The sequence below is a fragment of the Nannocystis exedens genome (assembly GCF_002343915.1).
Classification (GTDB): domain Bacteria; phylum Myxococcota_A; class Polyangia; order Nannocystales; family Nannocystaceae; genus Nannocystis; species Nannocystis exedens.
In genome coordinates this window covers 6309009-6366179 of sequence record NZ_NETK01000001.1, presented here as the reverse complement: position 1 = coordinate 6366179, position 57171 = coordinate 6309009, and the positions used below count along the sequence as shown (strand labels likewise).

At 72.6% G+C, this 57171-nt stretch carries 46 protein-coding genes (1 of these 46 cut by a window edge); 22 read left to right on the top strand and 24 right to left on the bottom strand.

Annotated elements, in window-relative coordinates; translation table 11 throughout:
• Positions 1-138 precede the first annotated feature (138 nt).
• Positions 139-2136, top strand: coding sequence for a M23 family metallopeptidase (locus NAEX_RS25025; protein WP_096329999.1), 1998 nt, complete (start codon positions 139-141; stop codon positions 2134-2136).
• 53 nt (positions 2137-2189) lie between these two features.
• Here the strand turns inward: NAEX_RS25025 and NAEX_RS25020 are convergent, their stop codons facing one another.
• Positions 2190-2705: a nuclear transport factor 2 family protein gene (locus NAEX_RS25020; protein ID WP_096329998.1), complete on the bottom strand. Its 516-nt coding sequence runs from the start codon at positions 2703-2705 to the stop codon at positions 2190-2192.
• 299 nt (positions 2706-3004) lie between these two features.
• On the opposite strand from NAEX_RS25020, the gene NAEX_RS50665 reads away from it, so the two are divergent.
• Complete coding sequence (locus tag NAEX_RS50665) at positions 3005-3148, top strand: hypothetical protein (RefSeq protein ID WP_170135992.1); 144 nt, start codon at positions 3005-3007, stop codon at positions 3146-3148.
• 319 nt (positions 3149-3467) lie between these two features.
• On the opposite strand, the gene NAEX_RS25015 is transcribed toward NAEX_RS50665, so the two are convergent.
• Genes NAEX_RS25015 through NAEX_RS25005 form a run of 3 tightly spaced genes read right to left on the bottom strand, consistent with a single transcriptional unit; the run spans position 3468 to position 4923 of the window.
• Complete coding sequence (locus tag NAEX_RS25015; protein WP_096329997.1) at positions 3468-3833, bottom strand: hypothetical protein; 366 nt, start codon at positions 3831-3833, stop codon at positions 3468-3470.
• Between the two features lie 49 nt (positions 3834-3882).
• Positions 3883-4431 (bottom strand): RNA polymerase sigma factor, encoded by a 549-nt coding sequence (locus tag NAEX_RS25010; protein WP_096329996.1) that lies wholly within the window; start codon positions 4429-4431, stop codon positions 3883-3885.
• Between the two features lie 12 nt (positions 4432-4443).
• The gene (locus tag NAEX_RS25005; RefSeq protein ID WP_096329995.1) at positions 4444-4923 is read right to left on the bottom strand and encodes a hypothetical protein; all 480 of its coding nucleotides are present in this window, start codon (positions 4921-4923) and stop codon (positions 4444-4446) included.
• A gap of 324 nt (positions 4924-5247) precedes the next feature.
• Here NAEX_RS25005 and NAEX_RS25000 point away from each other — a divergent pair, with 324 nt between their 5' ends.
• Positions 5248-5952 carry a hypothetical protein gene (locus tag NAEX_RS25000; RefSeq protein ID WP_096329994.1) on the top strand — a complete coding sequence of 235 codons (705 nt, stop codon included), beginning with the start codon at positions 5248-5250 and terminating at the stop codon, positions 5950-5952.
• A gap of 1 nt (position 5953) precedes the next feature.
• On the opposite strand, the gene NAEX_RS24995 is transcribed toward NAEX_RS25000, so the two are convergent.
• Together NAEX_RS24995 and NAEX_RS24990 are read right to left on the bottom strand one after the other, a co-directional pair.
• Complete coding sequence (locus NAEX_RS24995) at positions 5954-6697, bottom strand: hypothetical protein (protein WP_096329993.1); 744 nt, start codon at positions 6695-6697, stop codon at positions 5954-5956.
• A gap of 65 nt (positions 6698-6762) precedes the next feature.
• The gene (locus tag NAEX_RS24990; protein ID WP_143141396.1) at positions 6763-6960 is read right to left on the bottom strand and encodes a hypothetical protein; all 198 of its coding nucleotides are present in this window, start codon (positions 6958-6960) and stop codon (positions 6763-6765) included.
• A gap of 488 nt (positions 6961-7448) precedes the next feature.
• On the opposite strand from NAEX_RS24990, the gene NAEX_RS24985 reads away from it, so the two are divergent.
• From NAEX_RS24985 to NAEX_RS24975, 3 genes are all read left to right on the top strand, one after another.
• Positions 7449-8363 carry a hypothetical protein gene (locus NAEX_RS24985; RefSeq protein ID WP_096329991.1) on the top strand — a complete coding sequence of 305 codons (915 nt, stop codon included), beginning with the start codon at positions 7449-7451 and terminating at the stop codon, positions 8361-8363.
• Between the two features lie 23 nt (positions 8364-8386).
• Positions 8387-9103, top strand: a complete 717-nt coding sequence (locus NAEX_RS48240) for a hypothetical protein (protein ID WP_143141397.1) — start codon at positions 8387-8389, stop codon at positions 9101-9103.
• A 286-nt stretch (positions 9104-9389) separates the two neighbouring features.
• Positions 9390-10613, top strand: a complete 1224-nt coding sequence (locus tag NAEX_RS24975; protein ID WP_096326511.1) for an IS110 family RNA-guided transposase — start codon at positions 9390-9392, stop codon at positions 10611-10613.
• Between the two features lie 271 nt (positions 10614-10884).
• Here NAEX_RS24975 and NAEX_RS24970 read toward each other — a convergent pair whose 3' ends face one another.
• Positions 10885-14733, bottom strand: coding sequence for a hypothetical protein (locus tag NAEX_RS24970; protein WP_143141344.1), 3849 nt, complete (start codon positions 14731-14733; stop codon positions 10885-10887).
• Positions 14734-14963: 230 nt separating this feature from the next.
• Between NAEX_RS24970 and NAEX_RS24965 the strand changes: the two genes are divergently transcribed.
• Entirely contained in the window at positions 14964-16040 is a 1077-nt protein-coding gene (locus tag NAEX_RS24965) for a M24 family metallopeptidase (protein WP_096329989.1), read from the top strand.
• 775 nt (positions 16041-16815) lie between these two features.
• Entirely contained in the window at positions 16816-17142 is a 327-nt protein-coding gene (locus NAEX_RS24960; protein ID WP_096329988.1) for a hypothetical protein, read from the top strand.
• Between the two features lie 362 nt (positions 17143-17504).
• Here NAEX_RS24960 and NAEX_RS50660 read toward each other — a convergent pair whose 3' ends face one another.
• From NAEX_RS50660 to NAEX_RS24945, 4 genes are all read right to left on the bottom strand, one after another.
• Entirely contained in the window at positions 17505-17678 is a 174-nt protein-coding gene (locus tag NAEX_RS50660; protein WP_170135991.1) for a hypothetical protein, read from the bottom strand.
• 453 nt (positions 17679-18131) lie between these two features.
• Positions 18132-19304 carry a hypothetical protein gene (locus tag NAEX_RS24955; protein ID WP_096329987.1) on the bottom strand — a complete coding sequence of 391 codons (1173 nt, stop codon included), beginning with the start codon at positions 19302-19304 and terminating at the stop codon, positions 18132-18134.
• 138 nt (positions 19305-19442) lie between these two features.
• A complete protein-coding gene (locus NAEX_RS24950) occupies positions 19443-23111 on the bottom strand; it encodes a PAS domain S-box protein (protein ID WP_096329986.1) in 3669 nt (1222 codons plus the stop codon).
• 182 nt (positions 23112-23293) lie between these two features.
• Positions 23294-24133 (bottom strand): glycosyltransferase family 2 protein, encoded by an 840-nt coding sequence (locus NAEX_RS24945; RefSeq protein ID WP_096329985.1) that lies wholly within the window; start codon positions 24131-24133, stop codon positions 23294-23296.
• A gap of 334 nt (positions 24134-24467) precedes the next feature.
• Here NAEX_RS24945 and NAEX_RS24940 point away from each other — a divergent pair, with 334 nt between their 5' ends.
• Together NAEX_RS24940 and NAEX_RS24935 are read left to right on the top strand one after the other, a co-directional pair.
• A complete protein-coding gene (locus NAEX_RS24940; protein WP_096329984.1) occupies positions 24468-24791 on the top strand; it encodes a DUF2795 domain-containing protein in 324 nt (107 codons plus the stop codon).
• A gap of 31 nt (positions 24792-24822) precedes the next feature.
• Complete coding sequence (locus NAEX_RS24935; RefSeq protein ID WP_096329983.1) at positions 24823-26676, top strand: glycosyltransferase family 2 protein; 1854 nt, start codon at positions 24823-24825, stop codon at positions 26674-26676.
• A 173-nt stretch (positions 26677-26849) separates the two neighbouring features.
• Here NAEX_RS24935 and NAEX_RS24930 read toward each other — a convergent pair whose 3' ends face one another.
• Positions 26850-27464, bottom strand: coding sequence for a hypothetical protein (locus tag NAEX_RS24930; RefSeq protein WP_096329982.1), 615 nt, complete (start codon positions 27462-27464; stop codon positions 26850-26852).
• 284 nt (positions 27465-27748) lie between these two features.
• Positions 27749-29107, bottom strand: coding sequence for an SMP-30/gluconolactonase/LRE family protein (locus NAEX_RS24925; RefSeq protein WP_096329981.1), 1359 nt, complete (start codon positions 29105-29107; stop codon positions 27749-27751).
• A 334-nt stretch (positions 29108-29441) separates the two neighbouring features.
• On the opposite strand from NAEX_RS24925, the gene NAEX_RS24920 reads away from it, so the two are divergent.
• A complete protein-coding gene (locus tag NAEX_RS24920; RefSeq protein WP_096329980.1) occupies positions 29442-29876 on the top strand; it encodes an MgtC/SapB family protein in 435 nt (144 codons plus the stop codon).
• 203 nt (positions 29877-30079) lie between these two features.
• Here the strand turns inward: NAEX_RS24920 and NAEX_RS24915 are convergent, their stop codons facing one another.
• From NAEX_RS24915 to NAEX_RS24905, 3 genes are read right to left on the bottom strand one after another with little or no spacing between them, the layout of a single operon-like run.
• Positions 30080-30850, bottom strand: coding sequence for a transporter (locus NAEX_RS24915; RefSeq protein ID WP_143141345.1), 771 nt, complete (start codon positions 30848-30850; stop codon positions 30080-30082).
• A 31-nt stretch (positions 30851-30881) separates the two neighbouring features.
• On the bottom strand, positions 30882-31373 hold the full coding sequence (locus NAEX_RS24910; RefSeq protein ID WP_096329978.1) for a DUF421 domain-containing protein: 492 nt from the start codon (positions 31371-31373) through the stop codon (positions 30882-30884).
• 15 nt (positions 31374-31388) lie between these two features.
• Positions 31389-31898, bottom strand: a complete 510-nt coding sequence (locus tag NAEX_RS24905) for a hypothetical protein (RefSeq protein ID WP_096329977.1) — start codon at positions 31896-31898, stop codon at positions 31389-31391.
• A gap of 817 nt (positions 31899-32715) precedes the next feature.
• Between NAEX_RS24905 and NAEX_RS24900 the strand changes: the two genes are divergently transcribed.
• The gene (locus NAEX_RS24900) at positions 32716-33606 is read left to right on the top strand and encodes an MBL fold metallo-hydrolase (RefSeq protein WP_096329976.1); all 891 of its coding nucleotides are present in this window, start codon (positions 32716-32718) and stop codon (positions 33604-33606) included.
• Between the two features lie 513 nt (positions 33607-34119).
• Positions 34120-34437, top strand: a complete 318-nt coding sequence (locus NAEX_RS24895) for a hypothetical protein (protein ID WP_096329975.1) — start codon at positions 34120-34122, stop codon at positions 34435-34437.
• Between the two features lie 329 nt (positions 34438-34766).
• Here the strand turns inward: NAEX_RS24895 and NAEX_RS50655 are convergent, their stop codons facing one another.
• Positions 34767-35084: a hypothetical protein gene (locus NAEX_RS50655; RefSeq protein ID WP_170135990.1), complete on the bottom strand. Its 318-nt coding sequence runs from the start codon at positions 35082-35084 to the stop codon at positions 34767-34769.
• Between the two features lie 372 nt (positions 35085-35456).
• Here NAEX_RS50655 and NAEX_RS50650 point away from each other — a divergent pair, with 372 nt between their 5' ends.
• Both NAEX_RS50650 and NAEX_RS24885 read left to right on the top strand, forming a co-directional pair.
• Positions 35457-36290, top strand: a complete 834-nt coding sequence (locus NAEX_RS50650; protein ID WP_170135989.1) for a 2-oxo acid dehydrogenase subunit E2 — start codon at positions 35457-35459, stop codon at positions 36288-36290.
• 414 nt (positions 36291-36704) lie between these two features.
• Positions 36705-37307, top strand: a complete 603-nt coding sequence (locus NAEX_RS24885) for a hypothetical protein (RefSeq protein WP_096329973.1) — start codon at positions 36705-36707, stop codon at positions 37305-37307.
• Positions 37308-37584: 277 nt separating this feature from the next.
• Here NAEX_RS24885 and NAEX_RS24880 read toward each other — a convergent pair whose 3' ends face one another.
• On the bottom strand, positions 37585-40191 hold the full coding sequence (locus NAEX_RS24880; RefSeq protein ID WP_170135988.1) for a PAS domain-containing sensor histidine kinase: 2607 nt from the start codon (positions 40189-40191) through the stop codon (positions 37585-37587).
• A gap of 408 nt (positions 40192-40599) precedes the next feature.
• On the opposite strand from NAEX_RS24880, the gene NAEX_RS24875 reads away from it, so the two are divergent.
• On the top strand, positions 40600-41028 hold the full coding sequence (locus NAEX_RS24875) for a leucine-rich repeat domain-containing protein (RefSeq protein ID WP_096329971.1): 429 nt from the start codon (positions 40600-40602) through the stop codon (positions 41026-41028).
• A gap of 293 nt (positions 41029-41321) precedes the next feature.
• Here NAEX_RS24875 and NAEX_RS24870 read toward each other — a convergent pair whose 3' ends face one another.
• The 3 genes from NAEX_RS24870 to NAEX_RS24855 all read right to left on the bottom strand — a co-directional run bounded on the left by NAEX_RS24870 (position 41322) and on the right by NAEX_RS24855 (position 43468).
• A complete protein-coding gene (locus NAEX_RS24870) occupies positions 41322-41957 on the bottom strand; it encodes an IS630 family transposase (protein WP_170135336.1) in 636 nt (211 codons plus the stop codon).
• On the bottom strand, positions 41890-42462 hold the full coding sequence (locus NAEX_RS24865) for a helix-turn-helix domain-containing protein (protein WP_096325583.1): 573 nt from the start codon (positions 42460-42462) through the stop codon (positions 41890-41892). The genes NAEX_RS24870 and NAEX_RS24865 overlap by 68 nt, the downstream gene beginning before the upstream one ends.
• A 316-nt stretch (positions 42463-42778) precedes the next feature.
• A complete protein-coding gene (locus NAEX_RS24855) occupies positions 42779-43468 on the bottom strand; it encodes a hypothetical protein (protein ID WP_096329969.1) in 690 nt (229 codons plus the stop codon).
• A 293-nt stretch (positions 43469-43761) separates the two neighbouring features.
• Between NAEX_RS24855 and NAEX_RS24850 the strand changes: the two genes are divergently transcribed.
• Positions 43762-46164, top strand: coding sequence for a pyridoxal-dependent decarboxylase (locus tag NAEX_RS24850; protein ID WP_096329968.1), 2403 nt, complete (start codon positions 43762-43764; stop codon positions 46162-46164).
• A 720-nt stretch (positions 46165-46884) separates the two neighbouring features.
• Here NAEX_RS24850 and NAEX_RS24840 read toward each other — a convergent pair.
• Positions 46885-48309 (bottom strand): sigma 54-interacting transcriptional regulator, encoded by a 1425-nt coding sequence (locus NAEX_RS24840; protein ID WP_170135987.1) that lies wholly within the window; start codon positions 48307-48309, stop codon positions 46885-46887.
• 215 nt (positions 48310-48524) lie between these two features.
• Here NAEX_RS24840 and NAEX_RS24835 point away from each other — a divergent pair, with 215 nt between their 5' ends.
• Both NAEX_RS24835 and NAEX_RS52225 read left to right on the top strand, forming a co-directional pair.
• Positions 48525-49550: an ADYC domain-containing protein gene (locus NAEX_RS24835; RefSeq protein ID WP_143141347.1), complete on the top strand. Its 1026-nt coding sequence runs from the start codon at positions 48525-48527 to the stop codon at positions 49548-49550.
• Positions 49547-52192, top strand: a complete 2646-nt coding sequence (locus NAEX_RS52225) for a serine/threonine-protein kinase (RefSeq protein ID WP_211302470.1) — start codon at positions 49547-49549, stop codon at positions 52190-52192. Before NAEX_RS24835 ends, NAEX_RS52225 begins: the two co-directional genes overlap by 4 nt.
• Before the next feature lie 98 nt (positions 52193-52290).
• Here the strand turns inward: NAEX_RS52225 and NAEX_RS24825 are convergent, their stop codons facing one another.
• The gene (locus tag NAEX_RS24825) at positions 52291-52662 is read right to left on the bottom strand and encodes a hypothetical protein (RefSeq protein ID WP_096329964.1); all 372 of its coding nucleotides are present in this window, start codon (positions 52660-52662) and stop codon (positions 52291-52293) included.
• Between the two features lie 449 nt (positions 52663-53111).
• On the opposite strand from NAEX_RS24825, the gene NAEX_RS24820 reads away from it, so the two are divergent.
• On the top strand, positions 53112-53765 hold the full coding sequence (locus NAEX_RS24820) for a BON domain-containing protein (protein ID WP_096329963.1): 654 nt from the start codon (positions 53112-53114) through the stop codon (positions 53763-53765).
• A 234-nt stretch (positions 53766-53999) separates the two neighbouring features.
• A complete protein-coding gene (locus tag NAEX_RS24815) occupies positions 54000-54761 on the top strand; it encodes a hypothetical protein (RefSeq protein ID WP_096329962.1) in 762 nt (253 codons plus the stop codon).
• A gap of 107 nt (positions 54762-54868) precedes the next feature.
• On the opposite strand, the gene NAEX_RS24810 is transcribed toward NAEX_RS24815, so the two are convergent.
• Positions 54869-55816, bottom strand: coding sequence for an STAS domain-containing protein (locus NAEX_RS24810; RefSeq protein WP_245913793.1), 948 nt, complete (start codon positions 55814-55816; stop codon positions 54869-54871).
• A 544-nt stretch (positions 55817-56360) separates the two neighbouring features.
• On the opposite strand from NAEX_RS24810, the gene NAEX_RS24805 reads away from it, so the two are divergent.
• Positions 56361-57171, top strand: partial view of an STAS domain-containing protein gene (locus NAEX_RS24805; protein WP_170135986.1) — the 5' portion only. It continues 107 nt past the right edge of the window; the window shows 811 of its 918 coding nt (coding positions 1-811); it begins with the start codon at positions 56361-56363; its stop codon lies off the right edge, out of view.

The following is a 57171-nucleotide window of genomic DNA, read 5'->3' as shown; positions in this document are numbered from 1 at the left end:
CGACAGCGAATGTCCCCGGAGACGAATTTGAAATTCGTCGCATGAGGCTTTCGCCGCGCGGCCCCTCGGCGGCGCGCCTCACCGTTGAGATCCTTGAAAAAGTCGCAGTGGAACGACGCCTGCTTTGCCGGCGCTCGCATGACCTTCGGATCTCGCCTGCTCTTCCCGACCCTCCTCTTGACAATCGGCGCCCTGGCGCCGTTCACCGGCCAGGCCTACGAGCTCAAGGTGCCGTGGCGCGGCGACTCCTTGCCGGCCGATTCGTACATGCGCACCACCGGCCACGCCGACTACGACTGCACCGGCACCGGCGTGTGCGACCTCGACATCTCGGCCATGCGCTGGGACTTCGCCACCGGCAGTTATTCGTGGCACCGCATCGACGCGACCGCCCCGTACGGCCGCTCCGACGCCGTCGGCTGGGAGCTCCCGCTCTACTCGCCGGTCGACGGCGACATCATCGCCTGCTTCCGCCGCCTGCCCGACGACAACGAGGACGGCAGCGAGCCGAGCGCGTGCCCGGGCACGCTCGGCGCGCAGAACCGCTGCGTCGCCGGCGGCAACCACGTCATCATCCGCACCGCCGACGGCCACCTGATCTCCCTCAATCACCTGCGGCAGGACTCGATCCCCGCCGCGCTGTGCCCGATCGCCGACACCATGCTGTTCGACGACGACCCCAAGTTCTGCAGCCTGTCGGGCTGGAACCCGGCGCTGCGCGAGGGAGCGCGGCTCGACAATCGCAGCATCGCCCCGATCCCGGTGCGCAAGGGCGAGTTCGTCGGCCGCGTCGGTCTGTCCGGCAACACCAACGGCGTGCACCTGCACATGGGCGTGGCCGAGTTCACCACCGACCCGAGCGGCAACTACTGCGCGCGCAAGTCGCCGTCCGAGTTCCGCGAGGGCTGGTCGCAGGTCCGCACCCCCGGGGTCGCGCCCGCTCCGGGCGACTGGGATCGGCTGCAGGGCAGCGAGCTGCCGATCGACGGCACCACCGACTTCCTGCTGTGGCCCGACCCGGTCGGCGAGCGGGTCGACAGGCTGCAGGTCGAGCCGGGCACGGTGCCGGCGCTGGCCCTGACCGAGCTGGGCGGCGTGGCGGCCTATCGCAACAGCGCCGGCAACCTCGCGGTCAACGCGATGCTGTTCACCTCGACCGACATCCTGCTCGGCGTCGGCGAGGAGGAGGGCGCCGTGGGCGAGGTCGCGGTCTCGCGGATCAACAACACCGCCGGCCACGCCCTCGTCGCCGTGCGCAACGGCAGCGACAGGCTGCAGCTCATCCCTTACTACGTGAACGCCCTCGCCGACGCCGTGCGCGGCGTCGGTCGCACGGAGTCGACGCCGGGGGTCGGGCAGATCGAAGCCACCGCTTCGCCGACGCACGACGGCGCCGTCGTCGCCTTCCAGAACAGCAGCGGCGCGCTGTCGGTGATCAACTACGGCGTCACCCTCACCGGCACCGAGGAGCTCACCGTCGACCGCCGCGCCAGCGCCTCGCACAGCGCCGCGATCGCCGACGTCGACGTCGCCACGGTGGTCATGGGTCGCGGCGTCGGCGAGTCGTCGGGCGCGTGGAAGGGCGTGGTCACCGTCGAGCAGCGCAGCGCGGACGACACCGTGTGGCTGCGCACCTGGCAGATCAACACGGCCGGCACCAGCGTCGCTCTCGTCGACAGCCAGCAGGTCAAGGACCTCGCCTCCAACGCCGCCTTCACCGCCGCCGACGTCGACGTCACCGTCACCGGCAACCTCGGCAGCCGCGAGTTCGCCGTCGTCTCCGTCGCCACGCCGTCGGGCTTGCGCGTCCAGAGCTGGCAGATCTCGAGCGCGGGCCTGCTCGCCCGCGTCGACCAGTGGGACGCCGGCGCCGCCAGCGAGCTGTCGTCGGCCCGGGCCGGGGCGCAGGACGCCGCCCTCGGCCTGCGCACCGGCGCCGGCGTGATGTCGCTGATCTCGTTCCACGTCGACGCGGACGGCCACCTCGGCCGCGCCGGCACGGTCGACGCCGGCGCCGTCTCGTCGCTGGCGGTCGACGGTCGCCCCGGCGCGCAGCGGCTGGTCGCCCTCGCGCGGGACGCCGACGGCGAGATGACCCTGTTCCACCACCCGACCAATTATTCGGCGCTCTATTGAGCGTCGTCCGCCGGCGCCGGGGTCGCTCCCGGCGCGGGCATCGTCGGCAGCGCTCACTTGTCCGGCTTGCGCTCCTTGAGGAAGCGCAGGTCGCCGCCGACGTCGTGCAGCGACGTGATCGGCACGACCACCGGCACGTCGGGCGTCGTCTCGAGCACCTTCGGGTTGCCGCCGGACCAGGTGATGCGGTTGATCCGGTGCTGGATCCGCCACTTCCCGTGGACCTTGACCAGGCGGTCGTCGTAGTAGCCTTGGCCCTCCCAAAAGTCGCCGCCGGGCGTGCCGGGCTTGATCAGGCGGAAGTGCCCGTAAGTCATCGCCCAGCCCTCGTTGCCCTGGAGGTCCCACAGCGTGTTCGACATCGTGTGCTGCGTCCCGCTGTACACCGCGTGGATGACCGCGAAGATCTGCTTGAACGTCTCGAGGCCGGTCCACACCGCGCCCTCGCCGTAGTCGGCGATCACGTCCTGTGTGAACACCTCGTCGAACAGGTCCCACTGCTGGGTGTCGATCGCCAGCGCGTACAGGTGGACCAACGTCAGGATCGTGTCGGCTTCGCTCTGAGACATCCCCAAGGCCTTTCGCGATTGTTTCTTCCCCGAAGAAACGCGCACCACGGCGCCCGCGCCGGCCGTAGAGCGGCCGCAGCGAGCGCTTCAGCGTAACACACGGCACTCGCCGTTCGACGGGAGAATGCGCGCACCGTTCGCTGTCACGATCGCCGACCTCGCCGCCGCCGACCCAGAGCCTCCACGATCGCCCGATCCGTCGCCGCTCGCCGCTCGCCGTCACCGGACGCCGGACCGACGCCTGCTGCCCGCTGGCCGAGCTCCACGCCGACGACGGCCCCTTCCGCTCCCCGCCCTTCATGAAGCAATACCGCGAGAAGGCCCACGCCTACGGCCTGCGCACCTGCCTCGCCGACCCCGTCCCCGCGCCCGACCTCGCCCCGGGATGCACCACGCGGGCCGAGATCGCGCCGGTGCCCGCGAGGGGAGCCGAGTTGACATGACCAAAGAGACATGTCACTGGACCGGCGGGCGTTCACGGCCCGCCCACCGCGGCCCTGCGGCTCTCGACGAGTGTCCACGCCCCCGTGATCGACCTGCCCCAAGCGACATGTCACTCACACGAAGAAGCTCGCACCTCCCTCGAGGCATCGCCGCCGCGACCCGTACGGACGACTCGACGAGCGCCTCGCGACCGGCGCGAGCGACATGTCCCACGAGGCATGTCCACGGCGGGCCCGAGCCGCCGCCGGCGAGCGGCCCGGCCGAGCCGCCGCGCACATCGCATGTCCTTGAGGACATGCCCATTCGCGCGCGAGCTTTTCAAGCCATGTTCTTCGGGACAGCCGCGCCGCCGCGCCGCCGCGCCGCCGCGCCCTCGGCGATCCACCACAGCAGCGGCAGCGCGGCCACCAGCAGGGCCAGCCCGGTGGGCGCCCAGGCGAAGCGGGTCGCGGCCTCGACCAGCGTGCGCAGCGGGCCGCCGGGCGCGGCGTGGGCGGCGACCTGCAGCCCGACCACCGCCGCCGCCGCGAACGTCAGCACCTCGAGCAGGATCGCCGGCGCCAGCACCCGGCGCTCGCGGGCTCGCAGGTGGGCCAGCGCCTCGACCAGCGGCGCCCGCCGCATCAGCGCGACCGGGTCGACCGGGCGCGGCCGCGGCTGCGGGCTGCGGGCCAGGCTGTCCATGAAGACAGCCACCGCGCGGTCGCGCGGGTCGGCGGGCGCGCGGTCGGGCTCAGTCGCGGGAGCCGGGGCCGCGGGAGGGCGCGAGGGCGGGTGGGTACGCATGGTTGCCTGGGCTTTCGGGTTGCAGGAGGTCGGCCAGCCGCGCGCGGGCGCGGCTCAGCAGCACGCGGACGCTCGCGGGCTTGACGTCGAGGATCTCCGCCATCTCGGCGTGGTCGTGGCCGTCGACGTAGGCGAGCCACAACAGGGCCGCGTCGCGCCGCGGCAGGCGGTCGAAGATCGCCTGCAGCTCGCCGCCCTCGCCGGGCTCGGGCGCCCGCGGCGGCGCGGCCTCGTGGGCGAGCAGCAGCTCGCGCAGGCGGGCGCCGAGGCGGGTGCGCCGGCGGTGGTGGTCGGTGACCAGGTTGGTGGCGATCCGGTAGAGATAGGCCCGCTCGGCGCCGGCGCGCACGCGGCCGGGCGGCAGCTGAAACAGCCGGCAATAGCTGTCCTGGACCAGGTCGTCGGCCACGGCGCGCTCGCCCGTGAGGCGGTAGACGTAGGCCCACAGCCTGGCGTGGGTGGCGGCGTACAGCGCCTGGAATCGGTCCTCGTCCATGAAGCCTTGCGCTCACGAGCTCGCCAGGTCGCGGTACGGCGAGGAGCTGCGCCCCCGGCCGCGGTCGCCGAGGATCTCCCACCGCTGCGCCAGCTTGTACGCCACCGCGGCGCCGAGGAGAAGCGCCCCGCCGAGGCACAGCAGCAGGGTGCCGGGGATGACCATGTCGCCGTAGCCGTCGAGCGCCGCCGACAGCACCAGGAACGCGAGGCCGAGGCCCGACAGGGCGATGCCGCCCTGGACGCTGCGCAGCAGCCGGCGCTGCAGCGGCGGCTCGCCGTGGTCGAGCAGGCGCAGGAACTCCTGCCCGGCCACGCCGCCGAGGAATTTTTCCAGGGCCTCGGGGTCGTTGAAGCGCTCGAGGGTCCGCACCCCGAGCTCGAACCGCCGCTGGGTCTCGTGCTCGGCCCGCAGGCGGGACTGCCGGATGACGAACCCGACGAGGAAGAAGAAGGTGAGCGGGATCAGGATGGCTTCGAGCTCGATGTCCATGGCGACTCCGTGCCCCCAAGACGCCGGCCCCCGCCCCGAGGTTAACAGCCCCTCGCCCGGCGCCCGCTCCGCCGAAAAACCCTCGACTGCTGACCGCATGTCCAGGGGCGGGCAGCGCGGCGCACGCCACGGGCATTGTCCATGGTACATGTCATAAAAGACATGTCCGTTCATTCAGCCGCGCGCTGCGTCAGCGTGACACCGACGACCCGTCTCCGGCCGGCCCTGAAAGCCCGCTCCGTCGCCGTCCCTTGGCAGTTGGAGCCATCGACCGCGTCCGAGCAAAGTTTCTTGCGGCCCTGGCCGTCGGGTTAGGCTGCGCCCATGGTCCTTGCTTGTCCTTCTCGTCCCCTCGCGCTCGTCCTGCTGCTGGCCGCCTGCAGCTCCACGCCGGACGGCGCCACCACCGAAACCACCGTCGGCATCGATCCGAGCACCGGCTCGACCGACGCGCCGAGCACCGGCACCGCGAGCACGGAGCCGACCACCGGCACCACCGCGCCGACCACGGGCGACGTCACCACCGACGCGACCACGACCGACGCGTCGACCACCACCGACGCGACGACGACCGACGCGTCGACCACCGACGCGACGACGACCACCACCACCGGTGACACCACCACCGACGGCCTCGTCTGCGACCTCGTCGAGATCACGACCGAGCAGGCGCACGCGTACGGCGGCGACGTGCTCGACTGCGGCATCGTCGATCCGTGGAACAACACCGTCGAGGAGTGGCAGACCGCGCACACCTGCGCCCTCGATGCCATCGCCGCCGAGCAGCAGTTCCAGCTGGTCGTCTGGCTGCAGGGGATCGACAGCGACGTCGGCCGCGGCTACATCGGCGTCGCCGCCCGCGAGTACACGATCGAGGAGATCTGGTTCGACACCCTCGGCGTGCCGATCACCAGCAAGGCGGACTGCACGTCCCTGGCCCCGATCGACGGATGTTACGACTTCCTCGGCAGCCCCTGCTTCAGCTGCGAAGGCCTGAGCAACGGCGAGACGCTGTGCGACCTCCCGTGAGTCACGCCCGTCCCCACATCGGGTCGAGGCGGCGGGCGAACGCGTCGGCCGCCGCGTCGTACGCCGAACGGTCGGTGGCCCGGCACGGCGCGTAGCAGCGGAGCATCGCGCAACTCGGGTCGCTGTCGAGCTCGACGTGGATGAGCCCGCCCTCGAATTCGAACAGCTCGCTGCGGCCGATCTGCGACGCCACGACCTCCGGGCCCAGCGCCCGCAGGCGGGCGCGCGCCGCCTCGGAGACCGGGTACTCGAGCTGCACCGAACGGCTGAGGTAGAGGTAGCGGACGATGAACTCGATCGCCCACGTCGACACCCGCGGCGCCACCTCACGGACGCGCTCGAACTCCCGGTCGCGCCCGAAAGAGACGGCGGCGAAGTCGTGGGTGGGCGGGTCCTCGCTGCCGAGGTCACGCAGCAGCGGACCCCAGTGGCGATCGTTCTCGCCGGACACCAGCAGCGAGAACGCCCGGCAGCCGGGCACCTGCGTGAGGCTCAAGGCGTCGCGCAACACCTCGACCCAGGCACCCAGCCGGGCGAGGTCGTCGAGCAGCACGATCCACTCGCGCACCGCCGGCGGGAGCCGCCGCTTGACCCGCGCCTCGGCCTCCTCGACCCGCGAGACGGTGCGCCCCACCGGTCCGGTGTCGATCCCGTGCCAGCGCAGCAGGAATTCGCGGAGGATCGCAAAACGGCCCGTGGTGTCCTCGGGCAAGCGGTGCAGGGTCGGCTGATACGACGGCGACACGGGCGGCGATCTTACCCGCATCGCCGACCCACGGACGCGCCCGTGGGCCGGCGCCGCGGCGTTTTTCAACCGCCGGCGACCTTGCAGTCGTACAGGCACTCGCCCCGGTCGTTCTGGCAGATCTGCCACGAGTTGCCGGCCGCCAGGCAGGCCGCGTAAGCGGTGCCGCACTTCTGCTCGCAGGTCACCGCCGACGCTCGCGGGGCGCCGAACGCCGCGAAGCACACGCCGATCATGAATGCCATCAGGGTCCGTTTTTTCATGGCTCGTCCTCCCGGCGCCCCAGGCGGAGCGCCTGTCTGTCGGTTCGTCGAAACACCGCGGCCCTCGCCGCCGGACGCAGCGCCCGGCAGAGCCGCGGTGCTCCCGACAAAGCAGTCGGCGTGCCGCACCGCGTCCGCCGAAAAGCCGAGCTATGATCCAGGGCGGCCCGAGCCCCGTCGAATCGTCGCATGCGACAATTTTTGAAATTGTCCCCGGCGGCAATTTTCGTCGGCGCCGCCCGCTGACGCTCCCGCGTCGCGTCGCGGCCGCTCGTGCAGCGCCTCGGCGAAACGACGCGCGCGCCGACGACCGCCGCCGGCAGCAGCGTCTCGCTCGGGTCGCTCACCGCCTCGCCCGGCGCCGGGGCCCTCGCGCGAATTCGCCCCCTGGCACGAACGGCCCCCGCAGCCCCCCTGGGCCGCGAATTTCGCCCCCGCAATTTTTCCCGCGGCTGCGGCGACTCCAGGCGTGGACGGTATCGCCCAACATGTACAGCCCAGCGAACATCTCTTCGAGAGCGCGCGCGCGAGCCCTGGCGGGGCTGACCTGCGCGGCGCTGTTCGTCCTCCCGGAGCGGCCCGCGGCGGCGCTCTCCTGTGACGGCCCGGTGTGGGAGTCCGACTGGTCGATGCCCGGCTCGCTGCGCGACCCGACCACCGAGTTCCCGGTCGACGTCGAGTTCTGGGAGCTGCGCAGCTGCGCCTACAGCTTCGAGGTGCCCTCCGGGTGCCGGCTGGAGCGCGGCGACGACGTCATCCCGGTCGCGGTCGAGGTCGACGGCGCCGACCACTGCGACGTCGAGCCCTCGTACGTCAGCGACGGCAACTACCCCGACGCGATCGTCCGCTACGTGCCCGAGCGGCCGATGATCCCCAACCGGGCCTACGTGCTCGCGTGCGACGCCAACGGTCCGCAGGCCAACGACGAGCAGGGCGAGTACACGGTCGTGCGCTCGCGCCTCGACCCCGCGCCGGCGGCCGCCCCGGGCGCGCTGGACGACATCGAGCTCGAGTTCAAGCGCGGCGACGACGGCTGCTGCGCCACCGGCAGCTACCTCGAGCTGCGGCTCGACCACGAGCAGCCGTGGCTGCGCGAGGGCGGCTACGTCGAGGTGCTCTACGACGACGGCCAGGTGTTCGCGGTCGACGGGCCCAACTCCTGGTCGGGCGCGATCGAGATGCCGCCGACCGAGGGCGGCCTCGATCTCACGCCCGTCGCCGCCGACGGCACGCGCGGCGAGACGCTGCGCCTCGATCGCGGGGACTACGACCGCGAGCTCATCTACATCCCCTGCGCCGTCAGCGGCGGCAACGCCTCGCCGCTGGCCCTGTGGCTGCTCGCCCCGCTGCTGTGGATCGGCGCGCACGGCCGCCGCCGCCGCGCCGCCGGAGGTGCGTCATGATCCTTACCCATGTCCTTTTCACCATGTCTCTCGTAACAGGTCTGTTCGGACAGCTCCAGGCGCCGGCCGCCGACGCCGCCGTGGCCGTCCCGTCCCCGCCTGCCGCCGGCGCTCCCGCGGCGCCCGTCGCCCCCGCGCCCGCCACGGCGACTGCGCCCGCGCCCGTCGCTCCTGCGGCGGCCGACGTGCCGCCCGCCCCGGCCCCGGACGGCGCCCCCGCCGACCCCTACGCCGCCCCGCCGGCCGCGCCCGCCTATGGCCATCAGGACATGTCCCTTCCGCCAGCCTATCCGCCCGCCCCGGCGCCCGCGGCCAAGTCGCGGTTCGTGTTCGCCTTCCTGCCGGGCCCCACGTTCGGGATCAGCTACTTGCCCTCGGCCAACCTCCCGTTCTTCTTCGGCGGCCGGCTGAGGCGCAGCCCGTGGGCCCTGGGCTTTCAGTTCACGGTGTCGACCGGGCTCGCCGAGCGCTACGTCTCCGGGCTCCTCACCCACCGCTATCACATCACCGGCCTGACCAGCTTCGGCGCGCGCGGTCGCGGCTTCGCCAGCGTCGGCGGCGGCTTCGCGGTCCGCTTCCTCTCGCCGATGGTCGAGGTCGAGGGCCGGGTCGGCTACCGCTTCGGCTCGTCCCGCCGCGGGATCGTCGGCGGGATGGTCCGCCTCGGCTACGACTTCGCCCACCGCGAGGGCCTCCCGGTCCCGCAGGTCGGCGCCTTCATCGGCGTCTGCACGTTCTGAGTTACCCACCGGCTGGCGCCGACCCGCGGGGATGAAACGGCCCTGGAACCCTCGCGGGAGGCCGATGGCGGGCTTGGCGCGGATTCGCACACTGGGTTAGCTTTGCCGCGAATGCCGGCAAAGAGGTCGTTCACGCACTGGCGCAGGGTGAGCCCGTTTCTGAGTTGGACCGGAGGGCCCGTGAGCACCCTTGTTTGCGAGCAGCGGGTCCTGGGACTCGCTGGAGCGCGTTTGAGAGACTTCGAGTTAGGGGCCCTCGCGCCGGCGTTCTTCACGGAGGAACGTCATGGAAGTGATGTACGGGACGTGCGCGGGCATGGATGTCCACAAGGACAGCATCGTCGCCTGCGTGCGGTGCATGAAGGGCAACAAGGTCGACCGGGAGGTTCGAACCTTCGGCACGAGCACTTCGGAGTTGATCGGGCTGGGCGATTGGCTCGAGGACCGCGGCTGCGTCATCGCAGTGATGGAGGCGACGGGCGTGTACTGGAAGCCCGTCTGGGCCGTGCTCACGGGCCGTGTCGAGCTGGTGCTGGCGAACGCGCACGAAGTCCGCAACGTGCCCGGGCGCAAGACCGACATGAACGACGCGATGTGGCTCGCGGACTTGATCGCACACGGGCTCGTGCGCGCGAGCTTCGTGCCACCCGAGCCGATCGCGGATCTGCGGGACTTGACCCGGACGCGGAAGCAGCTCTCGCGCGAGGTCGTCGAGCACACGCAGCGGATCCAGAAGGTGCTGGAGACCTGCAACATCAAGCTCGCGTCGGTCGCCTCCAACATCCTCGGGAAGAGCGGGCGGGCGATGCTCGAGGCGATGGTCGCCGGCGAGAGCGACCCGGAGAAGCTCGCGGGGCTTGCTCGTGGGACGCTGAAGGCCAAGCGCGGCAAGCTCATGGAGGCGCTCCACGGCCGCGTGCGCGACCATCACCGGATGCTCATCTCGACGCATCTCCGGCTCATCGACGCCCTGCAGGCGTCGATCGCCGATGTCGAGAAGCGGATCGAGGCCGAGCTCCGCCCTTTTTCTGAAGCCGTCGAACTGCTCCAGACGATCCCTGGAGTCGGAACGACGGCCGCGCAGGCCATCATCGCGGAGGTCGGCGTCGATATGAACCGCTTCCGCTCGGCCGGTCACCTGCGCTCCTGGGCAGGTCTGTGTCCACGCATGGACGAGAGCGCCGGCAAGCGCCGCTCCAACCGCATGCGCAAGGGCAACGCGTGGCTCAAGACGATGCTTATCCAGTGTGCCTGGTCGAGCATCCGCGGGGAGGGCTATCTCCGGGCGCTCTTCCTCCGCGTCCGAGCGCGGCAAGGCAAGAAGAAGGCGATCGGAGCCGTTGCCGCGGCGATCCTCACCGCAGTCCACGGGATCCTCCGCGACCACGAGCCCTACCGCGACCTCGGTGCCGAGCACTTCAACCGCAACGACCGCCAGCGCACCGCATCACGACTCGCGCGCCGCATCCGCAGCCTCGGCTACGAAGTCGAGATGCGCCCGGCGGCCTGATCGTCCGCGCCCCGCAGGCCTGGGCCCCGCGACGAGAAGACGTCCTGCGAACCAGGCCCGGGCCGCGCGGAGAGGGCCGTTTCTTGAGAGCCGCGCCGACGGCCGCATGTCTTAGCCTATGCTTATTTAGCCGCGACAGGCGCCGGTCCGACGTGGGGCGTGGGCCGGTGCCTGTCCTTTTGTACATGCTCGGACCCCGCGGTCGTCAGGCACCGGACGGCGCGCGCCGCGCCGGTGCCTGTCCTTTCGGGCATCTTTCTTGGGTGCACGCTCACTTGGCGAGGAACCAGCTCGTGCCGGTGACCGTGCGGACGAGCGCGGCGATCGTCGCCTTCGGGTCCGGGTCGCGCGACAGGCGGTAGCCGGGGGTGCGCATCGCCGCCGGGAGCAGCGGGCGCAGCAGGTTGTTGAGCTGCTGCTCGCCCTCCTCGACCAGCTTGCCGCGGAGCAGCCCGGCGAGCACCCCGTCGCGCTCGAGGTCGAGGTGGAACGACGCGTCGTCGAAGCTGTAGGACACGCCGGCGAACTTGTAATCGAGCACCGTCGCGCCGTCGATCTCGATCGGCGGGTCGGCGGTGACGATCAGGCCGTGCTCGCCGAGGCGGACCACCAGCATCGTGTCCGCCGGCAGCAGCACGCGGGCCAGCTTCGAGTCGAAGAGCACCCGGCGGCCCTCCTCGTCGACCGGGAAGCGGTCGAGCAGGGCGGCCACTGCCGATTCGTCCGAGTCCGCCGCGGCCGGCTCGTAGCCGGCGACGAGGCGCCGCACCAGCGCCTCGACCAGCGCGTTCTCCAGCTGGCCGAATTCGCCGATCTGGACCTCGCCGGACTCGAGGTGATAGCGCGCGCCGGTGAAGTCGAGGCGCATGCGCAGGCCCGGCACGTCGCACTGCAGCCCGCGCTGGCTGGCGACCGCGACCTCGCGGCGGTTCGCGCTCACCGTCAGCACGTCGCCCGGCTGCACGTGGACCAGCACGTTGGCGAAGCCGCCGGGGAGCTGGGCGTGCAGCACCGTGATCCGGCCCGGGTCGGGCTCGGGCATCGGCGGCTGCGGCAAGATCCGCAGGCCCAGCCGCTGCATGAACGCCGGCAGCCGCGGGATCACCAGCACGCGCAGCAGGTCGGCCAGGATCGCCTCGGTGTGCGGGCTGACCGGCGCCGGCTCGCGGTAGTACCGCTCCTCGATCCCCGCCACCCGGAGCTGCACCGACCCGTCGGCGAACCGGTAGGCCGCCTCGTGGAAGGTGAACGCCGGCAGCTCGGCCAGCGCCGGGCCGCGCAGGCGCGCGCCGGCGGGCGAACGCAAGGCGACGCCGTCGGCGTCGAGGCTGAGCTCGATCGCGGCGCCGGTGGGCGTGCAGAGCTCGATCGGTCCCCACTCGCTGTGGGCGCCGAAGGCGACCAGGATGTCCTCGCCGGCGGTGGCGTGGTGCGCCGGCCAGAACCACGGCAGCACGCGCGCGAGCATGCCCCTCACGACATGGCTCAAGAGCCAGTTGTCGAGCTCGCCGGCCTGCGGTCGGCTCGTCAGCTCGACGGTGAACGGCATCTGGGAGACCTTCGCGCCGAGGGTGTCGAGGTGGACGCCGAGGTCGGGCAGGCGGACGACGCAGCCCTCGCCGAAGTCGAGGCGGGCGCCGTCGCGGCCCAGCGTGGCGGTGAGCGGGCGCTGGCGGTCGACGTGGACGGTCAGCGGGCCGACGACCGGCAGCTCGAGCAGGCCGACGGGCGCCGACGCGGGCGCGGGCGGCAGCGGCGGCGGCGGCCACGGCTGCGGCAGGCCGAGCCGCTCGGCCAGCGCGTGCAGCACGACCTTGGGGGTGAAGTGCGCGTGGAGGCGGCGGACCAGCGCGTGCAACAGCGGCCCCGCCGGCGGCTGCGTGACCAGCTCGATCTGCTCGCCGTCGGGGCGCCAGCGGACCGCCTCGACCGCGAACTCGCCGATCAGCGACTCGCCGACCGGGCGCACCTGCAGCGGCGCGGTGGCGCCGACCACCAGCGCGCCGGCGACCCGGGCCACGGTGAGCGACGCGCCGGGCGGGAGCACCAGGTCGAACGCCAGCCCGAGCTTCTCGCCGAGGAAGTTGGCCATGACCTGTCGCAAGAGCCAGGTCTTGCTCGGGTCGGCGTCGGGCCACAGCGGCACGACCTTGCGCAGCGCCGGCAGGACGAACGTCTCGAGGCTGGCGGTGGCGAGGGTGACCAGGTAGTCGCCGGCCGGCGGCGACGAGTCGATCACCAGCTCGCGCCGCGGCAGGTCGTAGCGGGCGCTGCGGAGCTCGAGCATCAGGCCGAGGTCGCGGGCGACCAGAAACAGCCCGCGCTCGCTGCGGGCCGACAGCTCGGCCGGCCCGAGCGAGCCCCCCAGCGTGTCCTGCGGGTCCATGCGCAGCTCGAGCCGCCCGAGCGCCGGCAGCGACAGGTTCAGCACCTCGACCGAGAACCGCGACAGCCGCTCCTCGTCGAGCACCGGCGCCTCCTGCTTGCGCAGGCCGAGCCAGCCCGGCGCGCGCGGGGCGACCTCGGTGCGGGCCATCGCCGTCAGCACCGCCTGCCCGAACTCGCCGAGCCCCGGGTCGCCGTCGATCTCGAGCGCGCCGTCCTCCCAGCGGTAAACGATCCGCCGCAGCTCCGCCCGCGGCAGCTGCCAGGCCCCCGGGAAGGCCAGCGACAGCCCGCCCGGGGCGGTCAGCACCAGCGCGTCCTCGGTGTGCCGCAGCTCGACGTCGAAGCCCGCGCGCGTGTGGGCCTGGATGTGCTCGCCGCCGGCCGGCTGGCGCCACAGCACGTGGTGCTCGCTGCCCTGCGGCGGCGGCAGCACGCCGCGCTCGCGCAGCCAGCGGGCCGGCACGATCGGCGCGAGGTACTCGTCGGACGCGCGCTGCACGATCGCCTCGAGCAGCGGCCCGAGCGGCGGCTCGGTCTGCAGGTCGACGATCGGCACGTCGTCCTGGTCGTAGTGGATCCGCGAGCGCACCAGGCGGAGCTCGGCCAGCTCGGGGAACTGATCGGAGTAGAGGTAGATCCCGCGCGGGGCGTCGAGCCGCAGGCCGTCCTCGGCCTTGATCACGGCGACGTCGCCGCCGCGATCGGTGGCGATCGCCAGCGAGCTGAACGGCCCGAGGGGGATGGTGAACAGCGCGCGGGTGGCCTCCGGCGGCTCGTCGGCGGAGATCCGCAGGGTCGCCAGGGCGGCCGCGATCGCCGCCTTCGCGCCCGAGAACAGGCTCGCGGTCCCGCCGGCCCGCTCGCGCGCGCGCGGGTGGCCCGGCGTGCCCTCGGCGCCGGCGAGGGGCTGCGACTCGCCTTCCTGCAGCGCGTGGTCGTCGGCGCGCAGGCGGTGGACGAGCTCGACGAGGTGCTCGCGCCGCTCGGGGTCGGCGAACAGGTCGTAGCCGGGCTGGCCCATGGCCTCGGGCAGGCGCTTGCGCAGCCAGCGAGTGGCCTGCTTGGCGGCCGCGCGCACCAGCGCCCGCCGCACCGGGCCCAGCGGTTCGCTGACGACCTCGACGGTCGCGGTGGCGAACTCGTAGCGGACGCGCAGCACGGAAAAGCTGAGCCCGATGGCGCGGATCAGCAGCGGCCGCGACACCGCGAGCTCGAGCGCGTCGCCCCGCACCTCGACCGAGAGGATGGCGAGCGGGTCGAGGCTGGCGACCACGCCGGGGAAGCGGCGGCGGAACTTGAAATGCCCCGCCTCCACCTCGCCGCGGAACAGCCGGGCCGCGGCCGCGTGCAGCATGCTCCCGCCCGGACTCCAGCCGAGGGCGTGCCGCAGCACGCTGCACAGCGCGACCGCGAACGCGCGCGGGAGGAAGGCGCCGAAGCCGTCGCTGTCGGCCTCGACCACGCCGTCGACGAGGTCGACGTAGAGCCGCCGCAGCCGCGCCGACGGCAGCTCGACCGGCCTCACCTCGAGGCCGCTGCCGAATTGCAGCTCGACCGCGTCGGCGTCGATCTCGAGGCGCAGCGGCTGACCCAGCCCGAGGGCGACGTCGACGTCGCCGACGAGCGGGACGGTCAGCCGCCCGAAATCCTCGCGCGGCGATACGGCGGCGGTCTCGTACTCCCCGGACGTCCGGACCTCGTGGTGGACTGGCTGCGGCTGCGGATGCGGCATGGCCACGATGTAGTCGGCAATGTCGCGGGCGCTCGTGTCAAAGGCCACGTCGCGCCGGAGCGGACGCCAGGACCGCTTCACCGCGTCGAGCTCGCGATCGCCGGGGGACGCGTCGCAAGCTGCGCAGCGCCTCGCCTGCGGCGGTCGTATCAATTTCACCGCGGCCCGCTTGCCGTTCGTCGGAGATCGCCAACCATTCCCCGGCGGACCCTCCGCTCGAGGTGCCGCCAATGACGGAGATCGCCGACAAGCTGGCGAAGGTTCGCCGCGAGCTGCACGCGTCGCAGCTGGCGGCCGCGCGCCTGCGGGGGTCCGACTGGTTCGCGTGGGCGACCGCCGGCGGCTCGAGCGTCGTGCTGGCGACCAGCGAGACCGGGGTCGCCGAGGTCCTGATCACCGCCGACGAGGCGTGGGTGCTGACCGACGCGATCGAGCACGACCGGCTGCAGGCCGAGGAAATCGCGGAGCTGCCGATCTGGTCGCACCCGTGGGCGACGCCGGAGCCGCGCGAGCAGTTCGTCGCCCGCTGCGCCGCCGGCGGCCGCGTCGCCTCCGATCGCCCGCAGGCCGACGAGCTCCCGCTGCCAAGCCCGCTGGCGCGCGCGCGCTGGTCGCTGACCGGACCGGAGCAGGAGCGCTACCGCAGGCTCGGACGCGCGGCCGCCCAGGCGATGACGGCGGCGCTGCAGGCGGCCCGCCCGGAGTGGACGGAGCTGCAGCTCGCCGGCGCCGGCAGCGAGGCGCTGTGGTCGCGCGGCATCGAGCCCGCGCTGATCCTCGTGGCCGGCGAGCGCCGCCTGCCGCTCCATCGCCACCCGACCCCGCGCGACGAGCCGCTCGGCGCCCGCGCGATGATGGTGTTCTGCGCCCGCCGCCACGGGCTCTACGCCTGCTTCACGCGGCACCTGTACTTTCGGACACCCACGCCCGAGGAGCGCCGCGCCGCCGCCGTCGTCGCCGAGGTCGAGGCCGCGGCGTTCGCCGCCTCGGTGCCGGGCACCCCGCTGTCGGCGGTGCTCGCGGCGATGACCGCCGCCTACGCGCGCGCGGGCCAGCCCGGGGCGGAGGCGGCCCACCACCAGGGCGGCCCGTGCGGCTACGCGGCGCGCGAGGCCATCGCCCGCCCGGGCAATTCCGAGTCTCTCGCCGAGGACGGCGCGGTCGCCTGGAACCCCTCGCTGCCGGGCACGAAGATCGAGGACACCGCGCTGCTCCACGGCGGCGCGCTCGAGTTCGTCACCGTCGACCCGGCGTGGCCGACCGTGTCGGTCCACGGACGCCCGCGGCCCGACCTGCTGGTCCGCTGATTCCGCGCAGACCGGCGTGAACGGCGAAACGAGCGACCATCGCAGGCGCGCCTCGATCTGCGGGTCCGCCGATTCGGCGCAGGCCGGCGTGAACGCCGAAAGAAACGACCACGGGCGCCCATGAAGGCGCGCCCGTGGTCGGGCCCCCGATCGGACACAGCGATGACCGATGGCAACGCGGCCATCGCCACCCACCATACAAGCAGGCCCTCGCCCTCGCGCAACGTCGCGCGTCGATCTCTCGGCCGCCGCGATCGTCGCTGGCCGATCTGCCGCGACGGATCGGCGCGAGGCCGCAGCGGCCCCTCCGCGCTGGGAAATCCCCGGGTAGCAGACGTCGAGACAGCCGTGACCCGACGCGGCGCCGGCGCGGCAGCGCTGCGGGGCCGGTGCACCGCTCCGCCGGCGCCGCATCGCCGCATGACCTTCCAAACATGTCCGAATAAGCATATTCACAATGCCGACCTCGACGGCCCGGCGAGGAGAAGCCGCCGGCTCCAAGACAGTTCCGCGGCGTCCCTTCGACGGTCCGGCGAGATCGCCGTCCCCGCCGCTCCTTCGCAAAACTTCAGGACATGCTCCATAGGACATGTCCACAACATCGACCTTCGCGGCCGGTGAGGCCGTTGCCCGCGTCGCTCCTTCGTCCGGCGAGCGGCGCCCCTCGTCGAGCGCGGACCGGCGGCCCGCGACGCGCGACGGGCTCAGCCGCGCGGGCGACCGTCCGACGCGCGGGCGGCATTGCCGAGCCGGCACGAGCGAGTATGACTGCTTGATGCGCAACAGGGAGATCGGCCCGCGCCAGGACGAGCCGCAGGAGCCCCCCGCGCAGCTCGCCAACATCTTCTTCGCCGAGGCGAACATGATCCTGCCGGGGTTGCTGTCGTTGCTCGGACTCCAGGTGATCAGCACCCTCAACGACGTCTTCCTCAAGCAGCTCGGACCGGTCGAGCACGGCCTGCACCTCGCCGCCTTCATCCTGCTCGCCGAGGGCCTCGCGCTGGTCGTGACGCCGGCGGCCTATCACCGGCAGACGGCCGGTACGGCATCCCGGCCAACTTCGCCAGGCTCGCCACCATCGACGCGACCCTCGGCCTGGTAACGCTCATGCTGGCGGTCTCGATCGACCTCTATCTTCTCATCCCCTCGCTCCTCACCAAGAGCGTGGCGATCTCGGTGCTCCTGTCCGGCTCGCGGCTCGCCGTGTTCGTCGCGCTGTGGTTGGTGTTTCCCCCAGGGGGGTCGCGGCTCGCCGTCGCGCGCAGGCATCCGACGAGCGATCGTGCGGCGGCCAGGCCGCCCGCGCGAGCGGCGATGAGTGGAGCTCCGCTAAAAATTCGTGCGGCCCATCGGGTCGCTGCCTCTGCTTTGGTGAAGCTTCGAGGAAGCGTGAAGCGAGGGAGCGACCGCCGACCGGGACAGCTCTCCTTCGCGTCCGTCCTCGCGTCGGTGGCGCCTCGTCGATCAGCGGATCCGCGGGCGCAGCGGCGGGGTGCCGTCCTTTTCGCGCTCGAGGTCCTCACGATCGTCGTATTCGTCCTGGTTGCGCCGGTCGCGGATCCACCGCAGCGGGCGCTCGTCACCCGGCCACGAGGGCGCCCGCTCTTCCTCGCGCCGGGGGTCTTGCTCGTTCGACATGGGAATCGCTCCAATTCGTTCGTGGACGAGGTCCACCGAGCCGACAAGCGGCCGCGGGCGCACACCGAGCGTCATGATCCATCGATCGGTCCGGCGAAGGGCGACACAGGCTCGCTCCGCGTCCTCCGCCAGCGGTCGTGAGGGATCGGGCTCGCCCGCGCTCGCGCCCGCCGCCCGCCCGCACGCTTCGCCGGCTCGCGTCGACGGCGCCTCGCTCTTGGGCCTCAGGCTCCCGGCTCGCATCGTCCGGCGCTTCGCCGGCTCGGCCGAATGTCGAGACTTCGACGCTCCCGCGCCGGAACGTCGACACCGCTCCGCTCGGCGGGCCTCAAGATCGAGCGCGGGTCCTCGCACTCCCCCGCGGCCGAGGCGCCATTGCGGCCTCAGGATCGCTCGACTTCGGCGCCTCGCCGAGCCGCAAGAGGACTCTCGGATGACGCCTCGACGCTGCCCTCACGACCCGGGCGAGCGCACGTTCGCGTCGAGCTCGCGTTCGGCCGCCGCGCGGGCGTCCTCGGCCTCCTCCGCCCGCGAGCGAGCCGCCGCCGCCGCGCGCTCGGCCTTCTCGGCGCGCTGCCTGGCCGCCTCGGCCGCCCGCTCGGCCTTTTGCGCCTCGCGCTCGGCCGTTCGCGCCGTCGCCTCCGCGCGCGCGGCCAGCTCCGCCAGGCGTCGCGCCTCGCGGGTCGCCTTCTCGTGGGCGCGTCGCAGCGTCGCCTGCTCCCGGCGCTCGGCCTGCTCGGCGCGCCGCTGCTCCGCCCGCTCGCGCTGCTGTTGCCGCCGCAGCTCGGCCTTCTCGGCCGCGCGCGCGGCCTTCTCGGCCGCTCGCTCGGCGCGCTCGCGCTTCGCTCGCTCGGCCTTCGTCGGCTCCTTCTCGGGCCCTGCCCCGCCCCGCCGCGTCTCCTCGCGCGCCTGCTTCGCGCGCTTCGCCGGCTTCTTCTTCGCCGCGCGCCGCTCCTCTTCCGCGGCCGCCTCCTCGACCTCGCGCTTCGCCGGCTTCTTCTTCGCCGCACGCCGCTCCGCTTCCTCGACCTCCTCTTCCTCGACCTCGCGCTTCGCCTTCTTCGCCGGCCGCTCCTCCTCTCCCGCTCGGGCCGCCGGGGCGCCGCCGAAGCTCGCCTCGAGCATCTGCATCACGTCGCCGAATTCGGCCGGCTCGAGCTCCGTGGCCAGCATGCCGCGGCGCAGCAGCGCCCGCTCGTGCTCGCTCGCCGTCGGCGCCGATTGCAGGGTGATGCGAATGCTGTCGAGGTGGTCGCCGGGCGTGCGGATGCCGGCCTCCGCGAGCACGTTGGTGGCCCGCTGCAACAGCTCCCACACCACGTCGTGGTGGGCCCGCATCGCCTCGCGCACCGCCGCGCCGCCGTGGGCGGAGCGCAGGCGTTCGCCGGCCCGCAGCAGCGCGTCGATGCGGCCCGGCCCGCGGCGCGCCAGTTGATTGACCGTCCACACCGCGGTGCTCGGCTTGCGCAGCGCCTTCACCCGCGTCGCCCCGGCGCTGTCGCCCCCGGCTCGCAGCTGCTTGGCCAGCGCGTCGCGCACCGCGGTGAATTCGGCCAGCGGCGCCGTGTACAGCGCGTCGAGCCCCGCCTCCACCGGATCGTCGCTGCTCCTGGCCCGCCGCGTCATCCCACCGTTCTCGTGGCCGAGGCCCGTCGCCGCGCCAGCAGGCGCCCGCTCGCCACCGGCCCGCCGCGGCCCAGCCCGCCGCGGCACGCCCCGCTTCCACGGCGGAGCCCGCGCACTGCCGCCGCGCGCGGCGATCGTTTACATGCTCGCCATCAGCTTCTTGAGCTCGGCCAGCGGCACTGGTTTGACCAGGTGCTGGTCGCAGCCGGCTTCCTTCGAGCGGGCCCGGTCGCTCTCCTGGCCCCAACCGGTGAGGGCGACGATGCGCATCGCGGCGCCCCACGGCTGCTGGCGGATCTGGCGGGTCGCGTCGTAGCCGTTGAGCCGCGGCATCCCCATGTCCATGAGGATGAGCTCGGGCCGGAACGACTCGGCCGCCGCCACCGCGGCCACCCCGTCGTGGGCCATCTCGACCCGGTGCCCGAGCAGCCGCAGCATCATCGCCATCGTCAGCGCCGAGTCCTCGTTGTCGTCGACGACCAGGACGCGCCGGCCGCCGCTGCTGTCGCGCTCGCCGTTCGGGCCGCCGGAGCTCGCGGTCGGCGGCTGCGGCTCGATCACCGGCAGCGTCACCGTGAACGCGCTGCCCATACCCGGGCCCGCGCTGTCGCAGGTGACCGTCCCGCCGTGCATCTCGACCAGCCCCTTGACCAGCGCCAGCCCGATCCCGAGGCCGCCGTTCGAGCGCTCGATCGAGCGATCGATCTGCGAGAACATGTCGAAGATGCTGGTCAGCGCCGCCCGCGGGATCCCGATCCCGTCGTCGCGGACCACCACGCTCACCTCGCCGTTCGAGCGCTCCGCGGTCAGGCGGATGTGCCCGCCGGGCGGCGTGTACTTGGCGCTGTTGGTCAGCAGGTTGCTGAACACCTGCGCCAGCCGGGTCAGGTCGGCGTCGAGGACCACCGGCCGCGGCGGCAACGAGACCTCGAGCGTGTGCCGGGCCGCGTCGATGAACGGGCGCGCCGTCTCGATCGCGTTGTTCACCACGTCGGCGAGCACGACCCGCGCCCGGCGCAGCTCCATCTTGTTGCGGCTGATCCGCGAGATGTCGAGCAGGTCGTCGATGAGCCGGACCATGTGGCCGAGCTGGCGGTCCATCACCGCCTGCGCGTGCTCCTGGATCGCCGGGTCGTCCGACAGCCGCAGCGCCTCGAGGCCGTTGCGGATCGGCGCCAGCGGGTTGCGCAGCTCGTGGGCCAGCAGCGCCAGGAACTCGTCCTTGCGCCGGTCCTGCTCGCGCAGCGCCGCGTTGAGGCGGGCGTTCTCGATCGCCACCGAGGTGATGTGCGCCAGCTGGACCAGCATGACCTCGTCGCTGTCGCCGAACCCGCCGTCGGCCTCGTCCCACAGCTGCACGAGGCCGAGGTTCTCGCCCTGGCGGTCGACGAACGGCGCGGCCAGCCAGCGACGCGGGGCGCCGCGGCCGTCGCTGCGGTTCGCCCGGCCCTCGCCGGCCAGGCGCAGCGGGCGCTGGCTGCGGCACACGAGGTCGACCAGCACCTCGACGCCCGCGGGCGCGCCGTACTCGCGGCGCACACCGTCGCCGGTGGTCGTCACCGCCAGCGGGCCGGTCGAGTCGTCGGCGCCGGTCAGGCTCGAGCAGGCATGACCGGCGCCGATGATCCGCCGCGCCTCCTCGGCGACGATCGCCAGCACGCTCTCGAGCGACTGCGCCGAGTGGATGGCGAGCGACGCGTCGGCGACCTGCCGGAGCATGTGGGCCTGCTCGCGCTCGCGCTCGAGCGCCTGCGACAGGCGCTGCTCGTCGCGCTTGTCCTCGGTGATGTCGACGGTCACCCCGTCGAAGCGGATCGGCGTGCCGTCAGCGGCGCAGACCGCCCCGCCGACCGCGCGGATCCACTTGATCGCGCCGGACTCGGGGTCGACCGTGCGATAGACGGTGTCGTACGGCGCGAGCTCGCGGATCGACGCGTCGATCATCGTGCGCGTGCGCTCGCGGTCCTCGGGGTGCATCCGCTCGTAGAACGTGTCGATGGTGACGCGCGCCGACGGCGGCAGCCAGAAGTGCTCCTTGACCCGCGCGTCCCACTGCAGCTCGTCGAACGGCAGGTCGCAGTACCAGAAGCCGACGCCCGACAGGCGGACCGCGAAGTCGAGGCGCGCGCGGCTGTCGGCCAGCGCCCGCTCGGCGACGGCGCGCTCCGTGACGTCGCGGCTGACGGCGAGGTGGTTCCAGCCGCCGCCCGGCGCCGGCAGCGGCACCGCGGTGCTCTCCATGTGCCGCCGGGTGCCGCGCAGGCCGACCACGTCGAACGCAAGGTTGCCCCGCTCGCCGCGGCACACGCGTTCGTGGAAGGCGCGGAAGGCCGCGCGGTCCTCCGGGGCGACGATGCCGAAGACGGACTGGCCGAGCACCGCGTCCTCGTCGGCCTCGATGATGCCCAGCCCGGCCGAGTTCATCTGCAGCACCGTGCCGTCGGGCGCGACCAGCTTGACGCACTCCGGCGTGGCCTCGACGATGGCCCGGTAGCGGGCCTCGCTGTCGCGCAGGCGCCGGTCCGCGCGGGTCCGCTCGAGCGCCTCCCAGCAGCGGTCGGCCACCGTGCGCACCAGCGTCACCTCGTCGGGGCGCCAGCGCCGCGGCGTCTTGCTGTGGGCCGCCATCGCCGCAATGAATTTTCCGTGCTTGTGCAACGGCACGCAGACGACCGCCTGGATCTGCGTGGCCCGGTAGGCCGGGCGCTGGGCCTCGTCGAGGCGCGGGTCGGCGTCGACGTCCTCGACCACGAACGGCTCGTGGGCCTCCATCGCCGCCGTGAGCGCCGGGCCGAACGAGCCCACCGGCCAGCGGCCGACGATGCTGGGCACGCCGCGCGAGTGGTCGCCGGTGATCACGAACGTCGCCTCGTCCTCGACCTCGGCGTAGGCGCAGCGGTCGACGTCGAGGTGCTCGGCGAGCAGGCGCGCCGTGACGGCCAGGACCTCTTCGGGCTCCGTCTGCGCCTGGGTCGCGGCCGCGAGCTCGGCGAGGAAGCGGTGCCGCCCCTCGCTGGCCCGCAGCGCCGCCTGCGCCTGCTTCTGCGCCGTGATGTCGCGGGCGATCTTCGACGCGCCGACGACCTGGCCCTCGCTGTCGTGCAGCGGCGAGACCGTGAGCGAGATGTCCAGCCGGCGGCCGTCCTTGGCCACGCGCACGGTCTCGAACCACTCGACACGCTCGCCGCGGACCAGCCGGGCGATGATCTGCCGCTCCTCGTCGAGCCGCTCGGGCGGGATGATCATCGTGATCGATCGGCCCACCGCCTCGGCGGCGGTGTAGCCGAACAGCCGCTCGGCGCCGGCGTTCCAGGTGCGGATGATGGTGTCGAGCGTCTTGCTGACGATCGCGTCCTCCGAGGACGCGACGATCGCCGCCAGGCGCGCTTGCGCCTCCTCGGCCCGCCGGCGCTCGCTGACGTCGCGGAACACGAGGACGGCCCCCACCGCCCGGCCCTCGCCGTCGCGGATCGGCGCGGCGCTGTCGTCGATCGGGCGCTCGCTGCCGTCGCGGGCGATCAGGCAGGTGTGATTCGCCAGGCCGACCACGACCCCGTCGCGCAGGGCCCTCAGCGCCGGGTTCTCGACCGTCTGGCGCGTGCGCTCGTGGACGATGTGGAACACCTCGGTCAGCGGGCGCCCGACCGCCTCGCTCGTCGACCAGCCGGTCAGCGTCTCGGCGACCGGGTTGAGGTAGGTGACGCGGCCGTCGACGTCGGTGCTGATGACGGCGTCGCCGATGCTGGCGAGGGTGATCTGCAGCCGTTCGCGCTCTCGCGCGAGCTCGTCGTCGTCGCGCGTCATCATCGACTCGCGCGCGCCGCCCGCGAGCAGGTCGGGCCGGGTGCCCGTCGGTTGGAGTCAGCTCGCGGCGCGGAGATCATGAGGCCAGCAGGCTAAGACGAGGCCGTCAGCCCCGCAAGCGCGGCGGGCGAGCGCGAGCGCACCCCGGCGGGCGGCGCCGCCGGCGGCGCAGCCGAAGACGCGAATCAAGGCACGTGCGGGGCAGCGGGCTCGACCGGGAGGACCCGCGGCGCGTCGACCTCGCGGTTGGGGACGGTCGTCGGCAGCTCGAGATGGTACACGCCGCTCGGCATCAACCCACAGCCGCCGAAGCGGGCCATCACCCGCAGCTGGGCCAGCACGTCCTCGCCGCAGTGCTCGCGCGGCAGCTCGGTCCAGAAGCCGAAGCCGCCGACCGCGCGCAGCTTGGCCGCGTCGTAGAGCACGCAGCCGCCGACCCACGCGATTTTGTAGCAGCGCGTGTCCGCCGGCCCGAGCCCGAGCGCGCGCTGCACGTGCCACAGGTTGGCCGCGTTGTGCAGCTCGTGGCGCAGCCACGCGGCGCTGCCGGGCTCGACCCGCTCGGGCTCGACGCGGCCCGGCCACCACTCGACCCGCTGCTGGTGCGGGCGCACCGAGTCGATCAGGCTGAGGCCGATGACCGCGCTGCCGACGAAGCCGCAGCCCTCGCGCGCGAGGGCCCCGGTCATCTGCGCGACCACCCACGGCTCGAGCAGCAGGTCGTCGTCCAGGCACAGCAGCTGCTCGGCGCGCGCCTGCGCCAGCAGGTAGTGGCGCTGCTCGGCCAGGCCGCGGCGGGGCAGGTGGCGGTGCAGCTCGACCTCGTGGCCGTGGGCCCGCAGCACCCGCACCGCGGCGCGCAGCTCGCCGGCCTCGGTCGCCGGCGTGTCGCCCTGGTCCGACACGACCACGCGAAACGGCCTCCCGCCGGGCGAGGTCAACGTCTGGGCGCACAGGCTGGTCAGCGTGACGGCCAGCGCGGCCGGGCGATCGCAGGTCGGGATCAGGACGTCGAGGGTCGGCATACGAATGTCGGCGGATGAGATTGCATGGGCAAGGAAATTCCCTGGAGCTGCGACGGGCGAGCCGCGACGGCCGAATCGCGCGGGGCCGTCGGCGGGCAAGCATGCCCCCGCCGCCGGCCCGGGCAAGCGCGTGCGCGGCACCTCGCAACCGCCGGTCGACGCGACCGCGCCGCGTCGCGGCTCGCGGGTATTTCCCAGACAATGCGCGGAGGGCGAACGACGGCGGCCCGGCGCGGTGCGGTGAATCATCGGCGCGCACGCGGGCCGAATCGACGCGCGCCCCCTGCTTGACGGCCCGGACGCGGGTGCTACCAAACCGCGCTGGAGACGAATCATGACCAAGGCTTCCCCCATTGAATTGACGCATCAGCTCCGCGGCATCGACTTCCCGGTCGGCAAGAAGGAGCTGATCCGCTACGCCCGCGACAACAACGCCGACGAGGCGGTGCTGCGCCAGATGGAGTCGATGCCCGATCAGGAGTATCGCAGCATGCGCGACGTCACCCGGGCCATGGGCCAGACCGACGAGTCCGACGACCGCTCGCGCTCCGGGGGTAACGAGGAGCGCGAGCGGTCGCGCGACGAGGAGCGCGAGGGCGAGGAGCAGCAGGGCGAGGCGTCGGAGCGCGGCGGCGGCCGCGGGGGCAAGAAGCGCTGAGCGATCGATCCGCCGGAGACCGGGAGGGCCCATGACCATCGACACCTGCGAGCCCGGGATCTCCGTGCTCATGCCGACCTACGGCCAGGCGTGCTTCATCCCGGCCGCGCTCGGCAGCCTGCTGGCACAGCAGCGGAGCGACTGGGAGCTGATCGTCGTCGACGACGGCTCCCCGGACGACACCGAGGCCGTGGTCGCGCCCTTCCTCGCCGATCCGCGGATCCGCTACGAGCGACTGGCGCGCAACGTCGGGCTCGGCGCGGCCCTCAACGTCGGGCTGGCCCGCGCCCGCGCGCCGCGGATCGCCTACCTCCCGTCCGACGACCGCTATTGGCCCGACCACCTCGGCTCGCTCGCCGCCCGGCTCGACGCCGAGCCGGCCGCGGCGCTGGCCTATTCGGGGGTCCGCCATCACTACAATCGCCGGGCCGACGGCGCCGTCGCCGGGCATTCGTTGCAGCTCGTGCAGGTGATGCACCGCCGCACCGACGCCCGCTGGCTCGAACGCGCCGAGCTCGTCACCGACGACCTCGGCCGCATGCTGTGGGACCGCCTGCTCGCCGGCGGTCCGGCGGTCGCGACCGGGCGCGTCACCTGCGAATGGGTCGACCACCCCGGTCAATTGCACAAGCTCCTGCGCGAGCCGCTGGGCGGCATCAACGCGTTTCGTCAGCGGTTCGCGGTGAAGCACCCGCTGCGGTTTCACAGCAGCGTCGGCAACGAGATCGACGAGGTCGAGCTCTACCGCCGCGCGCGCGAGCGGCCGTCGACCCCGCGGACCCGCGACGGCCTGACGATCCTCCTGGTCGGCGAGCTGGCCTACAACGCCGACCGCGTGCTCGCGCTGGAGGAGCGCGGCCACTCGCTCTACGGGCTGTGGATGGAGGACCCGCACTGGTACAACACGGTCGGCCCGCTGCCGTTCGGCCACGTGCGCGACCTGCCGCGCGACGACTGGCGGACGCTGATCCGCGCCCTGCGGCCCGACGTCATCTACGCCCTCCTCAACTGGCAGGCGGTCCCGTTCGCCCGCGAGGTCCTGGCCGCGAACACCGGCGTGCCGTTCGTCTGGCACTTCAAGGAGGGGCCGTTCATCTGCCGCGAGAAGGGCACCTGGCAGGCGCTGATGGACCTGCACACCCGCGCCGACGGGCTCGTGTACTCGAGCCCGGAGATGCGCGAGTGGTTCGCCACCGTGCTGCCCGCCAGCGCCGCGTCGATCCCCTCGCTGGTGGTCGACGGCGACCTGCCGCGGCGCGAGTGGTTCGCCGGCGAGCCGTCGCCGCGGCTGTCGCAGGCCGACGGCTCGATCCACACCGTCGTGCCCGGGCGGCCGATCGGCCTCCACCCGCACAACGTCGCCGAGCTGGCGGCCGAGGACGTGCACCTCCACTTCTACGGCGACTTCACCCACGGCCAGTGGCGCGGGTGGATCGACAGCGCCCGGGCGGTCGCGCCGCGGCACCTGCACCTGCACGCCCACGTCGACCAGCGGCGATGGGTCGAGGAGTTCTCGCGCTACGACGCCGGCTGGCTGCACTTCTTCGCCAGCGGCAACGACGGCGACATCGGCCGCGCCGACTGGGACGACCTCAACGTCCCCGCCCGCGCCGCCACGCTGGCGGCCGCCGGCCTGCCGATGATCCAGCGCACCAACGACGGCGCCCGCGTCGCCACCCAGAGCCTGGCCCGCCGCCTCGGCGTCGGCGTGTTCGCCCGCGACATGGCCGACCTCGCCGCCCAGCTGCGCGACACCGCCCGCACCCAGGCGATCCGCGAGCAGGTGTGGCGCGCCCGCGACGAGTTCACGTTCGACCGCCACGCCGACGACCTGCTCGCGTTCCTCGGCGAGATCGCCCTCAAGCGCCCGCGCGCGAGCGCGTAGGCCCGCGCGACCCGCTGGCCCCGAGCGAGGCGGCAACCGATCTCATGGGACATGTCGTCAATTCGCCCGGAGCGCCTCCGACACATGACCCATGAGACATGTCGTTTTCTCGCCGGGGACGAAGGCGCGGCGTCACGACCCTCTTCAGCGACGCCTCGCCCGGCGCCGATGCCTCACTCGGTCCCGGACGGGCCCGACTCGCACGAGAGCGCCGGGGCCTCTCCGCACTCGGCCAGCCGCTCGCGGAAGCCGGCATCCATGCAGAGGAAGCGGGCCAGCGCGTCGGGCTCGGCGAGGCAGCCCTCGAAGTAGCCGGCGTCCGCGAGGGCGAAGTGAGTGATGGGACCTCCCTGACATCGGCTCGGGAACAGCTGGACGTGCGAGACCGTGCCGTCCTCGCGGATCCGCACGAGCAGCCTCTCGGCGGTCCCGGTGTCGAACCCGAAGTTCCGCGACCATTCGACGAGGCCCGGCTTGCGGTCGCGCAGGGCCTTGACCGCACACCCTAGCGCCGACTCGTCGGTCACGGCCCACCACAGCTCGGGGTCGCAGGGCTCCCATTCGCAGCCGACGACGAAGGCGTCGCAGATCGACGTGTGGCAGGAGGCGTCCTCGCAGCCGCACAGCTCTCCTTCGGGGACAGGGCCGGTGGTCGGCGCCGTGCTCGACGCGGCGGTGGTCGATGCGCCGCTCGTATCGGAATCCGTGGCGGTATCGGTGTCGCTGCCCGGCTCGGGACCGCAGGCGACGAGGACATACAGGGCGAAATAAAATAAGCGAGACGTCACGCCTCATTTTGACACCCGCCTCGCGTGGCTCGCAAGCCAACGCGGACCCGCGAGCGCTCCAGCGTGCCGGCGGCGAGGTTCGCGGAGAGGGGCCGCGCGCTGACCGTCGCCGTGCCGCGTGGACGGCTCGCGGTACGCCCGAGTCACGCCGCGTCCGTCCGCGACGCCGTGCGCGGATGCGCGAGCCCGCGTGCCGCCGAACTGCTTGAGGTCCCCGGCCGCCTGCGCTCGCGCTGGACTCCACACAGCGCCGGCGGGCGTGCGCGGCCTCGGCGGCGGCCCCGTCAGTGCGACAGGAGGTTCGTGTTGCCGCTCGCGGGCTCGTAGAGCACGAGGGACTGACCTTCCTCGACCGCGATGTAGATCCCCGGGAGCTCCGGGTGCGGCGCGATCCACGTCATCCGGGGCGACGATGTCGCGGGTCCGCGGTAAGCCCAGCGGAGCTTGCGATCGCCGGAGGCGGGATCGATCTCGGTCATCGCGCGGGTCGCGTCCGCGAAGGAGTCGACGCTGTCGCCCGAGGCGAGGAGCGTGCCGGTGCTCGAGACGGCGAGGTACTGATAGTCGGCGGGCGGCCCCTCGCCGACGTTTCTCGTCTCGCTCGTGACGAGGCGGCGATCGCCGGTCGCGAGGTCGATCTCGTGGAGATCCCCCGGCATCCCGAGCGCGAGCAACTTGTCGCCCTGGAGCACCAACCCGCGGTAGTCGCCGCCGACCAGCGGGCCGTTGCCGACCACGCGCTCGGTCTCGGACGAGCTCATCGTCAGCATGCGGCACGAGCCGTCGGGCTGGATGGCGAACACGCCGCTGTCCGGGGGCGGATCGACGTTCTCGTCCTCGCCCGACGCGATGTACATCGTCCCGTCGGGGCCGACCACGACCGAGCTGCCGTCGACGCCGTTCGGAGCGAAGACGATCCCGACGTGGACGCACGGCTTGCTCTCAGGGGACCAGAGTCGAGTCCGATCGCCGGTGTCCGGGTCGACCCGGAACAGGCCCGCGTCGGCGTACGCGATCCAGGCGCCGTCGGGCGCGAGGTCGACGTCGAACACCCTCGTGCCGAAGCCCGGGCCGGCGCCGCGCTCGATCCACCCGACGATCGCGTCCTCGGTCGCGCCCGAGACGAGCGCCCGGTCGCCGGAAGCGAGGTCGGCCGTCCAGATCGATCCGAGCTCGTCGCCCGGACGATTGGTCATCGCGCCGAGGATGACCCGATTGCCGGCGACGTCGAGGTAGCCGCCGAACAGCCCGCCGAAGCCTCCCGGGAAGGCCGGGCCCTCGCCGAGCTCGGCGGCGTTGTCGTCGTCGGGGACCTGACAGCGCGGGTCTCCCTCGTTCATCGACGAGCGACAGTCGATCGGGAGCGTGCTCTCGACCAGCCTGATGCCGTCGATATCCTGGCAAGCGGTGCCGCTTTCCGCGAACCCCCACTCGCACCAGGAGTCGTCGCTGATCGAGGCGCCGTCGGGACGGCTCCTGCACGACCCCGCACACCAGGCGCAGTCGAGGCCCGCGTCCCCGCACTCCACGCAGTCGGTGAACGCCGCGCAGGGATCGCCGGGGTCGTCGAGCCCGGTGCCGGCCGTCGTGTCGTCGTCGTCGGCGAACCCGCCGCAGGCCGCCCCGAGCAGGAACGCCGCCACGAATGCGAGCGGGCGTCCGCCGCCCGTGCCCGCGGTCGAAGTGGATGTCTGGGTCCTCTCATGCAGTCGTCGAGTCATGGTCAGCTGCCTCGCGAGGCGGCAGCGCGCCTCGTCGCTCGGAGGACCGAGGTCCCAGCCGGATGTCGCAGACAAAATGCACGCGCGAAACCCTGCGCGCGGAGCCGCGCCCGGCCGGTCTCCGCAGCATCAGGGACCTTGCTCGCTGCCCGCCCGGCCGGCGGGGAGCGCACGCCGCCGCTGCCGCCCATCGATCCACACCGGCCGCCCCTTCGGGCGAGGTCGGTCCAGGCGGTCGGAGTAGAGTTCGCGCCGCATGGACAACATCCTCATCGGACACGAGCTCGACTTCCTGATCCGCATCGGCGTGTGCCTGCTCTGCGGCACGAGCATCGGCGTCGAGCGCGAGATCCGCAACAAACCCGCCGGCATCAGCACGAACTGCTTCGTGATCGCCGGCGCGTGTCTGTTCACGTTCATCTCGCAGCAGGCCGACCCGACCAGCCCTGCCCGCATCGCCGCGCAGGTCGTGTCGGGCGTCGGCTTCCTCGGTGCCGGCATGATCCTGAAGGCCGCCGGCGACAAGATCACCAACCTGACCACGGCCGCGTCCGTGTGGTTCGCAGCCGCGATCGGCATGGCCATCGGCATGGGCTGGTACATCATCGCCACGATCGCGACCCTCTACGCTGTCCTGGTACCGCGCATCCCGCACGTCAAGACGTGGCGGAAGGCGACGCCGGACGAGTGATCACCGCGGATTGCCCCTGGGACCTGGGACCCGACCGCGCGTCCCGCCGGCCCTCCCTGCCCGGAGGGCCGACTCCGTGCATTCGCCCTCACCGCCTCGATTCCATGGACGCTCGAAGGGTCATGTCACGGAAGACATGACCTTAAGAACAGCCGTGCTCGCCCTCGTCCGGTGAACCCCTGTGACGACCGCCTGCAGCCGCTTCATCGCCCGCCGAAGCGCACCGACAGCCCTGCGAGCACCGCCACCACCAGCGTGCGGCGGGCGCGGCCGACCAGCACGCCGGCGTCGAGGGCCACGCGGCGGTGGAGATGCACCATCAGACCGCCGTCGCCGGCGAGCTCGGCGAGCTCGGTGTGGGGGAAGTCGAGGCGGGCGTAGACCTCGCCCCACAGGCGCAGGCGTTGATCGGCGAGCGCGCGCGAGACCGAGGCCGCGAACAGGTCGCTGATCTCGCAGCAGCGGCCGGTGTCGGCGGGAGCGGTCTTGATGCCCGCGTTGACGCTGATGTTCCACTCGCCGGGCTCGACCGAGAGCAGCAGCAGCAGCGCCGGCAGCGGGGCCCAGAACGTCTCCTTGCCGAGCGGCGACACCGGCAGCAGCTGCGGCTGGAGGCCGAGCGACGTCTTGGTGCGCTGCCCGCGTTCGAACAGCTTGATCTTGGCCCCGATCGACACCTCGTGCTGCTGACGGGCCCCCGTCTGACCGAGGCCCCAGCGGACCGGGTCGCCGTCGAACACGCGCAGCTCGACCCGCTCGTGCAGGCCGATGCGGACGATCATCGGCGTCGCCACCAGGAACTCGTCCTGGCTCGCGCGCCCGTACACCTGCGCGTCGACGCCGGCCTCGATCTGGACCGCGCCGCGCGGCACCATCGAGGTGGTGTTGGTGATCGTCGGTCGATCGGGATCGACGCGACGCGGGTCCTCGTCCCCCGCCAGGACGACCCACAGGGCGAAACAGGCGAGCTTCATGAGCATTTTCTTTTAAAAAATTTTCCCGTGGCTAGCCGCCGCCGACCGAGCTCGAGCTCTCGGCGTGCATGTGACGGTCGACCCCGGGCTTCGGGATCACCGACATCGTGCCGTCCGACTCGAGCACCACCCAGCGCACCTGGGCCAGCTCGTGGAGGCCGACCTTGCGGATCTCCGTATAGATCTCCTCGGGGGAGACCCGCTCCTTGTTCATGTTCTCGGCGAGAAAGCGGCCGTCGCTGACCAGCAAGGTCGGCGAGCTCGAGACGACCTTCTCGAGCGGGCGGACGTGGTGCATCAGCAGCGAGACCACGAACACCAGCGAGAACAGCGTCGTCGTCCCGACGATCGCGTTCGTCAGCGACGGGTCTTCGCGCACCAGCGCCGGCGACACGATCTCGGGGATGATGAGGAGCGTGACCAGCTCGGCCGGCGACAGCTGGCCGAACTCACGCTTGCCGAGGATCCGCAGGCCCGTGATGATGACCGTGTAGAGGATGACGATGCGGATGACGGTTTCCATGCGCTCCCCTCGCGTTCACGGCAGCACGGCGATGTGGATCGGCAGCTCGGCCAGCGCCTCGTCGCCGGCGCGCACGCGCACCGATCCGTTCAGCCTGCCAGGGTCGGTGCTGCGATAGTCCAGCGTGACGGCGCGGGTCGCCCCCGGCGGGAGGTCGCCGAGCGGGACGACGTACCATTCACCGTCGATCCGCGCGAGCTGCGGCTGAAACGACGGCTGCCACAGCGCGTCGAGCAGGGCCCGGGCGAACTCGGCCCGCGCGTCCGCCAGCGGCGCGGGCGAGCGATTGACGACCGTGACGTACACGCGGCCCCAGTCCTCGAGGTGGTCGCGCGGGGCGTACTCCACCGCCAGGTGCACCCCGCCCAGGTCGATCTCCTCGCGCACCCGCGGGCCGCCGAGCAGGCCCAGCAGCGCCAGGATCGGGACCGCGAACATCAGCGGCATCAGCAGCAGCTGCGGGCGATGGAACTGCAGGCGCCGCTCGATCTCCGGCGCCGGCGGCGGATGCTCGTGCTCTCGCATGCACGCGTTGGCTTGCACGCGATGGATGTCGCGGCCAACCGAGCCGCCCGGCTCGGCCGCCCAGCGACGAATCTCGCGGCCGCCGCTCCCAGTGACGTGAATCGGCGCAAAAGGCGCGTTTTCGCACCTCGCAGCAATTACCGGCTTCGCCGAGCGGGAGCGGCGCTGCCTCTCATGGCCTGCCCGGGGTGATGGGCGCTCGCCGGACCGGCGCGCCCAAATCCAGGGTATTTCCTCGCTGCCGCGGCTGCGATGATTGTCGTCTGGGCCGCGCACTGGCCCGCGCCAATTCCTCGCCGACAGTGACTGTAATGATTGCGTCTCCGCCCGCGCCCAGGCTCCGGGGTAATTCCTCGCCGACAGTGACCGTGAAGATCGGCTCCGGCGCGCGCAGGCTCCGGGTACGTTGTCGCCGACCGCGACCGCCAGGGATGATGATCGAGGTCCGGCGCCCGTAGACCCGGGTCATTCCTCGCCGGCCCCGACTGCGAGGATCGGCGCCCCGCCGCGCGGGCCCGGGGTTGCTCCTCGCCGACCGGGACCGCCGGATAGGATGATGGGTGGTCGGCCCCGGGGTATTTCCTCGCGGATTGGCGACTGGGATGATTGGCGGCTCCGCCGCGCCGGGCTACCAGGGTATTTCCTGACAGCCGCGAATGCTCGTACCGGCCTCGACCGGCGAATCGACCGGCGATCGGCGTCCGCGCCCTCCCCGTCCCTGGCCGCGGAGGCCACCGAAAAGGCGCGCGACCTCGGCGGACGCGCATGAGATTTGACGCGCCGGCCACTGCCGCTCAAGCCTGGCAGGGAGGCCGTCGTGCGGATTCATCACCTCAATTGCGGAACCATGTGCCCCTACGGCGGGCGCCTGATGGGAAAGCCGGCGGACGACCCCGGCCCGGCGCGGATGACCTGTCATTGTCTGCTGCTCGAGACGGACCGCGGCCTCGTGCTGGTGGACACCGGACTCGGCCTCGAGGACATCCAGAGCCCGACCACCCGCCTCAGCCGCTTCTTCGTCGGCATGATGCGGCCGCGCTTCGACGAGCACGAGACGGCGGTGCGGCAGATCGAGCGCCTCGGCCTGTCGCCCCGCGACGTCCGTCACATCGTCCTGACGCACCTCGACTTCGACCACGCCGGCGGGCTCTCCGACTTCCCGCACGCGCAGGTCCACTTGCTGGCCGACGAGGCCCACGCCGCGCAGCGGCGGGTCGGGGCGATCGCCCGCGGCCGCTACCGCCCGCAGCAGTGGTCGACGGCGGGCTCGTGGCAGACCTACGCGCCCGCGGAGGGCGAGGACTGGTTCGGCTTCGCGTGTGTGCGCGCGCTGGTGGGGCTGCCGCCGGAGATCTTGCTGGTCCCGCTGGTGGGCCACACGGAGGGCCACGCGGGGGTGGCGGTGCGCGCCGAGGAGGGCTGGCTGCTGCACGCCGGCGACGCGTACTTTTATCGCGGCGAGCTGAACGTCGACCACCCGCGCTGCCCGCTCGGGCTGCGCGCGTATCAGACGATGATGGAGGTCGACCGCCGGGCTCGACTGCGCAATCAACAGCGCCTCCGCGATCTGACGTATCAGCACGGCGACGCGGTCCGCGTGCTGTGTGCCCACGACCCGGTCGAGTTCGAGACGTGGGCGGCCCGCAGCCCGCACGGCCAGCCGCCTCACCCGCACGCGCCGCAATCGCCGGGCCTCGGCGCGAGTTGAACTCGTCACATTCGTCGCCGCCCGCACGGACGATCGCGTCCGCCTGAGCTTGCGGAGCGAGCCGCCCGGGCTACCGTTCGGGGCGCGACCGCGCGGCGACTCGACCGCGGGCGCGAGGAGGAGTGCGATGATTCCCAGGTGCAAGCAATCCCGCTGGTTGTTCCCCTTGCTGCTGCTCGCGCCGCTGGTAGGCTGCGAGGGCCGCTCACGCGACGCGACCGACCGCTCCGGCGACCGCGACACCGTGTACTCGCGGACGCAAACCTCACCCCGCCCCGGCGGGGGGGCGGCGCCGACAGCTCGACCCCGTCGGCCGCCGAGGGCGGCGCAGCGGGCGGCCGCACCCCCGGCGGCGACACCTCGGCGAAGGCGCCCGGCCCGGCCCCCAACCCCCAGGGCTCTCAGGGCGCAATGGGCAGTCCCCCCGGCAGCCCGTCGACCGAACAGAAAGGCTCGTCGGCCACCAATCCTCAGGCCGGCACCGGACCCGGCGCCTCCAACGCCCCGACCAGCATGCAGGACGCACTGGGCACCACCCCCCAGACCGGCTCGCAAGGCGCGACGGGCACCAGGAACAACAACCCGCCCACCGGCTCCCAGGGCGGGCAGACCGGCACCAAGGAGTCGGGCGCGCAGACCGGCACCAAGGAGTCGGGCGGGCAGACCGGCTCCCAGGGCGGCGCGACGGGCACCAAGAATACGCAGACCGGCTCCCAGGGCGCGACGGACACCAGGGACACGGGCAACAAGAACACGAAGAAGAAGACGGAGCCCGAGACGCGCAAGGGCAATCCGCCCGCGACCGGCGACATGGGCGACCAGCCCCGCTGAGCCGTTCGGCCGTGATCCCGCGGCATCCCCCCGTGCCGCGGATCGACGGCCGCTTTCAAGGAGCCCGACGCCCTGTCCTTCGGGACAGGACCGGCCGCCCGGGACGCAGCGCCCGGCTCCGGCGAATCAGGCGAGCGAGCCGCCCGGCGTCCGACGAGGACGGCCCGAGCCGACGTGAGCCTTCCATTTCATGCACGTCGGCTCGTTCTCGTCGGCCCGGGACCTCGGGTCGAATCCTCCTGCGCCGAAATCATTGCGAGCACCCCGAGCAGCTGCCCATCGCAGCACCGCGCGGACCTGCTCGCCGGGCCGACCCTGCGTCCATGCCCCTACAGGCCGAACTTGCACTGCAGGTCCGCGCCGATGGCACACGCCGCGAAGTCGACGCACGTGTCGATGGCGCACCCCTCGAGGTCGGCGACCGCGTCGGCCTGTTCGTTCGCCCGGCAGCGGTTGAGTCGGTTCTGGCACCGCGTCTCGCACGAGTCGGGCCGGATCGACTTGTTGCACTCGCTCGCCTTCGCGCAGTACGACTTGCAGCCGGCTTCGATCTGCGCGAGCGTGGCCCCGGGCTCGTGCTCTTCTCTGCTGCAGGCGCCGCAGAGGAAGGCGCCGAGCGCCGCAATTCCGAGGATCTTTCCCATCATGGCTGTCTCTCCCGCGGTCTTCGTGGGCGAGATCGTCGGTCCCGCAAGCGGACGGCCTTGCCGGCGCAGGCACCCCTCGCACCGGCCTGCCGTCCGTGCTCGTTCGACCGCTGCGATTGCAGCGGGGCCATGCGATTCGTCCTGCCGGCGAATCGACGTACAGGTCCGATCGCCGCGGCGCGCTCCGGCTCCCCGTCGCGGCCGGTGAGCCGCCGACGCGCCCGCGAGGACGCGCACGCCTCGAACCGCCGCCATCGAGGCGCCCCCGCCGCTCGCAATCCCGGCCAGAGCCGGACCGGGGCTGCGACCGGGCTGCTGCCGGGATGCACGCGTCGCGCGGCCCGGCGCGGCGACTGCTCACATTGCGACGGCATGCGCCATTTCAAGGCCCGGCCCGCCGGCGAGCTCTCGTTCTTCCGCCGCCTCGCGCTCGCCGCCTGGGACGACCCGCGCGACCCGTCGATCCACGGCACGCTCGAGCTCGACGCCACCGCCGCGCTCGCTCACCTCGAGACCCTGCACGCGCGCACCGGCGAGCGGGCGACGCTCACCCACCTCGTCGGCCGGGCGCTCGCCGTCGTCCTCTCCGAGCGCCCCGAGCTCCACGTCCTCGTCCGGCGCGGCCGGCTCTACCCGCGCGCAGAGGTCGACATCTTTTTCCAGGTCGCACGGGCCGACGAGCACGGGTGCGACCTGACGGGGCTGGTCATCCGCGGCGCCGATCGCAAGTCGATCACCGACATCGCCCGCGAGTTCGGCGAGCGTCTCGAGCAGGTCCGCCGCGACTGCGATCCGCAGCTCGGGCGGACGCGTCGCCGCCTGGCCGCGCTCCCGCCCGCGCTGCTGCGCCCGCTCCAGGCCGCGCAGGACCTGCTGCGATACCGCCTCGACCTGCGCGTCCCCGGGCTGCCGCGCGACCCGTTCGGCTCGGCCGCGGTCACCAACCTCGGCATGTTCGGGGTCCGCTGGGCCTACGCCCCGCTGTTCCCGCCGGCGCACTGGCCGATCCTCCTGCTGGTGGGCGCCGTGACGCCGCGCCCGTGGATCGTCGAGGACGACGGCGAGCCCCGCGTGGCGGTCCGGCCCGTCCTGCCGCTGCACGCGACCCTCGACCACCGCGTGCTCGACGGCGTGCAGGCGGCCGGCCTGTCGGCCCGCATCGAGGAGCTGCTGCTGCACCCCGAGCTGCTCGAGCTGCCGGCCTGACCCGCGAGCGACCGCAGCGACCTCCACGCCCCCGGCCGAAGATGATCCTTTCGACATGTCATCAAGAACCTGTCGTTTGTGAAATGTCGCCGAGAACATGTCGATCGGGGCATGTCTTGAAAAACAAGTGCGAGCGACCGGCCCGGTGCGCCCATCTCGCGCGTGGCACCGGCGGCGAGCCGGGCATCTCCTGCGGACCGACGAGGGTGCGGGCGACGGGCGCCAGGCTCGCCGGTCTCCTCGCCGGTCTCGCCGCCGCGTTGCGGGCTCGTCGATTTCTGTGGGCATGCATGCTCCGCGGGGCCGCGCGCGTTCCGGCCCGAGACGAGCCGGCCCTCTCGCGGTCCGCGTGAACGGCCCTTGGGCTCGCGCGCGTTCCGGCCCAAGACAGAAGGTGCCGCTCGAGGTTCGTCGATGTCGCTCGTGCTCGCCCTGTCGCTGGCCTCGGCCCCGCAGATCGAACCGGTCGCGCCGGCCTCGTCGCTCGTCGAGCGGCCCCGGCGAAACGCGGGCGTCGGGTGGCTGGTTACCGGCGCGCTCGCCGGCGCGACCGGCCTCGGCCTCGGCCTCGCCAGCGCGCGCGAGCTGGCCGCGCTGGACCGCTGCCCCGAATGTCCCCCGCGCCTGCCGCCCACCATGCTGGCCGCGGTCGCCCTCAACACCGCGAGCCTCAGCCTCTTGACCGTCGGCGCCGGCTTCCACGGCCGCGCTCGCGGCTCACGCAGCGCCGCGCGCTCGCCCGCGACCGCGTGGATCTCCTTCGGCGGCATGGCCACCACGGGCGGCCTCGTCATCGTCGCGGCCGGGCTCGGCTGGCAATTCGCCGAAGAGGCGCGCGCCTCGAGCACGCCGTGGTCGCTGCTGCAGCTCGGCCTGTCGAGCGTGATCGCCGGCTCGAGCATGCTCGTCTACGGGCTGACCTACCGCAAGTACGCCCCCGCCCGCGAGGTCCAGCTCGCGCTGGTCCCGACGCTGGCGCGCGGCCGCTTCGGCCTCGCGCTCGCGGCCCGCTTCTGACGGCGGACGCCCACGAGTCGCGGCCGTGTTCGAGACGGCCCACGCCATCGAATTCGCCCGCCGCCACGGCGCCGAGCCATCATGATCCGCAATGAAGAGAACAACCTTATGTACGACCTCAACCTGAGGTTGGGTCTCCGCCACGGCCTGGCCGGATTCGAGTACGAGAAGGACCTGAGCCGCCCCTGATTCATCCAGGGCTGGTCCACGTCCAGCGAGAGCCGCACCGTCGACACTTCGCGGCCCGCATGTGCCCTGGGGGTCTGCGAGCGAATCTTCATACCCGCCCCGGCCGCCCGCTTCGGTCATGGCTCTGCTCTCGCCCGCCCGAGCCCTGCCGGTCGCGCGGCGGAGCATCGGACCGGCCGCCGCCCTCATCATCGCCGTCCTGCGGCGGCGCGGCCGGCAGGGTGAAGCGGAAGCTCGTGCTGGCGTCGCCGCTCTCGACCCAGATCCGGCCGCCGTGGGCCTCGATGAGGCCGTGCGCGATGTAGAGGCCGAGGCCCAGCCCTTCGACCGCCGCCACCGCGCGCGAGCGGTAGAATCGCTTGAAAAGGCAATCGATCTCGGCTGGCGGCAGGCGCTGGCCCTGGTTGGTGGTGGACACCAGGACCTCTCGCCCGTGCGGACGCACCTCGATCGCGATCGGCGCGCCGGGGTCGCCGTACTTGAGCGCGTTCGTCAGCAGGTTCTCGACGATCTGCTCGATCCGCCCGGCGTCGCCGCGGACCGGAGGCAGCAGCGGATCGACCTCGAGCCGCAGCGAGCGGTCGGTGGTCTGGCCGAGCCGCGCGACCACCTCCGCCAGCACCGCGCCGAGGTCGATCGTCTCGCAGCGCAGCGCCAATTGGCGGGCCTCGATCCGGGCCGCGTCGAGGAGGTCCTTGATCATCCGCTCGAGGCGCGCCGCGGCGGCGAGGATCCGCGTCGCCGACTTGGCCGTCAGCGGGTCGCGCTCGCTCGCCCCGGCGCGCTCGATCGTCCGCGCGCACACGTGGATCATTTGTACCGGCTGCCGCAGCTCGTGGGCGACCACCGCCGTCCACTGCTCGCGCAGGCGCTCGATCTCCTTGAACGACGAGATGTCCCGAAGGACACATACGGCCCCGAGCGGGCGGCCGCGCTCGTCGCGCAGCGGCGACGCGCTGGCCAGCAGCGGGACCCGCTGGCCGCGCCGGTTCTGCCCGCAGCACTCGAGGCCGATCGTCGCCACCTCGCCGTGCAGCGCGCGAAACAGCGGGTGCTCCTCGTCGGCCAGCGGCGCGCCCCTCGAGTCGTACAGCTCCAGCCGCGCCGGCGTCCCCGCGACCTCGGCCGTTGCGAGCTCGCGGGCGGCCGCGTTGAGCGAGACCTGCCCGCCGACCTCGGCGAGGATCACGGCCTCGGGGAGGCCATCGATCGCGCCGCGCAACCACGTCGTGGCCTGCGCCTTCTCGTGGTAGAGCCGGGCCGTCTCGAGCGCCGTCCCGGCGCGCGCCGCCAGCAGCTCGAGCGCCTGCTGATCCTCCGCCGTGAACTCGCCGCCGCCTTGCTTGTCGGCGAGGTAGAGGTTGCCGCGGCTGCGCCCCTCGTAGAGGATCGGCACGCCGAGGAAGCTGTGCATCGGCGGGTGCCCGGGCGGGAAGCCGACGCGCTCCCGGCTCTGGCCGACGTCGCGCAGCCGGACCGCGCGGCCCTGCAGGGCGACCGCGCCGAGCAGCCCGACGGGCCGCGGGGCGCGACCGATCCGCTCGGCCTGCTCCGCGGTCACGCCGGCGTAGACCCACCGCTCGAACGGTCGCGCCGGATCGGTGCCGAGGCCCAGGGCGGCGTAGCGGGCGTTCGTCAGCGTCTGCGCCTGCAGCACGATGACCATGAGCACGGCGTCGAGGTCGCTCTCGGGGATCCGCGCGACCGCGTCGGTGATCGCGGAGGTCGCCTGCGACAGCGACTGCAGCTGGACCCTGAGCCCGCGCTCGGCCGCGTGCGCCCGCGCGAGCTCGGCGTGGACCGTCTCGCGCGCGCCGAGGTCGCGGACGAAGCTCTGCACGCGCCCGTCGCCGAGGAGGACCATCCGCAGCTCGGCCACCAGCCAGCCGCCGTCGGCCCGCCGCAGCGGCACGTGGCCGACGTGCGGCACGCCCGGGACCAGCGCGGCGCGGGCGTTCGCCAGCCGCTGCGCCTCCTCGTCCGCCATGAACGCCGCCAGCGACCGGCCGACCAACTGTTCGGGCGAGACCCCGAGCAGGCGCGCCCCGGCCTGGTTGACCCGCACCAGCCGACCCTCGGGGTCGGCCAGAAACACGCCGTCGTCGGCGTGCTCGACGAGCTCGTCGTAGTCGCGCTCGAGCCGGCGACAGGCCGCCTCCAGCGACTTCCTCGCCCCCACGTCGCGCCACAGCACCGCCACGCCGCCGCCCTGCTCGCGCGTCCCGGGGAGCGGCACGATCGTGACCGCCACGTCGACCCGCGCGCCGTCGCGGCGCAGCCCGACGCACTCGAAGCTCGCGCCCTGGCGGCCGACCCCCCGCGCGAGCCGGGCCGACACCTCGGCGCGTCGCTCGGGGGCGACGACCGCGAGCAGCGAGCGCCCGAGGATCTCATCGCGGCGCCAGCCGAACAGGCGCTCCGCCGCGGCCGTCCAGCGCTTCACGGTCCCGCCGGGAGTTGCGATCGCAACCGCTTGATCGCCGGCCTCGACGACGCTCCGCCAGCGCCTCGCCTCGTCCGCCAACCCGTCGCGCTCCGCCTCGGCTCGGCGCGCTCGCCCGACCGCCCCCAGCGCCTGCAGGGCCAGCGCGGTGCTCGCCACCGCCAGCAGGCCGAGCACCATGATCGATCGCGCCGCGCCCGACAGCAGGACCGCACAGCCCAGGCACGCCACCAGCAGCCTCGACCAGCCCATTCCACCGCCTCGCGGCATGCGACGGGTCTGCAGGCGCCTGGGGCGGATCGATCGCGCGGACGCTGCCATGAGGCACAGGAGGAAATATGCGTAGTTTAAGCGGGATCCGCCGGAACGCGACGGCGCCGAGCTCGCCGCGAGCGAGAGACCGGGGCGCACCGGCCCCGGCCGCAGCGCAGCGTCGGGCCTGCCGGGCGACCTCCGTTCCTTGCCGATGCAAGCTCCCGGTGCCCCCGGTCGAGCCGGCGCGGCTGCGAGCTCGCCGTGCCCCGGGTAGCTGTCGTCATTCCGGTGTGACTTCCATGAAGCGACCTGTCGCGCCCCGGGATCGGGCTGCGAAGGTCGAGCTCACGCGGGCTGCGAAGGTCGAGCTCACGCGGGCTGTCTCGCCTCGCGGCGCGGCTGCGAATGTCGAGCTCACGCGGTTGTCTCGCCGACATCGACGAGCTCGCCCCGCTCGTCAACCTCACCCGGCTCGACTTGAGCGACCGCCAGATCGGCGATATCTCGGCGCTGGCCGGCATGACCGCGCTCGCCACGCTCCGGCTCGACGACAACGCGATCGCCGACCTCGCTCCGCTCGCCGGCCTTGCCCAGCTCGGGGAGCTGCACCTGCGCACCAACGCGCTCGACGACCTCCCGCTCGCCGGGCTCACCCAGCTCACGGCGCTCCACCTCGACCACAGCGCGATCGTCGACCTCGGCCCGCTCGCCGGCATATCCGCGCTGGCGCACCTCGATCTCACGAACAACCAGCTCGTCGACGTCGGCCCCCTCGCCGGCCTCGGCGCGCTCACCATCGCCGACCTCAGCGCTCGAGCAACTGGTAAAGACTGATGAACCCATGCTCCTCGATGGGTGGAAGCCTTTCCTTATCGTACGAAGCACCTCGGACAGGACGACGGCCGTGCGAACCCCTGCTTTCGCGCATCGTAGACGCGCCGATGTCTCGACGACCGGAGTTTTGCGAGAGCTATCGATGCGTCTGCCCGCAAGTTTTGTATAAACGAGTACTGCGGGCTCATCGCGGGCATGGTCTACTTCAAGTCGTGCTGCTCGTTCGCCGATGGTCATCATAGCTGCTCGCTCTGTTACCCTCTCCCTCCCGACACCAATCCCTATACTCCGAACTAGTGCTCCGACCGCGACGTAGTGATCTGGCTGATTCTGAACACCGCTCGGGCTTGCTCCTTGGTGAACCGCCAAGTGATCTTCCGCCGCCGGCGGTGGGCGTCCTTGTTCCACAGAGACGTTCGACGGCGCAGTTCGGAGAGAGAGCCGATCCGAAGCCGTCCAAGGCATTCACGTGACCATAAGCTCGCCTCGTTCTCGGCAGGGTTGAGCCAACTCCCGTGCTTGGGAGTATAGTGCACGGTAAACCGGCTCCAAAGCTCGCGCCCCGCGTCATCGCCGAAAGCGGTGCATAACGAGTTCTGGCGGTGGGTGTTAAGATTGTCCATGACGAGGTGAATTGTCCGCGCCGAACGATATCGTTGAGCTATCTTGCGGAGAGCCCGAGCGAACTGCTTCGCCGTGCGGTTCGGCGTCGCATAGGTCAGGTGGCGCCCTGCCTTGGGTTCGACGATGCAGAAGACATTTGCGGTTCCGCGCCGCACGTATTCATAGTCTTGACGGGCCATGCGGCCAGGTGAGGCTGGCCGGCCAGGTCGAGCGGGGTCTCGAAGCACGACCGGTCGTTCATCCAGAGCGACGACCGGCTCCGACGCGTCGGCTGGTCGCGCCAGGGTGTCGAGGACGTCGTCCATCCGCGCGACGTACTCCTCGTCGATCTGAGGAACGCACCACATTTTTTTCCCGCCACGGTTTGAGCGCGTGGTTTTTCAGCAACACCCGGATCGTCTCCCGGCCGACTTGGTCGACGAGCTTGCGTTTCATGCACTCCTCGACGATGAGCATGATTGTCCACCGAGCGCGTCCTTCAGGAGGTGGCCCGCAGACCATGGCGACGATCGCGGCTTCTTGCCGAGCATCGAGCTTCCGCGGTGGGACCGGTCGCTTCGCGTCCTTGAGCGCGACCTCGACGCCCGCAGCGAGATACCGCTCTCCAACCCGCCGAACCGAGGGGACCGCCGATCCAACCGCTGCCGCCGTCGCCGCCAGCGTCTTCCCCTCGTCCAGCAACTGCAGCATGCGAATTCGCTTCCAGGTCCGCACCGTGAGCCGCTCCCGGGCTTTTCGGCGCAGGAGCTCTCGATCCTCGTCCTTGAGCTTGAGTCCGGGGAACCGGGGCCGCGGCTTCTTCTGCCTCATGGCACCCGTAGATCACGTTCCAGGTCAGAGCGCAAATTCGCGCATCGTTTTCGGATCGCTACCTTACGGTCGCAGCACTAGCGCCCACGCACCATGATGCAGTCCAGCTCACCGCGCAGCCTCGGGGTGCGCGGGCGCTGCCGAGGCGCAGTGCAGCCTGCGTTCGGCAGAGGAGACGACCCGCTCGGCGCGCTGCGACGAGAGGGCGCCGCCGGGCCGGGCGTCGAGGCCGGCGGCGCTCCCTCCCTCGACACTCAGCTCGGCGCGCTCTGGAGCTTCCCCGTCACCCTCCGGCCGAGTCAGTGACGGCTCGCGCTCACGGGCTCTCCGCCTCGCTCGCGACCTGCGCGTCGAGGGCGCGGGCCCACCACGCCACGCGATCGGCCACGTACTGCTCGTCGGCGTTGCCGGCGATGAACTCGAGCTCGAACGTGTAATTGCCGACCTTGCCGCGGACGATGTCGCCGATCCGGCGGCCGGTGTTCGTGATCCAGTAGCCCTCGGCGAAGACCCGCAGCGCCGTGCCCGGGAAGCTGCGCGCCCGCCCCAGCGCGCGCCCGAACGGGTAGCGGCGGATCGTCCGCGCCTCCAGGTCGATGACGAACATCGGCCGCCAGTAGACCATGAAGAAGCCGGGCAGCCCGATCATCGACACGGCCACCGCCACTTCGGGCAGCGTGATCGTCCTGTCGCTCGGCACGCCGGCCCAGATCTCCGTCGAGCCGCTGAGGATCACCGCGAACAGCCCCAGCCACAGCAGGAACGCGCCGAACCCGGCGATCATCAGCTCGCCGATCGGCCCGACCTCGCGCGTGCGCGTGACCACGAGCCCCGGCTCGCGGGGGCGCAGCGCCTCGAGGCGCAACATCCGCGCCCCGCTGACGAGCAGCGCCGCCGAGATGCCGAGGAAAGGCACCCACCCGGGCGCGTCCAGCCGGTAATGCTCGCCGAACAGGAAGAACCGTCCGAGGCCGGCGACCATCAGGAACGGCATCAGCGCGCGCACCGTGTCGCCCCCATGAATACCCGCGAAACCTCGGGTTCGCTCGTCGTTTGGCATGGATCCTCGGCGCTCGGCGAAGGCGCATCCCGAGGGATCGGCGTCGATCGCCGACCGAGCATACATCACGGCCCGCCGCGAATCGCGCCCGCGAAGACCGCAGGCTGCGGCCGATTCACCCCTCCGCCGCGCCCCGACGACCACGAGCGCGCGCGCACCTCGGCGCCGCGCAGCGACGCGCCGCGGGGACTGTGCGAAGCTCCGCCCACCTCAATTTCGGCCGATCAGGAGAGCGAGCAATGACGAAACGACCCAATCGACCCCGGGGACCGCAGGTCTCCGCCGGCGCCGTCGATCAATTCCTGCAGCACGTGGAGATCCCCTACCTCGACGGCCCGGGCACCTCGTCGCCCGAGGCATGGTTCCTGGGCTCGAAGGCGGAGAACGCCGAGGAGTTCGAGCGGCTGATCGTCGAGGCGATCCGCGATCAGGCGTTCTGGCGCCGCAACTTCCACCCCGGCGATCCGACCCTCGTCACCGAGGCGGTCAAGCGCCAGCCCGAATACGTGCAGGCGATGGGCGCGCTGACCGACAGCTACCGCTCGCTGCTCGGCTTCTTGAAGAGGTCGATGCCGTTCTTCAGCACCCGCTATCAGGGGCACATGAACTGGGACACCGCGATGCCGGCCGTGCTCGGCTACTTCGCGGCGATGCTTTACAACCCGAACAACGTCGCCTTCGAGGCCTCGACGGCGACGACGATCCTCGAGCTCCTGGTCGGCGACGATTTGTGCCGCATGATCGGCTACCCGCTGCCCGACAAGGCCGCGTGCCAGGCCGGCGCCGTGCGCCCGTGGGGCCACATCACCTCCGGCGGCACCGTCGCCAACATCGAGGCGCTCTGGTCGGCGCGCAACCTCAAGCTCTACCCGGTCGCCATGCAGGCGGCCTTGAAAGAAGACCCGACGCTGGCCGCCGCGAGCGAGCTGCGCGTGCGCTCGCCGGGCGGCGCCCTGGTCCTGCTGCGCGAGCTCGACGCCTGGTCGCTGTGCAACCTGCGGGGCGACGACATCCTGGCGCTGCCGGCCCGCCTCACCGCGGAGTACGGGATCGCGCCCGACGTCATCACCGCCGCGCTGGCGAAGGTCTCGCCGCAGAGCATCGGCATGCACGCCTTCTTCGGCCGCTACCTCGGCGAGCTGCGCAACCCGCCGGTGGTCCTGGTCCCGGCGACCAAGCACTACTCGTTCCCCAAGGCGGCCGCGATCCTCGGGCTCGGCGCCGCCAACGTGCTCGACGTCCCGCTCGACGAGAACGCGCGCATGAGCATCCCCGAGCTCGAGCGGATCTTGCTGGGCTGCCTGGCCGAGCGCCGGCCGGTCTACACCGTGGTCGGCGTGATCGGCAGCACCGAGGAGAGCGCCGTCGACCCGCTGCGGGAGATCCTCGCGCTCCGCGACAAGCTGCGCGACCAGGGCCTCGAGTTCACCGTCCACGCCGACGCCGCCTGGGGCGGCTATCACGCCAGCATCCTCCGCGAGGACGACGACGCCCCGGCCGGCAAGCGGACCGCGCCCGCCTCGCCGCGCGCCGAGGTCGGCTTCAGCCGCTACACCGAGGAGCAATACGCGGTGCTGCACCAGGCCGACTCGGTCACCGTCGACCCGCACAAGTCCGGCTACATCCCCTACCCCGCCGGCGCCCTCTGCTACCGCAACACGGCCATGCGCGACCTCGTCACCTTCAAGGCGCCGTACATCCTGCACGCGCAGGACGAGCCGTCGGTCGGCATCTACGGCGTCGAGGGCTCGAAGCCCGGCGCCGCGGTGGCCGCGGTGTTCCTGGCCCACAAGGTGATCCGCCCGAGCCGCAGCGGCTACGGCAGCATCCACCGCAAGGCGCTGTTCAACTGCCGGCGGGTCTACGCCCGCCTGCTCTGCATGGCGCGCCCCGAGGACAACTTCGTCGTCGTCCCCGTGCCGCGCCTGCCGGCCGAGATCGCGGGCGGCGACGTCGCGGCGCAGATCGAGTTCATCCGCGAGCGCATCGACGGCCGCGACCCCGACGCGCTGCTCGCCGACGAGGAGGCGATGGCGCTCTTGGCCGAGATCGGGCCCGACCTCAACATCCTGACCTACGCCTTCAACTTCAAGCGCCCCGACGGCGCCATGAACACCAGCCTGGCCCAGGCGAACCGCCTCAACAAGGCCGTCTACGAGGTCCTGAGCCTGCGCCCGGGCGAGGACCCGTCCGGCCACCCGCTGCTCGTGACCACCACCGACTTCGAGGACGCCCACTACGGCAAGGTGTTCATGGACAGCTACAAGCGCCGCCTCGGCGTCGACGGCCCCGGTCACGCCGTCACCGTCCTGCGCTCGACGGTGATGAACCCGTGGCTGACCGACTTCGGCGACGACACCTTCCTCGACATGCTCGAACGCGAGTTCCGCCGCGCGCTCTCGCGGGCCATGTTCCGCGACTCGATGGCCCAGGTGTTCGAGGAGATCGACGCCAACAACGACGGCTCGCTCGACCGCGCCGAGGTCGAGGCGAAGTTCCGGGCGATGGGCTACTCCGACGAGGAGATCCACGAGTTCCTCCGCTCGAGCGACACCAGCCGCGACAACAACATCTCGAAGCAGGAGTTCCTCGAGAGTTTTTCCCAGTTGCTCGTCCGCACGAGCCTGGGCCCGCGCCGCTAGCCTCACGCGCGCTGCGCCTCGCTCGTGGCGCGCGCGACGGCAGCCAGGATGCGGACGCGCGCCGCGACGAGGCGGTCGCCCCTCGCCCGTCGCGACCGCCTCGCCCCCAGGATGTCTATCCGGACATGTCCCGAAGGTCGGTCTCCCGACCGGCCGTCCGGGTCGGCGCCCCGCCGCGCGGATGTCCGCATGGACATGTCCCCGAGGGCATCCTCGCAGGTCTCGGCCTCCGCCGGAGTCCGCGCCTGCCCCACGGGATGCCCATACGGCAGGTCCCGAAGGTCATCCTCGCAGTTCTCGGCCCCCGCCCGGGTCCGCGCCTGCTTCGCGGGATGACCCCATGGACATGTCCCGGAAGTCATCCTGGCAGATCTCGGGCACCCCGCCTGGGTCCGCGCCTGCTTCGCCGGATGTCCCTATAGACATGTCTTAAAAGTCATCATCGCAGATCTCGGCCCCCGCCCGTCCGCGCCGGCCTCGCGTCGGGTGTCTTTACAACATGCCCGAAGGTCATCCTCGCAGATCTCGGCCCCCGCCCGAATCCGCGCCTGCCTCGCGGGATGTCCATAAGGTCATGTCGCGGAGGTCATCCTCGCAGATCCCGGTCTCCCGCCCGAGTCCGGGCCTGCCGCACGGGATGTCCCGACGGGCGTGTCTTCGAAGACATCCTCGAGGGCCGCCCGCCCGCGTTCGCCATGCCGCCGTCGGCCGCGCTGCGGCTCACGCCGGGTCGTCCGCGTCGTCGTCCTCGTCGAGGCGCGCCGGCGGCACGATCGCGTAGCGCTCGATCCACCGCGAGATCTGCTTGCGCTCGACCGCGTAGTGCTTCGCGGTCGCGCGGATGCTCCAGCCGAGGCGCTCGAGCGCCGCCAGCAGCTCCTGCGCGCTCGGCCGCGGCCGGCGGACGCGGGCGGGCGAGCGCGGGGCCTCGGGCGGACGCGGGGCCTCGGGCGGACGCGGGGTCGGGTTCGACGGCGTGCGGGTCGACGGCGGCGGCGGCGTCTCGACGCGCGGCGCCGGCTCGCCGCCGAAGCCCGCGACCACCTCCGCCTGCGTCAGGGGGGCACGCGCCGTCGTCGTCGCCACCCCGTGGACGAGCCGCTGCAGCCCGCGCAGGTTGTCGGGCCAGCCGTGCAGCAGCAGCGCCAGCGCGGCGTCGGTGTGCAGCTCGAGCGGCGGCAGCTCGGCGTGGCCGCGGGCCTGGCCCCACGCGCGGTGCAGGCGGTCGAGCCAGGCCAGCAGGTCGCTGCGGCGGGCCGACAGCGGCGGGACCGGGACCTGGCACAGCGACACGCGGGCGTGGAGGTCGCGGCGGAACTTGCCGCGCGCGACCTCGTCGGCGAGCGAGCGATTGGTCGCGGCCACCAGGCGGACGTCGACCTGCTGGCGCTGGGTGCTGCCGACGGCCACCACCTCGCCGAGCTCGACCGCGCGCAGCAGCTTGGGCTGCAGCTCGAGCGGCAGCTCGCCCAGCTCGTCGAGGAACAGGGTCCCGCCGGCGGCCGCGCGGAACAGCCCGAGCTGCTCCGTGGTCGCCCCGGTGAAGGCCCCGCGGGTGTGGCCGAACAGCTGGCTCTCGATCACGCTCGGGCTGAGCGCCGCGCAGTTGATGACCACCAGCGGGCCGCGGCGGCCGCTCAGGCGGTGCAGTTCGGCGGCGATCCGCTCCTTGCCGACCCCCGTCGCCCCCTCGATCAGCGCCGGCGACGGGTCGTGGCCGGCGCGGGCCACCGCCGCGCGCAGGGCCACCGCCGCCAGCGACTGCCCCGGCACCGCCTCCAGCGAGACCTCGGGCGCGTCGGCGACCGCGACCTCGCGCCGCTCGTACACCGCCAGCACGTCGCCGAAGCGGAGCACCGCCTGGTCGAACAGGTAGCGCGGCACGCCCCGGACCGGGTTGCCCTCGAGCCAGGTGCCGTTGTGGCTGCCGCAGTCGGCGAGGGTGTGGCAGCCGGCGCCCGGGTCCCAGCGCAGGAGCGCGTGATTGCGCGACACCGTCGGGTGAGCGACCACCAGCGACCCCGGGGCCCCGGCGATGCGGCCCAGCACCCCCTCGTCGCCGTCGAGCGGCAGCGCCCCCACCAGCGGCCGCGGATGCACCACGACGAGTCGGGCGACCCCGACCGCGCCCACGGCCCGCGGCACGCCCGCGATGGAGACGGTCCGCTCTCGATCCGGTGGCCCGAGCCCCATGGGGGCGGATATTGTCCCATGGGGCCGGGGCCCAGCAAGCCCGATCTACGGGGCGTAAATACGTACAATCACAAAATTTATCGTTGTAAAGCCGACGGACTGCTGCTTGCTAATCCGAAAGCCCGCGGCCTCGGAGCGGCCGCGCTTGCCACCGCCGGAGAGACTCCATGGAAACCCTGCGCCGCGTCTTCCTCCCTGTTCTGATGCTCACCGCCGGCGTCGTCGCCTGCGACGAGGAAGGCGCCGACGACCTCGAGCAGGTTTTCCGCGCCGACCCGATCCCGTGCCCGAAGTGCCAGCTCAACGCCGCGCAGGTCAACGGCTCCGCGATCTCCTCCCTCGACCTCGCCGGCGCCCCCAACGAGCAGGGCGTCGCCGTCCTCCACGTGCTCGACCCCGACGGTCGCAAGTACACCCTCGGCGTCATCGACGAGGAGCTCGCCGCCTACGACGGCGCGAAGCTGGTGGCCTTCGGCGACGACCTCGTCGGCTGGACCCTCGTCGTCGCCGTCGGGCGCAGCCCGCAGCGGATCCTCATCTCCACCCGCCACGAGGAGCCGTCGTGGGCCAAGGACGCCGACCCGATCGGCCTCTACGCCCTCGACGTGGTCGACGGCCAGGGCGTCCACAACGTCTGCCCCGGCTACGACGTCGGCTTCCCGGCGGTGACCATCCTCCACGGCGAGACCTACGATCACGAGCTCAAGGAGGTCGACCTCGTCGGCGACCAGTGGATCACCCTCGCCTGCCGCGAGGAGGCCATGTACAAGGTCAAGCGGATGGGCTACGGCCCCAAGGGCGACCAGGGCCTCGATCGTCAGCCGGCCTCCATCGAGCAGCGGACCGCCGCCCTGAAGATGGTCACCGCCGACTACTGCGGCACCGGCCACAGCTTCACCGAGTTCCACACCCAGATCTTGTGGAACAACCGGACTCATACGGTGCACACGGCCGACCTGGTGCAGAACGTGGCGATCGAGGCGTTCTGGGACGAGAACGGCGCGCGTTGTCTGAGCAAGCCTCGCCTCGTCACCAGGGCGGAGGTCCTCGCCGAGTGCGACCTCCCGCCGTGCAGCACCTTCCCCCTGAACTCTGCCTGGGAGTGGCGGACCTACGCGCCGATGCCTCCCCTGGGGGGTGGGACGCCGAAGCTGAGCGAGTCCAGCCCCATCTACAAGCTCTTCAAGCCATGATGCTCCCCCTCGACCCACTCCCCGAGCCGACGCGTCCCGGCTCGGGCCGGATCGACGGGCCCGGCGCCGACGAGCAGACGCAGTCGCTCGCCGGCGCCGCGGGCACGGGACCGCCGCTCGCCGGGAACCCGCCGCTGCCGCGGCAGATCGGCCGCTACTACCCGCTGGAGCGGCTCGGCGCCGGCGGCATGGGCATCGTCTACGCCGCCTACGATCCGGACCTCGACCGCAAGGTCGCGCTCAAGCTGCTGCGCCCCGACCGGACCGAGGGCCACGCCGCCGCTCGCCTGCTGCGCGAGGCCCAGGCGCAGGCCCGAATCTCCCACCCCCACGTGGTCCAGATCCACGACACCGGCCTCATCGACGGCGAGCTGTTCCTCGCCATGGAGTTCGTCCGCGGCGCCGACCTGCGGACCTGGCTGGCCCGCGGCCCGCACGGCCTCGAGGCGCGCCTGCAGGCGTTCTTGGCCGCCGGCCGGGGTCTCGCGGCCGCCCACGACGCCGGCCTGGTCCACCGCGACTTCAAGCCCGAGAACGTCATGGTCGGCGACGACGGCCGCGTCCGCGTCACCGACTTCGGCCTCGCCCGCCAGCACGACGCGCCCGACGAGCCGCGCCGCGGCGGCACCGCGCTCGACCTGGTGCTGACCGCCTCCGGCGACCAGATCGGCACGCCGGCGTACATGTCCCCGGAGCAGCACCTCGGCCTCCCGGTCGACGCCCGCAGCGACCAGTTCTCGTTCTGCGTCGCCCTGTGGGAGGCCCTGTACGGCCGCCGGCCGTTCCGCGGCGACACTCCGGTCACCACCGCGGCCGCCGTGCTCAAGGGGGAGCTGCTGGCGCCGCCGGCCGACGCCCGCGTGCAGCCGGCGATCGAGGCCGCGCTGCGGCGCGGGCTGTCCGGCCAGCCCGAGCAGCGCTTCCCCGACATGCCGGCGCTGCTCGCCGCGCTCGAGCCGAAGCCCCCCAGGGCCCGCCGCCGCTGGTTCTTCGCCGGCGTCGTCGGCCTGGCGACCGCCGGCGGCCTCGCCCTGGCGCTGACGCGGGGCCCGGCCGAGGCGCCCTGCAGCGGCTCGGCCACCGCCCTGGCCGGCGCCTGGGACCCGGATCGCCGGGCCGCCCTGGCCGGGGCCCTGCACGGCACCGACGCCCCGGCGCGGGTGCTCGCCGGCCTCGACGCCTGGGCCGGCGCGTGGACCGAGGGCCACCGCGACGCCTGCCTCGATCACCAGCGCGGCGAGCAGTCGAGCGCGCTGCTCGACGGCCGGATGCGCTGCCTCGAGCGCCGGCGCAAGGCCCTGAGCGCCGCGGTGACGGCCCTGGCGGCCGACCCGGCCGGGCTCGACGCGGCGCAGATGCTCGCCCGCCTGCCGCAGCCGGCGATCTGCGGCGACCCGGACTACGTGCTGGCCGACGTCCCGCCGCCCGAAGATCCGGCCCTGGCGCGCGCGGTCGAGGCCGTCGAGGCCCAGCTCGCCGGCGCCCGCGCGCACCAGCACGGCGACGACCTCGCCGGCGCGCTGGCGCAGGCCGAGGCCGCGGTGGCCGAGGCGCACCGCCTCGGCCATCGCCCGCTGCTCGCCGAGGCGCTGCTGACTCTCGGCACGATCCGGATGAACCTCAACGACCCGTACACGGCCCGCGCCGACCTCCGCGAGGCGCTCGCGGAGGCCGTACAGGCCCGCCGCGACGACCTCGCCGCCGAGGCCCACGCGCGCCGGCTGTACCTCGTTGGGGTGCTCGGCGGTGACGTCGCGGCCGCCCTCGACGCCGCCCCGCTGATGCTCGCGCTGGCCGGCCGCGCCCCCGAGCCCCACGCGGCTCTCGGCCTCGCCTACAACAACCTCGGCGCCGTCCACGACGCTCGCGGCGACCGGTCCGCCGCCGCCGCCGCGACCGCCCGCGCCCTCGTCGAGATGACCGCCTCGCCGCAGCAGGACCCGCTCGAGCTCGGCAACGCGATGATCAACGCCGCCATGACCACCGAGGCCGCCGACGAGCGCCGGGCCCGGCTCCGCGGCGCCCTCGCGCTGTTCACCGACCACCTCGGCCCGCATCACCGCATCACCCTCGACCGCCAGCAGCTGCGCGCCCAGTACGAGCCCGACCCGCGCGACGCCCTCGCCGTGCTGGCCGACACCTGCCCGCGCTACCACGAGCTCGCGCGCGGCACCTCGGTGTACTGCGGCGAGTGCTGGCACGACCTGGCCCACTTCGCCGCCCTGCTCGGCGGATCCCGGCAGGCCGGCGACGCGCTGGCCCGCGTCGCCGACTGCCGCCGCGCCGGTGAAGCGAGCCCCTCCGACGAGCTGCTGCAAGCCAAGGCGACCGCGCTCGCGGCCTTGCTCGCCGGCGACGGCGCGGCGGCGCTGGCCGCCGCCGACGCGGCGTTGCGGGTGATCGACACGCTGCGCGCGTACCCGTGGATGGACCGCGAGGCCGCGCAGGCCGAGATGCTGCGCGGCCGGGCCCTGCTGCAGCTCGGCCGCCACGCCGAGGCGATAGGTCCGCTCGAGCGCGCGAGCGCGGCTCTTCTCCAGGAGCGCGCGAGCCGACCGGCGCTGCTGCCGGAGCTCTGGCTCGAGCGCACGCGCGAGGACCTCGCCACCGCCCGCGCCGCCGCGAGCGAGCCATCGCGGTGATTCGCCCGCGAGGCGGTTCACCGCACGACGTTCGCCGGCGTCGCCATCACTCGCTGTCATGATTGTTTCACGACAATGGCGGCACCGGCTCGATCGACCTACGGCAGCGCGACTCCGGCGATCACCGCCAGCACCAGCACGTGGAGCGCGACGCTGACCAGCGCGCCGAGGTGATGCACCGCGCGCCCCCGCCGGGGAAACAGCCGCGGGACGGCGAGCGGGTGGAGCGCGTAGCCGACGCCCGCGAGCGTGAACGCGACGATCCACCTCGGGTGCGTGAGCCCGTAGGTCAGCAGGTGCGCGAGGAGCAGCGGGCCCGCGGCCGGCGGGCCCGCGCACAGGCAGTGGATCACCAGCGCCGCGTCGCCGCGCCCGCGGAGGACCGCGCCGAGGGCCACGACGGCGCCGAGGACCAGCCCGACCGCCGTGAGGGCGAGGACGACGTCGCTGGCCGGGAACGTCTCGAGCATGCCCGAGCATGCCGCGACTCGCCGCGGACCTTCGACCCGCTGCACTCAAGCGGCCCCGGGTAGCTGTCGCTATTCCGGTGTGACTCCCATGAAGCGAAACCGCCGCAGCCGGGCGCCTCGCCGGCCTTCGCGGCCTCGCCCGCGCCGCCCCGGCCGTGAGGTCGAGGGCCCCCTCGTCAGCCCGTCGACTCGCCGATTCGCGGCACGGGGACGAACAGGCGCACGCGCGCCGGCGCGGTGGCCCGTCGACGAGCGCCCCGATGAGCCCGCGCCTTCGCGGCGCCCGCTCCGCCGCCCCCATTCATCACACCACGCATTCGGCCGACTGCCGTCATTCGTCGCGGCCCTCGTTCGGCGCGCCGGCCGACGTCCTTGCCGGACTCGCGCCCCGGTGTTACGCCAAACCCCGCCGCGGCGCCCGGTCGCGGCTGCTGGTGAAAGGAGCACCCATGAAGTCGGACCTCGATTTGCAGCGAGAGATCTTGGAAGAGCTCGTTTGGGAGCCGGCGGTCAACCCGGCGCACATTGGGGTGACCGTCAAGGACGGCGTCGTCACCCTGACGGGGCACGTCCCCTCGTACGGCGAGAAGTTCGCGGCGGAGAAGGCGGCGAAGAGCGTCTACGGGGTGGCGGCCGTGGCCAACGAGCTGCACGTCAAGCTCGCGGGGACCAGCCAGCGCACCGACGAGGACATCGCCGCCGCCGCCGTTAGCGCCCTCAAGGCGAACACGACCGTCCCGCGCGACGCGGTCACCGTCCTCGTCAAAGACGGCTGGATCACCCTCGAGGGCCAGGTCGAGTGGCAATATCAAAAGGTCGAGGCCGAGCAGGCCGTGCGCCACCTCGCCGGCGTGGTCGGGGTCGCCAATGCCATCATCGTCACCCCGCGCCTGCCCGAGCACGACGTCAAGGCCCGCATCGAGGACGCGTTCAGGCGCAGCGCCGAGCTCGACGCGCGCCGGATCTCCGTCGACATGCACGGCGGCACCGTCGTCCTCCGCGGCAACGTCCGCTCGTGGCGCGAGCTGGAGGAGGCCGAGCGGGCCGTCTGGCGCGCGCCGGGCGTCTCGCGCGTCGAGAACCACCTCACCGTCGTCCCGTGAGCGCCGCCGGGCCGCAGCGTCGCACCGGCTCGCTCACGCGGCGCCCGCGTCCGCTCCTCGCCACGCGTCGCCCCGCTCGGTGATCGCGGCTGTAGGGAGCGCCGACCCGGGCGCGCACGACCTCCGCTCCGGCCGGACGGGCCACGAGGGGAAGAGGCGCTGTCATCTTCACCCCCCACCGCGAAGCTCCCGCGCCCTCTGGCGAATCGTCGACCCGCGGGTTATCACCGGCCGATGCGACGAATCGTCGATCCCGCCCTGTGTACATTCGCGCTCGTGCTCGCCTGCGGCGACGCGACCGGCACCGCCACCGAGACCACCGGCGCGAGCACCGACGGCACGACCGGCACGACCGGCACGACCGAGGCCGCGACCACCGACGGGGCGACCGGCGCGGGCGAGAGCTCCACCAGCGACGCACCGACCGGCGCGAGCGCCGGCGGCACCACCACGACCTCCGGCGCCGAGCCGGGGACGACCACCGGCGAACCGCCCGTCACGACCGGCGGCACCACCACCACCGACGCGACCACGACCACCACCGGCGACGCGTCGACCACCATTGGCACCACCGGCGCGCCCGCGCAGCCGGTCACGCGGGCGTGGTGGGTCGAAAGCCTCCTCACCCTGCAGATCCGCGTCATCCAGCGGGACGTCGAGGCCGGCCTGTGTCGCGGGTTCATCCTCGAGTCGCTCGCCAACGGCGGCCTCGACACCCCGCAGTACGAGCCCGTCGAGCAGCCGGCCGAGTGGGGCGCCCGCTACGTGTTCGTCCACCAGGACCTCGACGATTGCCTCGACCCGTACCAGTACTTCGAAAAGGACATCGTGTACGCCGCGAGCGCCACCGGCACGGTGACCTTCCACGACGTCGACCCATTCGGCAGGCCGGCCAGCGTCGACCTCGAGATCACCGGCAGCTACATGCCGGCCGCCCCGTGGGTCCCGGCCGAGGACCTGCTCGCGGCCACGGCCGTCGCCGTCGAGAACGGCTGAGGCCCCGCGCGCACGCGGCCCCGCGGACGCGTCCGGCCTGCGCGCGCGAGCCGGGCCCCGACCGCTTCGTCGCGGGGTTCACCCGGCGGAGGAACAGCGGCCCGCGCTCACGCCGGCGCGGCGCCCTCGTGGCTCGCGCGCGCCCGTTCGTCGAGCCTGGCGATGCAGTACTGCAGGGCGTCGCGCAGCCGGGCCTGCACCGTCACGCGCGTGAGGTCGACGCCGAGCGACACGATCGTCTGCGCGATCATCGGGTGGATGCCGGTCAGGATGCCCTCCGCGCCGAGCAGACGGATCGCCTGGATCATCCCGATCAGGTGGCTCGCGGTCCCGGTGTCGACCACCTCGACGCCGGTGAGGTCGAGGATGGCGAAGCGGGCCCGCGTGCGCACGACCGCCTGCAGCAGGTTGTCCATGATCTCCGCCGTGCGGACGGTGTCGATCAGGCCGACGATCGGCAGCGTGATCACCCCGTCCCACACCTCGATGATCGGCGTCGAGAGCTCGCGGATCACCTCCTGCTGCGATTCGATCAGCCGCAGCTTGCTCTCAAGCTCGGCGGTGCGGGCCTGCACGGCCTCCTCGAGCCGGCGGTTCTGCTCGCGCAGCTCCTCCTCGCTCTGCTTGAGCTCGCCGACGTGCAGGTGGATATGCAGCACCTCCTCGACCTGCCCGTCCGCGCGCACCACCGGCGACATCGCCGAGGCCACCCACGCCGCCTGACCGGTGCCCACCAGCTCGTTGACCACCGGGTCGTAGCGGATCGACGGCATCTGCGCCGCGTGCCCATCGCGGAACACCCGCTCGATCAGCGGCATGATCCCGTGCGCGCGCACCTGCGGGTCGGCGAGCACGTTGTACGCCGCCACCTCCTCGGCCGTCACCCGCCACAGCTGCTCGTAGGCGCCGTTGACCTCGGCGGTGCTGCCGTCGGCGCGGTAGACCTGGACGCTCACCGCGCTCGAATCGACCAGCGCGCGATAGCGGCGCGCCGCGACCTCGGCCGCTGCCAATCGCCGGCGGAGCTCCTGGATCTCCTCCTGCGCACGTACCAATAGGGATGAAGGATCGCCTGGTTCCGACAAAGGACCTCGCGCCAGGATCCTGGACCTTCCACGCGGCCCGAGGAATCTCCGCAAAGGCAGCGCTGCGAATCGGGCGCCGTGGCCCCACGCTCGATTCGTGGCTGCGGTGATGCCGCCATCGCCGGGTATGAATATACACAGCGCACCGGGAGATCGTTCCGGCCCCCGCGACGATACGAGGCCGGCGAGCACGGGCTCGACCGCCGAGTAGTCACGGAGGTCCGCTTCGAGCACATCGCCTCCCCCTGCGTCACAGCCCGACGGCGGGCAGGACCGCGTCATTTCGGTCACGACCGCGCGACAACGCGTCGGCGGCCTCCCCGGCCGCGGACGCCGGAGCCGCCGCAGCGGGCGCCGCGCCGCGAATTTCGTCGCTATTGCTCCAGTGTGATGAATGGAGGCGCCCCGCATCCGAAGAGCTCGAATTCGCGAAGCGAGCGGATGCGCAGTCGGCGGTCGCGGGGGCCGTCGCGGCGCTTGTTCGCGAGCAGAACCTCGTTTAGTGTGCCCAGAAATGTCGGATGTCGACTCGCGGATCCAGGAGCTCGTCCGTCGCGTGCGCGGCATCGCCGACGCCGGTGCCCCCGAGCCGATCGCCGTTCCCGGCGACGATGCGCTGGGAGAGCTCGAGCGCGAGGTCAACCGGCTGATCCGCGCCTCCGACGCCCGCCTGCAGGAGCGGCTCTTGTTCGCGGTCGGGCCGGTCGTCGTGTTCCGCTGGCAGAACCGCGAGGGCTGGCCGATCGAGTACGTCTCGCCCAACGTCGCCACCCTCACCGGCTACCCGCTCGAGGACATCTCCAGCGGTCGTCGGCCGTACGCCTCGCTCATCCACGAGGCCGACCTCCCGCGCGTGTTCGAGGAGGTCACCACCCACAGCAAGGCCGGGGCCGCGTGGTTCGTCCATCAGCCCTACCGGATCCTCCACGCCGACGGCCGCGCGCTGTGGGTCGCCGATTACACCGTGATCCTCCGCGACGACCGCAACGAGATCACGCACTACTTCGGCTACATCATGGACATCACCGACCAGGTCGAGCAGATGTCGCGCCTGCGCGCCCAGGAGCAGGTGATCGAGCGGATCGGCAGCCCGATCCTGCAGGTCGGCCGCGGGGTGCTGGCCGTGCCGGTGCTCGGCGGCCTGTACGGCGACCGCGCCGCGCGCATGACCGACGACCTGCTGTCGGCGATCTCGCGCACCGGCGCCCGCACCGCGATCCTCGATCTGACCGGCCTGCAGGAGATCGACACCCCCACCGTCGAGTCGCTGCTGCGGACGAGCCGCGCCGTCGGCCTGCTCGGCTGCCGCTGCGTGCTCTCGGGCA

Coding starts and splice junctions, on each gene's coding strand:
- NAEX_RS25025 (WP_096329999.1), top strand. CDS start 139: ATGACCTTCGGATCTCGCCTGCTCTTCCCGACCCTCCTCTTGACAATC.
- NAEX_RS25020 (WP_096329998.1), bottom strand. CDS start 2,705: ATGTCTCAGAGCGAAGCCGACACGATCCTGACGTTGGTCCACCTGTAC.
- NAEX_RS50665 (WP_170135992.1), top strand. CDS start 3,005: ATGAAGCAATACCGCGAGAAGGCCCACGCCTACGGCCTGCGCACCTGC.
- NAEX_RS25015 (WP_096329997.1), bottom strand. CDS start 3,833: ATGGACAGCCTGGCCCGCAGCCCGCAGCCGCGGCCGCGCCCGGTCGAC.
- NAEX_RS25010 (WP_096329996.1), bottom strand. CDS start 4,431: ATGGACGAGGACCGATTCCAGGCGCTGTACGCCGCCACCCACGCCAGG.
- NAEX_RS25005 (WP_096329995.1), bottom strand. CDS start 4,923: ATGGACATCGAGCTCGAAGCCATCCTGATCCCGCTCACCTTCTTCTTC.
- NAEX_RS25000 (WP_096329994.1), top strand. CDS start 5,248: ATGGTCCTTGCTTGTCCTTCTCGTCCCCTCGCGCTCGTCCTGCTGCTG.
- NAEX_RS24990 (WP_143141396.1), bottom strand. CDS start 6,960: ATGAAAAAACGGACCCTGATGGCATTCATGATCGGCGTGTGCTTCGCG.
- NAEX_RS24985 (WP_096329991.1), top strand. CDS start 7,449: ATGTACAGCCCAGCGAACATCTCTTCGAGAGCGCGCGCGCGAGCCCTG.
- NAEX_RS48240 (WP_143141397.1), top strand. CDS start 8,387: ATGTCTCTCGTAACAGGTCTGTTCGGACAGCTCCAGGCGCCGGCCGCC.
- NAEX_RS24975 (WP_096326511.1), top strand. CDS start 9,390: ATGGAAGTGATGTACGGGACGTGCGCGGGCATGGATGTCCACAAGGAC.
- NAEX_RS24970 (WP_143141344.1), bottom strand. CDS start 14,733: ATGCCGCATCCGCAGCCGCAGCCAGTCCACCACGAGGTCCGGACGTCC.
- NAEX_RS24965 (WP_096329989.1), top strand. CDS start 14,964: ATGACGGAGATCGCCGACAAGCTGGCGAAGGTTCGCCGCGAGCTGCAC.
- NAEX_RS24960 (WP_096329988.1), top strand. CDS start 16,816: ATGCGCAACAGGGAGATCGGCCCGCGCCAGGACGAGCCGCAGGAGCCC.
- NAEX_RS50660 (WP_170135991.1), bottom strand. CDS start 17,678: ATGTCGAACGAGCAAGACCCCCGGCGCGAGGAAGAGCGGGCGCCCTCG.
- NAEX_RS24955 (WP_096329987.1), bottom strand. CDS start 19,304: ATGACGCGGCGGGCCAGGAGCAGCGACGATCCGGTGGAGGCGGGGCTC.
- NAEX_RS24950 (WP_096329986.1), bottom strand. CDS start 23,111: ATGATGACGCGCGACGACGACGAGCTCGCGCGAGAGCGCGAACGGCTG.
- NAEX_RS24945 (WP_096329985.1), bottom strand. CDS start 24,133: ATGCCGACCCTCGACGTCCTGATCCCGACCTGCGATCGCCCGGCCGCG.
- NAEX_RS24940 (WP_096329984.1), top strand. CDS start 24,468: ATGACCAAGGCTTCCCCCATTGAATTGACGCATCAGCTCCGCGGCATC.
- NAEX_RS24935 (WP_096329983.1), top strand. CDS start 24,823: ATGACCATCGACACCTGCGAGCCCGGGATCTCCGTGCTCATGCCGACC.
- NAEX_RS24920 (WP_096329980.1), top strand. CDS start 29,442: ATGGACAACATCCTCATCGGACACGAGCTCGACTTCCTGATCCGCATC.
- NAEX_RS24915 (WP_143141345.1), bottom strand. CDS start 30,850: ATGAAGCTCGCCTGTTTCGCCCTGTGGGTCGTCCTGGCGGGGGACGAG.
- NAEX_RS24910 (WP_096329978.1), bottom strand. CDS start 31,373: ATGGAAACCGTCATCCGCATCGTCATCCTCTACACGGTCATCATCACG.
- NAEX_RS24905 (WP_096329977.1), bottom strand. CDS start 31,898: ATGCGAGAGCACGAGCATCCGCCGCCGGCGCCGGAGATCGAGCGGCGC.
- NAEX_RS24895 (WP_096329975.1), top strand. CDS start 34,120: ATGCAGGACGCACTGGGCACCACCCCCCAGACCGGCTCGCAAGGCGCG.
- NAEX_RS50655 (WP_170135990.1), bottom strand. CDS start 35,084: ATGATGGGAAAGATCCTCGGAATTGCGGCGCTCGGCGCCTTCCTCTGC.
- NAEX_RS50650 (WP_170135989.1), top strand. CDS start 35,457: ATGCGCCATTTCAAGGCCCGGCCCGCCGGCGAGCTCTCGTTCTTCCGC.
- NAEX_RS24885 (WP_096329973.1), top strand. CDS start 36,705: ATGTCGCTCGTGCTCGCCCTGTCGCTGGCCTCGGCCCCGCAGATCGAA.
- NAEX_RS24880 (WP_170135988.1), bottom strand. CDS start 40,191: ATGGGCTGGTCGAGGCTGCTGGTGGCGTGCCTGGGCTGTGCGGTCCTG.
- NAEX_RS24875 (WP_096329971.1), top strand. CDS start 40,600: ATGTCGAGCTCACGCGGTTGTCTCGCCGACATCGACGAGCTCGCCCCG.
- NAEX_RS24870 (WP_170135336.1), bottom strand. CDS start 41,957: ATGGACGACGTCCTCGACACCCTGGCGCGACCAGCCGACGCGTCGGAG.
- NAEX_RS24865 (WP_096325583.1), bottom strand. CDS start 42,462: ATGAGGCAGAAGAAGCCGCGGCCCCGGTTCCCCGGACTCAAGCTCAAG.
- NAEX_RS24850 (WP_096329968.1), top strand. CDS start 43,762: ATGACGAAACGACCCAATCGACCCCGGGGACCGCAGGTCTCCGCCGGC.
- NAEX_RS24835 (WP_143141347.1), top strand. CDS start 48,525: ATGGAAACCCTGCGCCGCGTCTTCCTCCCTGTTCTGATGCTCACCGCC.
- NAEX_RS52225 (WP_211302470.1), top strand. CDS start 49,547: ATGATGCTCCCCCTCGACCCACTCCCCGAGCCGACGCGTCCCGGCTCG.
- NAEX_RS24825 (WP_096329964.1), bottom strand. CDS start 52,662: ATGCTCGAGACGTTCCCGGCCAGCGACGTCGTCCTCGCCCTCACGGCG.
- NAEX_RS24820 (WP_096329963.1), top strand. CDS start 53,112: ATGAAGTCGGACCTCGATTTGCAGCGAGAGATCTTGGAAGAGCTCGTT.
- NAEX_RS24815 (WP_096329962.1), top strand. CDS start 54,000: ATGCGACGAATCGTCGATCCCGCCCTGTGTACATTCGCGCTCGTGCTC.